Below are 47,573 nucleotides of genomic sequence, written 5' to 3'. Positions count from 1 at the left end.
GGCCACGCGAATTGGGATAAAGGGGCATGCCCCTTTATCCCAATTCCTTAATTCCAGTTTCATTTTACAATTGAGGCTTGATAAAAAATTTCTGTTTTATGATAATAATAATTTACTGATATTTTTTATTATGATAAAATACTCTGTTGTAAAGGAGGCAGTATAATGCATAAATTATTAGAACCATATGCAGCCCTTGTCCCATTCCTGGGTGTTGCGTTAGGGGATAATGTTGAAATAGCTTTACACGATCTCACATCTCCTGAACAGGAAGTTGTTGCTATTGCAAATGGTGAGATTTCTGGCAGAGAAGTTGGTGCTAAGCTTTCAAATTTATCTGTTCATTATTTAGAAACAAAACAGTATGAAAAAAGTGACTATGTCATGAACTACAAAACAGCAGGACCTGATGGTAAACTGTTAAAATCTGCAACATACTGGATCAAGGAACCAGGAAATGTTTACCCTGTTGGTATGCTTTGTATTAACGTTAACGTCACAGATTTTGAATATATTGAAACTGCGATGAGAAGAATTCTTGGCATTAAAGATAATACAAATGTAGAATTCAAATATGATAGCCCAATCGAAATCTTATCTTCTCCACTTGATGAGATGGTAGAAAAATACATCAATGAATGTATGCAGAATATGGGAGTTCCATCTTATGTTCATGCAGAAAGATTAAAAGTAGAAGAAAAGATCAGAGTTGTTAAATACTTACAGGACAAAGGAACATTTAAAGTAAAAGGTGCAATTGCCCTAGTTGCAGATAAGTTAGATGTTTCTGAACCAACAATTTATCGTTATTTAAAGAAAGCATAGGAGGAAAAACATGGATTTAGTTTACGTAAGTGGTCATAAGAATCCAGATACAGATTCAATTTGTGCGGCCATCAGTTATTCATATTTATTAAATGCAACTCATAAGTACGGACAGGCAGTACCAGTAAGACTTGGTGAAGTAAGCCGTGAAACTGAGTATGTATTAAAGAGATTTAATGCACATACACCACAGTTATTAAAGTCAGTTAAACAGAAAGTAGAAGATCTTGATTATGATCAGGTAACTCTATTCTCTAAAGAATTAACTTTAAGAACTGCTTGGTCATTAATGTGCCAGATGAACTTAAAGAGTGCTCCAGTATTAGATGATCATTCTCATCTTTTAGGTTTATTATCTTCTACAAACATTATTGAAGGTTACATGGAAGATTGGGATAAAGATATCTTAAAGAATGCACATACTCCAATTGAAAACGTCGTAGATACATTAGATGCTAAGATCGTTTATTTAAACCCTGAATTACGTACTATTAAGGGTAGTCTTCATATCACAGGTATGAACTCTCAGGAAGTTATTGATCATGTTAATGAACATGATGTTGTCATCACTGGTGGTGACAGAACTGAAGGTATTCGTGAAATGTTGAAGAAGAAGGTTGATTTAATCATCCTTACTAACTCATTACACTTAGAAGAATCAGTTCTTGAAGAATGTAAGAATGCAGGTGTCAGTGTAGTGACTACTGCTTTCACTACATTCAAGACTTCTCAGCAGATCATTCAGGCAGTACCTGTTGAATATGTGATGCAGAAGGGTGATTTAACATGCTTCTCTACAGATGATACTGTAGATTACTTAAAGGAAGTAATGAGTGAAACAAGATATCATTCATATCCTGTTATCGACTTAAATGATCAGGTAGTAGGTACTATCTCTCGTTTCCAGGTTATTACTGGTGATCATAAGAAGATGATTCTTGTTGACCATAACGAAAGAGGACAGGCTGTAGAAGGTATTGAAGAAGCAGAAATCTTAGAAGTAGTAGATCACCACAGAGTGGCTGATTTCCAGACTGTAGGTCCATTACAGTTCAGAGCTGAACCACTTGGCTGTACTTGTACAATTATTGCGAAAATGTATAAGGAACAGGGTGTAGAAATTCCTAAGAATGTAGCTGGTTTAATGTTAGGAGCTATTGTTTCTGATACATTACTATTCAGATCTCCAACTTGCACAAAGACTGATAAAGAAATTGCGTTAGAATTAGCTGAAATTGCAGGTGTAGATGCTGAAGAATTTGGTCTTGCAATGTTTAAGGCTGGTACTTCATTAGTAGGTAAATCAATTGAAGAAATCTATAACCAGGATTACAAAGCATTCAATATTGGTGATGCAAAAGTTGGTATTGCTCAGGTTAATACTATGGATATCGATGGATTTGCACCACTTAAGGCTGAAATGCTTGAATATATGGAAAATCTATGTGTTGAAAATGGATTTGATACAGCAGTTCTATTATTAACTGATGTCATCAATGCAACAAGTGAAGTATTTGTTGCAGGCAGCCATCCTGAATATGTAGAAAATGCCTTCAATGTACAGTTAGTTGAACATGAAACGAACTTACCAGGTGTTATCTCTCGTAAGAAGCAGGTTGTTCCCGCTATCACACGTGCAATCAACGCTTAATAAATTTAGCTATTTGTTGAGAACTCAACGAATAGCTTTTTTATTTATTTGAAAATGTTAATAAATTAAAACAATAAGAATAATTTATTATTGCATACTTAATTGAAACGGTTACTTAAAACAATATTTCACTATTTTATCGTAAATATCAACATAATCTTATCTAATTTTGTATTTTGTACATATAAAAGTATGGTACATTTGCAGAAAATTTGGTATAATTATTGAGGCATAAAAAGATTGTTTTTATTTTAAAACAAAAATATTTAAGGAGGAGAGTATGGAAAACTCAAAAATGAAATGGTATACCCTGGCTTTCATGGCATTTTCTACTGTTTGGGGTTTTGGTAACGTACTTAACGGTTTCGTTTACTTCAACGGTATCCAGGTTATATTCAGCTGGATTTTAATGTTCGCACTATACTTCGTACCATATGCCCTTATGGTTGGTGAACTTGGTTCAGCATTTAAAAATGCCGGTGGGGGTGTCAGCTCATGGATCATGGAAACAATGGGTCCTAAACTTGCATACTATGCAGGGTTCACTTATTGGGCTTGTCACATCACTTATATCGCAAGTAAAGGTACTGGTGGATTAAAGGCTCTTAGCTGGGTAATCTTCAGAAACAATACAGTTTATGATAGCTTACCAACTATCTATGTTCAGCTTGCTACACTTGCTGTATTCTTATTATTCTGCTATATCGCAAGCCGTGGATTAAACCCACTAAAGAAACTTGCTACATTAGCAGGAACTTCAATGTTTGTTATGTCAATCCTTTATATCTTAATGATGTTCGCAGCACCAGCTATCAACCCTAATGGTGGCTATGTACATATGGACTTTAGTTTTAAAAACATCGTGCCACAGTTCAATGTACAGTACTTCACATCATTATCTATCTTAGTATTCGCAGTTGGTGGATGTGAAAAGATTTCACCATATGTAAACAAGGTAGAAAACCCTGAAAAGGGATTCCCTAAAGGTATGATTGCACTTGCTATCATGGTTTGTGTATGTGCTATCTTAGGTACATTCGCAATGGGTATGATGTTCGATCCTAAGATGATCAATGCTTCTGAACAGGCATTCGAAAGCTATGTTGCTAACGGTGCTTATTGGTCATTCCAGAAATTAGGTCAATACTATCATATGGGTGATACATTACTAGTTATCTACGCATTATGTAACATGGTTGGTCAGTTCTCTACTTTAGTATTAAGTATTGATGCTCCACTTAGAATGTTATTAGACAACGAAGAAACTAGAGATTATATCCCATCTGCTTTATTTAAGAAGAATAAGTATGGTGCATATATTAACGGTATTAAGTTAGTTGTTGTACTTTCTGGTTCAATCATCTTAATCCAGTCATTCGTTCCTGGTGCAGCTTCTGTATTAAAACAGTTAAATAAGCTTAACTCAGTATGTATGCCAATGCGTTACTTATGGGTATTTGCTGCTTATGTTGCTTTACGTCAGGCTATGGACAAGTTCCCAGCAGAATATCGTTTCGTTAAGAATCAGGCTGTTGCTAAGTTCTTCGGTATCTGGTGCTTTATCGTAACTGGTGCTTGCTGTGTATTTGGTATGTATGACAAAGATCCATTCACATTCGCATTAAACGTAATTGCCCCTGTAGTTCTTTGTGCTTTAGGATTAATCATGCCTAAACTTGCAGAAAAAGAACGCCGTGAAGGAAAAAGATAAATGATATAAAATATCCTTTTGGCAGGGCCAGAAGGATATTTTTATATAAATTAAGGAGATAATAAAAATGTTTAAGGAAACTTCAAAAGAATTATTAAATTTCTTATCAAAAAGTCCTACTGCTTTCCATGCAGTAGAAAACTATCGTCAGATCTTAAATGCTGATGGATTTAAAGAATTATTAGAAAGTGAACATTGGGATATCGTACCAGGTGGTAAGTATTATGTAACAAGAAATAATACAAGTATCTTAGCTTTCAAAGTAGGTACAAAGTTAGACAACTACAGTTTCAATATTGTGACTTCACACACTGATTCACCAACTTTCAAGGTTAAAGAAAATGCTGAAATCGAAGTGAAGAATAAGTATACTCAGTTAAATACTGAAGGATACGGAGGAATGTTATGTGCTACTTGGTTAGATCGTCCTCTATCAATTGCTGGTCGTGTATTAGTATCTGAAGGTAACAGCATCGTTACTAAGTTATTAAACATTGATCGTGATTTATTAATGATTCCTAACGTAGCTATTCATATGAACCGTGCGGCTAATGATGGATTCAAGTATAACTTACAGGTAGATATGCTTCCATTATTAAGTGGTGGTGATGATCGTCAGAAAGACTTCAAACAGATTATTGCGGATGAATTAGGTGTAAAGAAAGAAGACATCTTAGGACATGACTTATATCTTTATAACCGTATGGCTCCATCTATCTGGGGTGCTAATGAAGAATTCATTTCTGCAGGTCACTTAGATGACTTACAGTGTGGCTTCGCTTCATTAAAGGCATTACTTGCTGGTTATAACGATGAATCTATCGATATCATGGCTTGCTTCGATAACGAAGAAGTAGGTTCAGGAACTAAGCAGGGTGCTGATTCTACATTATTAAGAGATACATTAATTCGTATCAACAATGCTTTAGGTAAGACTGAAGAAGATTACCATCGTGCACTTGCATCAAGCTTTATGCTTTCTGCAGATAATGCACATGCTGTACATCCAAATCATCCAGAACATACTGATGTAACTAACTGCACTTATATGAACGAAGGCGTTGTTGTTAAGTCACATGCTGGTCAGAAATATACAAGTGATGGCGTATCAATGGCAGTTGTAAAGTCTCTTGCATCTGGCGCAGATGTACCTCTACAGTATTTCGCTAACCGTTCAGATAAGGCTGGAGGAAGTACTTTAGGTAATATCGCTATGGCTCAGGCTTCTATGAATGCTGTAGATATCGGTTTACCTCAGCTTGCAATGCATTCATCATATGAAACTGCTGGGATCAAGGATACTTACTATGCAATCGCATTAATGAAGGCATTATTTGATTCACATATTCAGGAAACATCTACTCATAGCTTAGAAATTAAACGCTAATGAAGTTTCAACAAGATAGAGAAAAGCTCATGGTTTCTATGATGGTAGGAACCATGACTTCCTATATTGCTCTTATGTTTGTCAAAGAGCTGATTAATCAGAAGTATTTAATCAATTTCTATATCGATAGTTTAGTTGCTGTTGTTGCGCTTGTTCTGGCATTCCTGCAGATCAAGATGCAGTATAAGATATATAAAGAGAGAAAGATTTCTTCTAAATCACTCAATATTACATTATTAAGCATTCTTTTTGCATTGATATTAAACGTTTTATTCCCTAAAGGAATTGATTTCTCATTCCTAGTATTAGTCATTGGAATGATTGCTTCAAATCGTTTGTGCAGTAAAGAATGGCCAAAGTGAACTACTCCGACTTAATATTTTATTAAGTCGGGTTTTTTTAGATGCTTACGCATCCGTTTAAGAAGATTGATATTTAAGTCTCCACCTATTGCTAGGCAATCCTTATTCTTATTGCGTGTCCACTTCGCCTCTACTGTATAGGATGTTTACATCCACAACTCTACTTTTACGCAGGATATTTAATGCACCATTTACATCTGCATTCAGAACTTGTCCACTCGCTGTTCTATACTGTCCACGATGTATTCTCTTTCCACTGAAATAGTATTCTTCAGTATCATCACTCTTATAGACCGGTATTACATCCTTATCCCAGAAGCTTGCCTTTGAAGTGTAGGATTCTTCTTGCATGACAAGTATGATGTCATTCAATTCACAGAGATACTTAAGCTTATCTATTAGCTCCATAAGGAATATTGATAAATATCTGACTATTTCTTTTACCTATATTGGAACCTTTTTGAAATGTTTCATTATAGCCCACAACAAGAGTTCCGATATCATGATCGATACAGTAATCAATCACCCTGCGTGCAGCCTTGTTCATATAGTCATTGATTTTATTGTTGTGTTTGCATGCTATTGTCTTCTGTCTGTTGGTTGTCTTCCTGCCATAATGTTGCTTATCCTTGATGGACTGTAATCTTGCATTTTCCTTATTGAACCACTGGTTGATGGACTTCAGTCTTCTTCCATCAATGATGAATGTTTCACCTTTACTTGATACTCCAGTGACGAGATTATTGATACCAAGATCTAATGCCAGTGCATTTGTTGTATTGAGATTCCTTTGAATGCATTCAGCTTCATAGATATACTGTATTTCAAAGAACCTGGCATCTGCCTTTGGTATGATACGTATTTCCTTCACTTTCTTATCAAGAAGTATAGGTGGGATAGTAATCTCAACAGCCTTATGTGTCTTTTTGAAGCTGTTTGAATATGGAAGTATGAGCTTATACCCTTTAAGTCTTACAAATCCAATGACGAGTGTAGTATATCCATCCTTGGGAAGATAGCGTGGAAGTCTGCAATCCTTAAGTGCATGCTTTCCCTGCTTTGCCTTTTTAAGAAGATCAAAGAATGATTTAAATGAACCATCTACCTCCTTCAGTATCTGCTGTGCCATATTGGAATTAAGCGTTCTATAGTTATCAGAAGACTTCAAAAGAGCATAGTTCTTTTCATAGCTAAGATACTTGCCTTCTGCAAAGTAGTTCTGTCTGATGTTATAGATTGCCTGATTAGTAAGATTCTTTGCAATATGACATAATTCCTTGATGGAACGATAGTCTTCCTTGGACAGATGCTTTACCTGCTGCTTGACTGTAAGATACATATATTTAGCCTCCTTTCTACAGATTTAGGAAAAAAAGCTTCCCATATATTTTATACTCTCACTATTCCAAAATTTCTCAAACAAATTCATCATCGGCATTCATTACCCACCTATGTTTTATATTGAGATGGGGGTTTCTGCCGTTTCTTTAGATAAATTTGTTTTCTCGTAAATCCTTTAATTTAGAATTAACCTTTTATGGCTATCTTTATTACAGAAAGATGTTATAATGAAATAGGAAGAGAACATTAGCACCTGCCGATTCTCTTCAACTGCCTCATGCCAGTGACCTGAACGCTGGCTTTTTTTGTTAGAAAGGGTGATTATGATGAAAAGATTAGCACATAGAGGGTATAGTGATTTATTTCCAGAGAACACAATGTCTGCTTTTGAACAAGCAGTCAATTCTTCATTTGAAGGGATAGAAACAGATGTACAGATGACAAAAGATGGCGAACTTCTGTTACTACATGATGATAAGATCAATCGTACAAGTAATGGTAAAGGTGTTTTAAGAAATATGACATTTAAAGAAGCACGTCAATATAATTATAATAATAAGATGGATATCACAGAACAGATTCCTACGCTTGATTCTCTCTTGACATTGCTTGATTCTACCGATAAATTATTGAATATAGAAATCAAGGATACTGTATCTAGTGGTCTTGAAGAAAAATTAAGAGATGTGATTATGAAGCATCATATGACAGATCGTATTTATTTTTCTTCTACAAGTCTAGAAAGATTATTAAATATGCGTGCTTTAATGCCTGATTCTTATTATGCTTTAATCGTACTAAGAGGTTATAAGAAGTGTAAACAGCAGGTGATTGATCATCATTTAGATGGTATTCATAGTCGTTATTCTTATTTGACACATGAAGAAATAGTAGATTTAAAAAGTAGACATATTAAAATAGGTGCCTGGACAATTAAAGAAAAAGAACAGTATGACTTCTTTAAGAAAGAAGATATTGATTTTATATTTGCGAATGGATTATTTGAAGAGGATAAATAATGAGATTAGATAAATTTTTAAAGTTATCACGTATTATTAAGAGAAGAACATTATCTAAAGAAATAAGTGAGGCATCACGTGTTAAAGTAAATGGTAAAGTTGCTAAACCTGCCACTAAAGTGAAAATTGGTGATGAAATAGAAGTCAGCTTTGGACGTACTATCTTAACAGTGAAAGTATTGATGCTTAAAGACCATGTATTAAAGGATGAAGCATCTTCTCTTTATGAAATTATTAAAGAAGAAAAAGTAGAAGAAGAAACTATTTACTAAGAGCCTTTTGTAAGGTTCTTTTTTTAATGGCAGAATAATGGTATAATTCGATTAGTTAAGGAGTTGACTCGAATGGCTAAAAAGAAAAGAAAAATGGGTAATATATATGGAATTGTCTTTCTTATAATTTCTGTATTTCTTATTTATACTTTATATGCAAAAGTACAGCATATTAAGACTGAAGAGGCCACTTATCAGAAACTTGTTGTACAAAAGAATGAATTAAAGAAAGAAAAGGCAAAACTCGCAAAAGAAGTAGATAGTTTAAATGATAGTGATTATGTAGTACGTTATGCGCGTAGTCATTATATATTTTCTAAAAATGGTGAAGAAGTGATTATTCTACCGGAAAATAAATAAGCATGTGCTTATTTGTTTTTGTAAGGAGATAGTATGTTTCAAAAGATTTATAATAAATGTAGAGATAAAAATATAATTGTTTATCTTCCTGACGATTATTATCAAAGTGAAGAAAGATATCCTGTACTTTATATGAATGATGGTCAGAATGCCTTTTTTGATGATCAGGCTTATATTGGTGTCAGCTGGGGTATAGAAGATTATTTAAAGAAAAGTGGTTTAAAGGTTATTGTAGTAGCTATTCCCTGCGTCTTTAGTGAATATGGTCGTGCAAGTGAATATGGTCCCTGGGATGTTGACAGTGGTGTCTTAATGCGTGATGAGTCTCATGAGCTCATTAAAGGAACTGGAGAAGAGTATTGTGAATGGTTGATTCATGATCTAAAACCATATATAGATGGCCGTTATCGTACATTAAAAGATGATACGGCTATGGTAGGGAGCTCTTCTGGTGGAGTAATCACTGCTTATGCCTGTATGAAGCATCCAGATGTATTTCATAAGGGTGCTGCATTTTCAACTGCCTATTGGCTCTATCAAAAGGAATTTATTGATTTAGTGAAGACAAGTGACCTAAGTGGAATTGAACGTTTTTATTTTGATGTAGGTGGGAAAGAAGGTTATGATGATGACTCTTTGAGTCAGGATTATTTATGGTCTAATAATGAAATAGAATATTTAATAAGACAAAAAGGAATTGACTATATGTATCGTGTCTTTGAACATGATGTGCATAGTGAAACCTGCTGGAGAAATAGAGTACCAGTCTTTATGTCTTATTTATATGGAGGAGGAAAATATAAGTAACTAAATATATTGAATATTGTGATTAAATGTGTTCAAACTCACTCAAAGGAGAGCATTAGAATGAACACATCAAATATCACGAATTTTAAACAAACGGATTTTATTGACTTTTAGGCGTATCTGTTAAGATATTATAACGGTGAGATAGAGAAGGAACTTTGAAGGCAAACCGACCCCAAACTTATAGGCATTATTATACTTATAATCATCATTTACTAGATCAAGTTGCATTTTTAAGATATTTTTGTAATGCGAAAGAACTATTGTAGACCAGTGTATTGGAGATTATGGAAACCGCGTAACGATTTATTAGATGAAGTAATGGAACAAAAAATTAAAACCATAATTTGAATACCCTCAGACCACAGGTTAGTGAAAAAAATATTTTTAACGCCTAATAAACGGTGTTCATGAAGCTGAATTTGATGAATAAATTTTCCATCTATTCTATAATGAGATTAGAAATCAGATGGAGTACTCATGCAGGATATTATTTCAATATTCCATGTGTTCTCCTGTAGGTTGCAAAGGGCTTCGTAAGTATAAAAAACTGATAGAAAGGGATGAGGAAATTGCTGAAGAGCTTCAAGGCGGAAATAAATCCAACAGAGGAGCAGAAAGTCAGGATTCGTAAAACAATAGGTACTTGCAGATTTATCTATAATTTCTATCTTGCTCATAACAAGGAACTTTATGAAAGTGGCAAAAAGTTTATGAGCAGCAATCAGTTTAGAGTATGGCTTAACAATGAGTATCTTCCGAGTTATCCAGAATATTCCTGGATCAAGGAAGCTTACTCAAAATCGGTAACACAGGCAGTAAATAACGGACAGACCGCTTTTAAGATATTCTTTAATCACAAGAGCGCCTTTCCAAAATTTAAGAAGAAAGGCAGATCTGATGTAAAAATGTATTTTGTAAGGAATAATCCAAAAGACTGCCTTTGTGAAAGACACAGAATTAAGATTCCGTCACTTGGGTGGGTCCGCATCAAAGAGAAAGGGTATATTCCCACAACAAAAGATGGATACGTAATTAAGAGCGGTCATGTCTCAATAAAAGCTGACAGATACTATGTTTCAGTTCTTATAGAAATCCCAGATAGAAGGACAGCCAATAATTCCAGTAAAGGAATTGGCATTGACCTTGGATTAAAGGACTTTGCGATTGTTTCTAATGGAAAGACTTATAAGAACATCAATAAATCTGCAAAATTAAGAAAACTTGAAAAAAAGCTTATTCGAGAACAGAGAAGTCTTTCTCGAAAGTATGAAAATTTAAAGAAAGGAGGGTCTACTCAAAAAAGAAATATACAGAAACAAAGGCTTAAGATACAGAAGCTTCATCATAGAATAGATAATATTCGTACTGATTACATCAATAAGACAATCGCAGAGATAGTGAAAACCAAGCCATCTCATATAACGATTGAAGATCTAAACGTATCAGGAATGATGAAGAACAGACATCTTTCAAAGGCAGTTGCTTCGCAGAAGTTTTATGAATTTAAAACAAAACTTCTAGCTAAATGCAAGGAAAATGGAATTGAACTTCGAGTTGCAGATAGATGGTTCCCATCATCTAAGACATGTCATTGCTGTAAAAGTATCAAGAAAGATTTAAAGCTTTCAGATAGACTTTTCAGATGTGATTGTGGTTATATTGAAGACAGAGATTTCAATGCCGCACTTAATCTGAGAGATGCTACGACTTACGAAGTTGCATAAATAAACGCAAGCGTAAGTATGTACCGAAGGCTATTTCGGGAATTTACGACTATGGAGTGCACTAGAACTTGTGAGTAGATATGATTTCGGTCAATCCAAAGCATGCACGGTGACATAGTAAGTAATGTTCGTGAGAACTTACATTATCTCGATGTGAGTATATTTAATCACATTTTGAGTGGCAGAATGATTATGTATAAAATGATGTTATCGGATTTAGATGAAACACTTCTTATAGGACAGCATGTTCCTGTATTTAATCAGGAGGCTATACGTGAGGCTAAAAAGCATGGTTTGCGTTTTGTAGTCGCAACGGGACGATCTCATAGAATGATTGGGGATATTCTTAAAGAAATTGGTACATATGATATGCCTGGTGAATATTCTATTTGCTTTAATGGGGGTCTTGTAGTAGAGAATAAAGACTTTAAGATTCTTCATTTCCAGGGTCTTGATTATGAATTATTAAAGAAATGTTTTGATTATGGATGTAAAGAAAATCTTTGCATGCTCGTTTTCACATTAGACTGCTGTTATATTTATAATCCAGATGAATTTGAAGTAAATAGAAAGATTGAACAGAAAACGCCAATGAAGGTGATCTATGATCATGAGACTGAATTCTTAAAAAATGAGTCTATTGCTAAGATTCTTTTAGTAAAGAGAGATATGAATTATTTGAAGGAATTACGTGATGAGATGTATCAGGATATTGGAAATCAAGTAGAACTCACTTTCTCTTCTAATCGTTATCTAGAATGTAATGCGAGTGGTATTAATAAAGGTGTAGGTTTAAAGTGGCTTGCAGATTATTTGAATATTGATATTAATGATACAATTGCGATTGGCGATAATTATAATGATGTGTCAATGATTAAGGAAGCAGGACTAGGAGCCTGTGTGAGCTGTGCTCATGATGATATTAAAGAAATCAGTGATTATGTCTGTGAAAAGAATTTTGATGAAGGTGCAGTGAAAGAAGTAATAGAAACATTTGTATTAAAGGAGGCATAAGAGATGGAATATAAATTAATTGCAAGTGATTTAGATGAAACTTTATTAAATGATGACCATGTTGTACCAGAAAGTAATATTTATTGGATTCAAAAAGCAGTGAAGGAACGTGGGGTAAAGTTTGTACCAGCAACAGGAAGAGGTTATATGCAGATCTTACCTGAACTTACACAGTTAGGTTTAAAAGATATGGAAGGAGAATATGTTTTAAGCTTCAACGGTGCTGCTTTAACTGAGAATAAAGATAATCGTATTATTGAATTCAATGGCTTAGGATTTGATAAGATGAAGGAAATCTTTGAATTTGGTTTAAAACAGGATGTCTGCATACATGTTTATACAAATGATACACTTTATATATATAACTTAAGTGAGTCTGAAGCAGAAAGACTCAAGCATCAAAAGCTTGAAGTAGTTTATCCAAAAGAAAATAGTGTTGATTTCTTAAAGGATGCCACTATCGCAAAGATTTTATATCAGAATGTGGATGTGCCTTATTTAATGAGTCTAGAACCAAAAATGACAGATATTACTAAAGGATGTTCAGTGAGCTATTCTTCTAATCGTTATATGGAATTCAATAAAGAAGGCGTAGATAAAGGAGTAGGACTCCAGCATCTTGCAGATCAATTAGGTATCAAGATAGAAGAAACTATTGCGGTTGGAGATAACTATAATGATATGGCAATGCTTAAAAAAGCAGGTTTAGCTGTCGCTGCAGGTAATGCGGTTGAAGATGTTAAAAAAGCATGTGACTACACAACGCATGCAGATAATAATGAAGGTGTAGTTGCGGAATTAATTAAGAAATTTATTTTTCATGAAGACATTTAAATCTATTATTGAAAATGAAGCCAAACAGCCTTACTATCAAGCATTACATGAATTTGTAGAAGCAGAATATGCTTCTAAGACAATATTTCCTCCTCATAATCATATATTGCATGCATTTAACTTCTGTGATTATGAAGATATAAAGGTTGTTATTATAGGTCAGGATCCCTATCATGAATTACATCAAGCCAATGGTTTAGCTTTTAGTGTGAATAAAGGTGTACGCATACCACCTTCACTTGTGAATATTTATAAAGAAGCTCATAATGATGTAGGTATTGATATACCAAATCATGGTGATTTGACAGCCTGGGCAAAGCAGGGTGTTCTTCTTTTGAATACTGTCTTAACAGTAGAGAAAGGATGTGCAAATTCTCATAAAGGTAAAGGCTGGGAAATCTTTACTGATCATATTATTGAAGAGATGAATAAACGTGAAAAGCCTGTTGTGTTTATTTTATGGGGACGTCAGGCAGAAAACAAAGCCAGTATGATTGATACAAATAAACATTGTGTTATTACAAGTGCGCATCCATCTCCTTTGAGTGCTCATCGTGGTTTCTTTGGCTCTAAGCCATTTTCTCGCACTAATGAATTTCTTGTTAGTCAAGGGATAGAACCAATAGATTGGAGGATTGATTAATGTTTAGAAATATAGATAAAGCAATCGCATATATTGAATCTAAGAGACATAAGAATACAATTGAATCATTTGGAAGAATCCTAGAAGAATTAGGCATTAATACAAAACAGAAGAATATGATTCATATTGCAGGTACAAATGGAAAAGGTTCTACAGTGAACTATCTAAGAAGTATTTTAAATGCGCACGGATATCATGTAGGAACATTTACTTCTCCTTATATGATTAAGCATAATGATCGTATTCGTATTGATGATCATCCTATTAGCGATGAAGATTTACTTGCACTCATTAATAAATATGAATCAGTCATTGAAGAAAAGAATCTATCTATGTTTGAAATTGATGTTTTAATCATGTTAGATTATTTCTCTACTCATGACTTAGATTATCGTATTATTGAATGTGGTATTGGTGGTGCTAATGATAAGACAAATGTCATTCAGCCAATTATTAGTGCAATCACTAATATTGGAAATGACCACTTAGATCAGATTGGCCCTAGTCTTTATGATGTCATTAATGAAAAGATGGGAATCATTAAAGAAGGACAATACTTTATTACAAGTGAAGTAGAAGGAACAGTACTAGCAAGATTACAGGAACAATGTGATGCAATGGGTGCGACAATGGTTGTTGTACCTGAATATCAGGTATCACGTTATCCATTCCATTTCCGTTATCGTGATATGGCCTTTACTTTAAAGAATCAGGGAATCTATCAGATTGCGAATGCTCGTTTAGCTCTTACTATTGCGAATAAGCTTATTACTTTAGATTCAGAAACAACTGAAAAGGCGATAGAAAGTGCTGTATGGTATGGTCGTTTTGAAATGATGACTGTAGCAGGACATCAAGTTATTCTTGATGGTGCGCATAATACGGATGGTATTAAAGCGTTACTAAGTACAGTGCAGTATGTCCGTGCTGAAGATACAGTCTTTATCTTTTCAGGTTTAAAGGATAAAGATGTGGATGAAATGATTGAACTGATTGATGAAGCAGGTTATCCAATTTATCTCACTTCATTCAATGATGAACGTGCATCTGATTTAGCTAGTTATCGTAGCTTTAGTACTGTAACTGTAGTCCCACATTTTGCGGAAGCTATTAAAGTCGCATTACTTAAACATGATCAGATTGTTATTACAGGTTCACTTCATTTTATTTCTTCTATAAGAAAATATCTCAAACAGAATTATTAAGTCAGACTTACGCGTAAGTCTGATTTTTTTATATTTAAAATGTAATAGATGTGTAGTATAATAAATGTAGTAATTTAATGAAATTGAATCTTATAACTATCATAATTGTACCAATTGTGGTAGAATAGATTTATCAAAAAAGAAAGCGATTACATTTTTTTAGGAGGAGATAGAGAAATGGGTAAAGAAATCGTTGCTATGATCCTAGCCGGTGGCCGCGGAACAAGATTAAAAGAATTAACTGCGAAAGTTGCTAAACCTGCTGTCTACTTTGGTGGTAAATATCGTATTATTGACTTCCCACTAAGTAACTGTGCCAATTCAGGTATTGATGTAGTAGGTGTTTTAACACAGTATGAATCAGTGCTATTAGGAACTTATGTTGGTTCAGGTACTAAATGGGGTCTTGATGGTAATAACTCACTTGCTGCAATTCTACCAGCACGTGAAAGAGGAGAAGTAGGTGCTACTTGGTATGCAGGTACTGCTGATGCAATTTATCAGAATATTAGCTTCTTAGATCAGTATGATCCAGAATATGTATTGATTTTATCTGGTGACCACATTTATAAGATGGATTATGAAGAAATGTTGAATGTGCATAAAGAAAAAGGTGCAGATTTAACTGTTGCTGTATTAAATGTTTCCTTAAAAGAAGCAAGCCGTTTTGGTATCATGAATACAGATGATAAAGGCTATATTTATGAATTCGAAGAAAAACCAGAAAAACCAAAATCTACATTGGCTTCAATGGGTATTTATATCTTCAGTTATAAAGAATTACGTAAATACTTAATTGCGGATGCAGCAGATGAAAACAGTAAGCATGACTTTGGTATGAATATTATTCCTGCCATGCTTGCAGATAAGAAGAAGTTATATGCTTGGACTTTTGATGGCTATTGGAAAGATGTAGGAACTGTTGAAAGCTTATGGCAGGCAAATATGGACCTTCTTGATGATAAAGAACTTGATCTTTATAACATCAAGAAAGATTGGAAGATCTACTCAGAAGATACACTTGGTAAACCACAGTTAATTGGTAAAGATGCAAGTGTAAAGAAATCATTAGTTACACAGGGATGTGTTGTTAATGGTGAAGTTGAAGGATCTGTTTTATTCAATAATGTTAACGTAGGTGAAGGTGCTAAGGTTATTGATTCAGTATTAATGCCTGGTGTTCTTATTGAAGAGGGCGCTGTTGTCAAAAAAGCAATTATTGATGAAGGCGTTGTAATTAAAGCTGGAACAGTTGTGAATGATGAAGCAAAAGAAGTCGCTTTAGTAAGTGACAATGGCAGATAAGGAGTGAAGAGCAAATGGCAAATGTAGTAGGATTAATCAATTTACATAGTGATGTATCTTTGAAAGGATTAACAGAAAGACGTCCAGTTGCTTCAGTTAGCTTCTTGGGTCGTTATGGTGTTATTGACTTCGTATTATCTAACTTTTCAAATTCTCGTATTGATAAAGTTGGTATTTTAGTAAAAGAAAAACCAAGATCATTATTGAAACATATTGGTTCTGGTAATGCATGGAACTTTAACTCTAAAAGAGGTGGTATTTCATTATTATATGATGAAAAATATGCAAACAGTAACATGTACAACCATGACATCAACAATATGTTAGAAAATATTGCATTCTTAGAAAAATCAACTGAAGATTATGTTGTTATTTCTCCAGCACATATCATTACTACTATGGATTTCTCTGATGTTGTAGAAGCACATGAAAAATCTGGCTGTGATGTGACTGTCGTATATAAGAAGATTAAGGATGCGAATGAAGCATTTATCGGTTCTGATTTCTTAAAGATTAAGGACAAGCAGGTTGTTGATTTTGAATTAAATAAAGGCAATCGCAAGGATCGTTCAATCTCACTTGAAACTTATGTAATTAATAGAAAAGCATTAATCAAGATGCTTTATAAAGCACAGAAAGTATCTGTATTCTATGATTTAAGAGATACTTTAAATTATTTAAAAGATGAAATGAAAATCAACGCTTATGAATATAAAGGATTTGCAAAATGCATTGATTCATATGCAGCTTACTTCAAGACATCTCTTGAATTCCTTGATATCGATGTATCAACTCAGGCATTCAAGTCTAACTGGCCAATTTTCACAAATACTAACGATACACCACCTTCAAAGTATCTAAAGGATGCTGAAGTAAAGAGCTCTTATATTGCGAACGGTGTATTTGTAGATGGAGTTGTCGAAAATAGTATCTTAGGACGTAATGTTAAGATTGGTAAAGGCGCTGTTGTTAAGAACTCTATCCTATTTAGTGGTTCTTCAGTAGAAGCAGGCGCTCATCTTGAAAATGTTATTATGGATAAAGATGCTAAAGTAAAACATGTTAAAGAACTTATTGGCGATGCAAGTGATCCATTGTATGTCAAAGAAGGTGACATTGTCTAATGAGAATCGTTTTTGCTGCTGGTGAAGCACTTCCTTATATTAAATCTGGAGGGCTCGCTGACGTTATCGGTTCTTTACCAAAAGAACTTGTGAAGAAAGGTCATGAATGTTATGTCATTCTTCCTAAGTATCAGGATATCAAGTTTCCAGAAACTTTAGAATATGTGACTAACTTCTATTTATGGGTAGGATGGAGAAGATGCTATTGTGGTGTCTTTAAGGCAGTATATGATGGTGTGACTTATTTCTTTGTGGATAATGAACAATATTTCAGAAGACCTGGTTTATATGGTTATGATGATGATTATGAAAGATTCGCATTTTATGACTTTGCAGTTCTTGAATGCTTATCTCGTTTAAATATCATGCCAGATATCTTATCATTACATGACTGGCAGACTGCTATGATTGCGCCTTTATACAAAGAAAGATATTGCTATTATGATTTCTATGGTAATGTGAAGATTACATTCACAATCCATAATATCGCTTATCAAGGTAAATGTGATCCATTCTTATTGAATGATCTATTCGGTTTAGATAACTACTTATATTACAATGGTAATGTACGTAATGATGATTGCATGAACATGATGAAAGCAGCTATTCTTTATTCAGATGCAATTACAACTGTATCTCCAACTTATGCCAAGGAGATTCTAACAGATGCTTATGGTGAAGGATTACAGAGTATCCTTGCTATGCGTAAAGATGATCTTTATGGTATTTTGAATGGTATCGATTATGATACAAATAACCCAGAAACAGATCCGAATATTCCTTACCATTTCAACGCTAATAGTGTTTATACTGAAAAGGTGAAGGATAAGCTTGCATTACAGGCTGAGGTAGGATTACCACAGGATCCTGATGTTGCACTTATTGGTATTGTAACTAGATTAACATGGCAGAAGGGTTTAGACTTGATCCTTAATCGTATGGAAGAAATCTTGCAGAGAAAGGTTCAGCTATTAATTCTTGGTGCTGGTGATAAGAAATATGAAGAACCATTAGAAGAAATTGCTGGTTTTGGTAATCCAAAGATTTCATTACAGTTAAAATATGATTTTGGTTTATCTTGTCGTATTTATGCAGGCTGTGATATGTTCTTAATGCCTTCGTTATTTGAACCATGCGGATTATCTCAGATGATGTCTTTACGTTATGGTACAATTCCTATCGTTAGAGAAACTGGTGGATTAAAAGACAGTGTTCAGCCATTCAATGAATTTGATGGTACTGGTACTGGATTTAGTTTTGCTAATTATAATGCTCATGAAATGATGGACACTATCGATTATGCATTACATATCTACTATGATGATAAAGATCAATGGAATGGTTTAATTTATCGTGCTATGACTGAAAAATTAGACTGGGATCGTTCAGCTGATGAATATTTAAGAGTATTTGGTTCATTACTTGGTTAATACAAAGATGGGGGGTTCCTCCATCTTTTTGCCTAGGAGATGATATTATGAGTTTGTTAGATAAAGTTAAAGAGTTTGCTGAAAGTGAAGAAGTACAAAAGGGTATTCAAAGAGTTAAAGAGAATACTGAAGAAATATTAAGTGAAGAGAATATTAATAAGTGTGTTGATCGTGCAAAAGAAGCAGCACATACTGTTTCTGAATCAGAAACATTTCAAAAGGCCAAAGATGGCATTAAAAAAGTGACTGAAACAGAAGAATTCAAGGATGGTATGAATGATTTAAAGGACTTTGGTGCAAAAGGTTTGTCTCTTACATCTAAAGGTTTAGATAAGTTATCAAAAAAATTAAGTGATACAAAGAAATAAGAACGGCGTTTGTCTTGAAGAATAGACGATAATTTGATATAGTGAAGTAAATTATAGATGAGAATGAATAGAACAAGAAGCTTACAGCGAGGATGAAGTGGTGAAAGCATCTAGTGGGAGGTTCTAGGATGCACCCATCTGAGTCTTTTTGAAAGAAAGAACGTTTGACTTGCGTTAAGAGTGAAAAGCTATGGTAAGGTGGATCGTCTTTATCATGAGCTTTTTTTATTTGAGGAGGATGTTATGAGACTATTTAACACATTAACAAACAAAAAAGAAGAATTTAAGCCAATTGAAGAAGGTAAAGTTTCTATCTATATTTGTGGTCCTACAGTTTATAACCATGCTCATATTGGGAATACACGCCCAATGATCGTATTTGATGTATTAAGGCGTACTTTTGAGTATTTAGGGAATGATGTGACTTTTGTATCTAATTATACAGATGTAGATGATAAGATCATCAAAGCCGCTAAAGCAGAAGGTATTACAGAAAAGGAACTCACTGATAAATATATCAAAGCATATGAAGATGTCAGAGCAGGATTAAATATTGAAGATCCTACATATAAACCGAGGGTCACTGAAACTATGCCTGAAATCATTAATTTCATCCAGGCATTAATTGATAAGGGTTATGCTTATGAAGTAGATGGAGATGTTTATTTCCGTGTTACTAAGGTTAAAGAATATGGTATGTTATCAGGTATTAAGGTAGAAGATTTGATTGCGGGGGCAAGTGATCGTACTCTTTCTGTTGATGATAAGAAGAAAGAAAGTACAACTGACTTCGCATTATGGAAGAAAACAAATGAAGGTATTCAGTTTGATACACCTTGGTCAAAAGGTAGACCAGGATGGCATACTGAATGTGTTGTCATGATTAATAAGCTATTCAAAGATGGTAAGATTGATATCCATGGTGGAGGACAGGATTTAAAGTTCCCTCATCATGAAAATGAAATTGCTCAGTCTATGGCTTATAATGGACATCCTATTGCCAACTATTGGATGCATAACCAGATGATCAATATCGATGGTGAAAAGATGTCTAAGTCTTTAGGTAATGTATTATGGGCTAAGGATTTAATTGTAGAATTTGGATGCAATGTTTTCAAATGGTTGATGTTATCTACTCACTATCGTAATCCATTAAATATGACTGATGATGTTATTGCAGGTGTACGTAAAGAAGTATCTAAAGTAGAAAATGCGACTAAGAATGCGTCTTTATATTTACAGGTGAACCATGTTCCTGCTCATGATTATAAGAAGGAAACTGTGGATGCTATGGTGAATGCATTAGAAGATGATTTAAATACTTCACTTGCATTAACACAAGTATTAGATCAGGTAAAAGTATTGAATCAGGTGATGCGTGTGAGAGAAAAAGACAATGATGTCATTGCGACTGAATATGCAACTCTTGTTAAGATGGGGGATGTTTTAGGCTTCTTATTTGAAGGTACTAAATTATCTGAAGAAGATATCGCTTTATATGAACAATGGAATGCTTACAAGAAAGAAAAGAACTTTGATGAAGCAGACCGTGTTAGAAAAGATTTAACTGAAAGAGGCATTCTCTAATGCGTCCAGAGCTAATGAATGCACTTGCTGTCGCTTATTTAGGTGATGCAGTCTTTGAAGTATATGTCCGTGAATATTTACTCACAGAGAAGGGAATTATGAAGCCTCATGAATTACAGAAAGCTTCTATCAAGTATGTCAGTGCGTATGCCCATGCAGGCTTTATGAAATATGCCCTTTCTCGAAATTTCTTCACAGAAGAAGAAGTGCGTTTATTTAAGCGTGGACGTAACTGCAAGGGACATTCAGTAAAAAATAAATCAGTTGTTGTACATAACCAGTCTTCTGGTTTTGAATCAATGGTTGGACATCTTTATCTCACTAAGCAGACAGAAAGATTAGATGAAATATTTGAATTATTTAAGAAATATGTGGAAGAAGAGGAAGTGACAAAGTGAAAGAATGGATTTATGGTAAAAACACCGTCAGAGAACTATTAACAGGACCTAGACAGGTTTATGAAGTTATGATTCAGAACCAGTCAAAGAATGATGATATTGTGAAGTTGTGTCGCAAGAATAATATAAAAATGAGGATGACGGATAAAAATGGCTTTATTAAACTTGTAGGGAATGTAAACCATCAAGGTGTAATGGCTTTAATTGATGGTTATGACTATACACCTTTAGAAGATATCGTACGTAACATTCCAGAAGGAAAACAGCCACTCTTATTAATGCTTGATGGTATGGAAGATCCTCACAACCTAGGGGCTATTATTCGTACATGTGATGCAATTGGTGTAGATGGTGTTATTATTGGTAAAAAGCGTTCTGTTGGTTTAAATGCGACAGTCGCAAAGGTATCAACTGGCGCTATTGACCATGTTCCTGTGGCTCAGGTAACTAACTTATCTCGTACTCTAGATTCTTTAAAGAAAGAAGGATTCTGGGTAGTAGGTTGTGAATTAGATAACTCTACAGATTATCGTGCTGTAGATTACAATATGCCACTAGTTCTTGTGATTGGATCAGAAGGATTTGGTATTTCTCGTTTAGTAAAAGAACATTGTGATATGAATGTCATTCTACCAATGGTAGGTCATGTCAATTCACTCAATGCCTCTGTAGCGACTGCCGTATTACTTTATCAGGTATATAACTCACGTCATCCTCTCTAAGAGGAGGATGATCTATGGATGATCGTACATTAAAGGAACTGATTTATTTAGCAAGATCTAATGATCCTGTCGCATTACAATATCTTTATAGTTATTATGATGCTTTAGTCAAAGCAGTGATGAGAAAGATGAAGTATATCTCATCTATGTCTCTAGAAGCACAGGACTTATTGCAGGTAGGATTGATTACCTTCGATAAAGTATTCTGGAGCTATCGTGATGACTTGGATACTACATTTGATGTATATGCGAAAAGCTGTATTATTAAAAAGATGCAATCATTACTCAAGAAACAATATACTTTCTTTACTCGTTATGAAAAGAAATCTGTTTCTCTAGATAAGATTGTGAACTATGAAGATTCACGCACTTATGGTGAATTGATTGCAGATCAAAAAGTGGAGTACTCTCCACAAAAGGCACAGAATCTAGAAAAAATCTGGGAACTTATTTATGCGATTATCCAGAATGAGACATCAGAAAGAGATCAAAAGATCTTTCATCTTGTTTTATTAGGATATCCTGAAAAAGAGGTGGCACTGATGCTTAATATTTCAATAAAGTGTGTTTATAACAGTGTTTATCGTGTAATGACTAAATTAAGAGCACATCCATTAGGGGAGTTCTTAATTATCAATTGACGATATTGTGTATTTATGATAAATTAATTTAGGTTAAGGAGTGATAAGATGAGAGAAAAGGTAATCTTAGTATGCACGGAATGCTTATCACGTAATTATTCAGTTTATAAGAATAACAGAACAAATGTAAAACGTTTAGAATTACGTAAGTACTGCAAGAAATGCGGTAAGCATACGATACATAGAGAATCGAAATAAGGAGGCTGCATCTATGGATGATAAGGCTAAAAAAGAAAAGCTTAAGCAGGAACGCAAGGAGCTTAGAAAAGCAAAGAAATTAGAGCGTCAAAGACGTTTAGAAGAACAAGAAGATAAGAATCCATTAAAATTTAAAGAATGGTTTTCTCTAAAAGGTATTCGTCAGGAAATTAAAAATGTTCATTGGTTAACAAAGAAAGAATTAGCTCGTGATGCATTTGTAGTACTTGCATTTACAGTAATTCTAGGTGTTTATTTCTATGGCGCAGATGCATTAATTGCATTAATTTTAAAGACGTTGGGGTTAAGTTAATATGGCAGAAGAATTAGAAACTAAAGTAGAAAATACTGAAGAAACTCATGATTCCAATAATGAAGGAAGACAATGGTATGTTGTTAATACATATTCAGGTCATGAAAATAAAGTAAAAGAAAATCTTGAAAAACGTGTTGAATCAATGGGACTCCAGAATATCCTTTTCAATATTGTGATTCCAGAACATGTTGAAACAGAAATCAAGAACGGTAAGAAAGTGAACAAGACAGTGAATATGTTCCCTGGTTATGTTCTTGTAGAAATGATCATGACTGATGAAGCTTGGTATATTGTTCGTAATACACCAGGTGTTACAGGATTCATCGGATCATCTGGTGGAGGGGCAAAACCTTTCCCAGTAAATAAGAGAGAATTAGATCCAATCTTAAAGTCAATGGGTGTACAGACTACAGCTGTAGAAATTGATTTTGGTGTAGGTGATTATGTAGAAGTTCTTGCTGGACCATTTGCAGCTAAGAGTGGTAAAGTAGAATCTATCGATAAAGAAAAAGAAACAGCAACAGTACTTGTTGATTTCTTGGGTAACCTTACTCCTATTGATTTGGAATTAATTCAGCTTAAGAAGATCGAAGAATAGACGTGCTTATGCATGTCTTTTTTTGTGCTTGAAGATAAAAATGGTATCACTTACAATAATATTAGGAGGTTATATGTATGGATGCATTTATTGAACTAAAGAATGTTGTGAAAAGATATACAATGGGAGATGTCACTATTTATGCAAATAATGGTGTGAATTTTAAAGTAAATAAAGGTGAATTCACAGTTATTGTAGGTGCCTCTGGAGCTGGTAAAACAACTATATTAAATATGCTTGGTGGCATGGATACACCTACAAGTGGCACTATTGTTGTAGATGGTCATAATATTGCGACTTATGATGATAAACAATTAACAGATTATAGAAGAGATGATATTGGCTTTGTATTCCAGTTTTATAATCTTGTACAGAACTTAACAGCATTAGAAAATGTAGAACTTGCTTCTCAGATTTCTAAGGATCCACTTAATTCAGTAGATATTCTAGAACGTGTTGGTCTTGGAGAACGTAAAGATAACTTCCCAGCACAGTTATCAGGTGGAGAACAACAGCGTGTAGCCATAGCCCGTGCTATCGCAAAGAATCCTAAACTATTATTATGTGATGAACCAACAGGTGCACTTGATTATCAAACAGGTAAATCAATTCTTGGTTTATTAAGAAGTATGTGTGATAACTATGGAATGACTGTAATCGTTATTACACATAACTCAGCCCTTGCCCCAATGGCTGATCAAGTCATACATCTTAAGAATGGAAAAGTGGAAAGACAGGAATATAATGAACATCCTGAATCCATCGATAATATTGAATGGTAAAAAAGAAATTCTATTGGAAAACTGTCTTTAAGAACATCAGTCAGTCTAAAGGACGTTTCTTTTCCATCTTCATGATTATATTCTTAGGTGCTGCAGTCTTTGCAGGGCTCAGAAATACCCCTTATACAATGGCTTCTAGTGTAGATACATATCTCAATAATCATAATTATGCCGATCTTACTTATATTGCGACACTTGGCTTTTCTGATGAAGATGTCGCAAAGGTAAGAAGCCTTAGGGGTGTGAAGAAGGTTGCCCCATGTTATCAGTTTGATGCTTTATTTTCACATAAGGATGGTAAGTCAGGTGTCACTGTTTATTCACAGGATCACTATGATCAAAATATGCTGGATCGTCCTGAAATAGTAAAAGGACGTTATCCTAAAAAAGAAGATGAATGTATCATTGATGTCAATTTAGGTAAATATAATTACAAGATTGGTCATACGATTGAACTTTCTAATGATAATGGAACTAAGACATATAAGATTGTAGGTATTGTGAATGATCCACGATATATCAGTAATGTAGACAGAGGAACTAATACACTAGGTGATGGAACCAATAGTGGATTTGTGGAAGTATTAAATGATGGGGCAAGAGAACTTGGTTTAAATAGCAAGGTGGCTCAGTTAAGAAACAATGATCATCTATATACTTCTTTACTTGTCGATGTAGAAGGTGCCCAGAATTATGATTTATTTAGTTCTGATTATGATGATATGATTGAAACAGTAAATACACGTATTAAGAGTACATTATCTGAAGAAATAAGTGATCAATATGATCAACTAACGGGAGATATGCAATCACAGTTAGATGATGCAAAGAAACAATATGAAGAAGGCTATCAGGAATATAAGCGTAATCTAGATTCTTTTAATTCACAGATATCAGAGGGTAAGGTGAAGTTAGCTCAAGCACGTATTCAATTCTATGAACAAAAGAAGGTCTATTTAAAGAAAGCCTCACAGATTACTCAAGCCTCACAGCAGGCTTATAATGAAACTAAGAAAATAGATCAGGAAATCAAAACACTTCAGAACTCTATTAAAGATACTCTAGGTAGTATTAAGGATAAAGAATCAGCAGAGGATGCTTATACAAAGATACTTACTGAGATGAATGAAAGTCTAGGTCAATTTAATCAGAAACTTCAAGGTGTAGGTCAATTACTAGAAGGACGTATACAATTAGAAAAGGCGCAATCACAATTAGATGAAGCAGAAGCAGAACTTAATATCCAGCAAAGTAAACTTGAAGTCACTGAGAATAATGCTAAGCTGCAGCTCAACTCAGCAAAAGAGCAGCTAGATCAAGCAAAGGCACAAATAGAACAAGCAGAATCACAATTAAGTCAGATTCCAAAAGGCACTCTATATTCACTTACTAAAAGTGAAAATGTCGGTATTGCGACTTATGAATCCTATAAACAGGCCATTGCATCTATTGCGCAAGTATTCCCACTCATCTTTTTCTTAGTAGCTGCATTAGTCTCTCTTACAACTATGACACGTATGATAGAAGAACAAAGAGGCTATTGTGGAACACTTCGTGCATTAGGATATAGTAAAAAGGATATTATAATGCAATATATTGTCTATGCTTTTCTAGCAACATTCTTTGCCTGTATCTTAGGTATATTAGTAGGTAATCAGGCATTCCCTCGTATTATCTATTTCTTATTCACATATTTAATGTATGGCATTAATCAATCAGCAGTACTAGTACAGAAATGGTCTATCTCACTTGTAACTATACTTATTTCTGTTGGTGTTACATTACTTGCAACATTAAGTGTCTGTTTACAGGAACTTGTTTCTACACCATCTGTCTTGATGCGTCCTAAAGCACCTAAGGCAGGTAAGAGAATACTCATGGAACGTATACCTTTTATATGGAAACGATTGAATTTCAATCAGAAGGTGACTATGAGAAACTTATTCCGTTATAAGAAACGTTTCTGGATGTCTGTCATTGGTATTGCGGGATGTACAGCCTTAATCATGCTGGGATTTGGTGTTAAGAACAGCTGTTCTGAAATCATTCCTTCACAATATGTAGAAGTATATAAATATGATGCACTTATTAAACTTAATACTAATGTAGAAGATACAAAAAAGATTGAAAATAAGATCAAGCGTCTAGAAGGTATTCATAACTTAACGAGTGCTATGCGTCAAAACATTACAGTACTAGGCAATAGTGAAGATTATTATAGCACGATGATTGCGTATGACAATGCGGATGAAATTAAGAATTTTATTCACTTTAAGGATTATAAAACAAAAAAGAAGATTATCTTAAATGATGAGGGGGTTGTCATCTCACAGAAGCTTGCGGAAAAGCTGAATGTGAAAAAAGGAGAAACTCTTACTTTCTCTCTTAATAATAGTAAATATACAGTCAAGGTGGCAGATATCGTAGAACACTATGTCAATCATCAAGTTTATATGAGTAAGACTTTCTATGAAAATCTGACTGGTATGAAATCATCTGCTTCTATACTTTATGTAGATATGAATACAAAGAAATCAAATATCAACGCTTTGAAGAACTATCTTGATCATCATGATATTGGTAGTATGGAACGACTTACTGCTACACTTGATGAATTCCAGCAAAGAATGTCTTCATTGAATATTATTGTTGCCATCTTATCAGGATGTGCTGCCTTACTTTGTTTTATTGTTCTTTATAATTTAACGAATATCAACATTGGTGAACGTAAAGGTGAAATCGCAACAATCAAGGTATTAGGATTCCGCCGTAAAGAATATTGTGACTATATCTTTAGAGAGAATATCATTCTTTCTTTGATTGGGGCCTCACTTGGTATGTTCTTTGGTTATTTCCTTCATCGATTTGTTGTATTAACGGTAGAAATGGATAATATGTTATTTATTCGTACAATGCCGCTTTATATCTATTTAATTGCGTTTGGTATGACAGTGGGCTTTACAATTATTATCAATCTTGCGATGCGCCATATCCTAGATCAAGTGAATATGGTTGAGTCTTTAAAATCAATTGAGTAAAAAAAGTCAAAAAAAATTAAAAAAGCATTGATTTTTGCTTTGTATTATGTATAATTGGTAATCGACGCATGGCGTCAAATGCGTGGGAGGGCTTCGGCCCAAACGAACCACAGCACGGACAATATTTTAATGGAGGTGTGTACCGTGGCAAATAATGGTAAAAAAGTAGTAAGAATTATGAAGATCCAGTTCCCAGCAGGTGGTGCTAAACCAGGACCAGCTCTAGCAGGTGCAGGAATTCAGATGCCAAAATTCTGTACAGCATTCAACGATCAGACTAAAGATCGTCATGGTGAAACTGTACCAGTAGTTTTGACTGTTTATGAAGACAAGAGCTTTGATTTCGTATTAAAGACAGCTCCAGCTGCTGAAATGATCAAGAAGGCTTGTGGTATCAAGAAAGCTGCAAGTGATTCAAAGCAGACTGTTGCTACTCTAAGTGCTGATAAGTTAAAGGAAATCGCAGAATACAAAATGCCTGACCTTAACGCTAATGATTTAGAAGCAGCAATGAAAATCGTTGCTGGAACAGCACGTAACATGGGTGTCAAAGTAGAAGGCTTAGACGCTTAATTAATTAGCAATCTGATGGAGTTGAATTCCGTCATTACAGTGGGAGGTCTATCCGTTAAGACCACTTAAGGAGGAAAGAAAATGTCAAAAAAAGGAAAGAAATATGTAGAAGCTGCTAAGCAGATTGAAGCTGGCAAGCTATACTCAATCGAAGAAGCAATTGAATTAGTTAAGAAGACTAATACTGCTAAATTCGATGCAAGTGTTGATGTTGTATTCAAGTTAAATCTTGATACTAGACATGCAGATCAGCAGTTACGTGGAGCTATCGTGCTTCCTAACGGAACTGGTAAAACAAAGAGAGTTTGTGTTATCGCTGAAGGTCCAAAGGCTGAAGAAGCTAAAAACGCTGGTGCTGACGTAGTTGGTGGCCAGGAAATCTTAGATGAAATCGCTAAAGGTTGGTTAGAGTTCGATGTTATGATTGCTACTCCTGATCAGATGCCTAAGCTTGGTAAATTAGGACGTGTTTTAGGTCCTAAGGGATTAATGCCAAACCCTAAGACTGGTACAGTAACTATGGATGTTGCTAAAGCAGTTAATGAATCTAAGGGCGGTAAAGTTAATTATAGAACTGATAAAGATGGTAACGTACATCTTCCAATCGGTCGTGTATCTTTCGACAGCGTTAAGCTAGTTGAAAACTATGAAGCTATCCATGCTTTATTATTAAGAATCAGACCTGCAGCAGTTAAAGGAACTTACGTTAAGAACTGTGTAGTTTCATCTACTATGGGTCCAGCAGTAAAAGTTGCTGCTTAATTATTAATGCCGCAATCAATATACCGTAGACAGTAACTGACGCAAGTCTCAATTTGTTACCGAGGGATATTGTCATGTATGAAAATGACAAACCCCTAGGTAAACTAGGGGTTTTTATATAACGCGTATATTGTTGCAATAAAATTTTTATGGAGGTGTAACAATGGCTAACGAAAAAGTATTAGTCGCTAAACAGGCAGTCATCGACGAAATCGCTGATAAGTTATCTAACGCTCAGTCAGTAGTAGTTGCTGAATACCGTGGCTTAACTGTTGATGAAGTTACTGAACTTCGTCGTGCTTTAAGAGCTGAAAACGTAGAACTTAAAGTTTATAAGAACAAATTAGCTCTTCGTGCTACAGAAGCTTGTGGTAAACAGGAATTAGATGAATTCTTAACTGGTCCAAACGCTATTGCATTTGGTCATGATGACGCTGTTGCTCCAGCTAGAGTACTAGCAAAATTTGCTAAGGATCACGAAGCTCTTGTAATCAAGACTGCAATCGTTGAAGGCAAATTATTGAGCAAAGAAGAAGTTATGGAACTTTCAAAGTTACCAAACAAAGAAGGTATGTTATCAATGTTATTGGCTTGCTTAAAGGCACCAGTATCAAAAGTTGCTAGAGCTGTTAAGGCTGTAGCTGACAAAGAAGCAGACGGATCTGCAGAAGCAGCAGCTCCTGCTGAAGCAGAAGCAGCTGCTTAATATCGAAATAAAGGAGAATATTAAAATGGCAAAGTTAACAACTGATGAAATCTTAGCTTACTTAGAAGAAGCTACAATCTTAGAATTAAACGAATTAGTAAAAGCAATCGAAGAAAAGTTCGACGTTACAGCTGCTGCTCCAGTTGCAGTTGCTGCTGCTGCTGAAGAAGAAGGACCTGCTGCTAACGTAACAGTAATCCTTAAGGAAGTTGGACCTACAAAGGTTAAAGTTATCAAGGCTGTTAGAGAAATCACTGGTTTAGGACTAGTTGAAGCTAAGGGCTTAGTTGACAAGGTTCCATCTGAAATCAAGAAAGACGTACCAGCTGAAGAAGGTGCTAAGTTAAAGGAAACTTTAGAAGCTGCTGGTGCTGTTGTTGAATTAAAGTAATTTAATACAAACACAATTATAAAAGCCCTATTTTAGGGCTTTTTTCTTATGAGGAATGAGAATGTCACACTATTATACAAATGATGAAATAGAAAGCAGACCAACGATCATTCACTTCGATTATCAAGGACATTCTATTGGGTTTCATAGTGATCGTGGTGTTTTCTCTAAGGATAGTGTAGATTTCGGTTCAAGAACACTACTTGACACCGTTAATCTAGAAGGTGTAAAATCAGTATTGGATGTTGGGTGTGGATATGGTGCTTTGAGTATCAGCTTAAAGATGGTTTATCCAGATATCGCATTTGATATGGTTGACGTCAATAGACGCGCAATGGAACTTGCTAAACGCACAATTGAAGATTATCATCTTGAAGATATGCGTGTATATGAAAGTAATGCATATGAGAATGTAGAGAAGACATTTGATATGATCATCTCTAATCCTCCAATTCGTGCTGGCAAAAATGTTGTGACTACTATTCTTAAAGAAAGTTATTCACACTTAAATAAGAATGGACGCCTTGTGATTGTCATACAAAAGAAACAGGGTGCACCAAGTGCTAAGAAATGCATGGAAGAAGTCTTTGGAAATGCAGAAGTATTGAAGCGAAATAAAGGCTATTACATAATTCAATCAATTAAATAATGAACTACAGGGAAATTGTATAAATTTCCCTTTTTGGGTTGACACAAAAGTACCCTTGTGCTAGTATACTAAAATGCCTACTCATGTATAAAAGCAGGTCATTTTGACCCTTTTTAGCTTGCAGATAGAGATTAAAAAAGGAGTGGAACGGATTTTGGAAAAGAATGTAAGAACTGCAGAAAGCCGCATTAAGCGACGCAATTATTCTCGTATTAGTGGTTCTTTGAAACTACCTAACCTTGTCGAAATTCAGACAGATTCATTTAAGTGGTTTCAGGAAAAAGGTATAAGAGAAGTATTTGAGGATATTTATCCTATCACAAATTTTAACGACACATTATCATTGGAGTTTGTAGACTGTCGTTTTGATGAGCCTAAATATGATGCAGATGAAAGTAAAGAAAGAGATGCAATCTATGCAGCTCCTTTGCGTGCTACTTTACGTCTTGTAAATAAGAAAACTGGAGAAATCAAGATAAGTGAAGTATTTATGGGTGATTTCCCGTTAATGACAGATTCAGGTACATTTGTTGTTAATGGTGCAGAACGTGTTATCGTTTCACAGTTAGTTCGTTCTCCAGGAGCTTATTTTGGTAATGGAACAGACAAGATTGGTAAGACTGTCTTCAATGGACAGGTAATCCCATCTCGTGGTACTTGGTTAGAATTTGAAAATGATGCCAAGGATGTTCTAAATGTTCGTATTGACCGTCAGAAGAAGATTCCAGGTACTATTCTTTTACGTGCTCTAGGACTTTCTTCAAATGAAGATATTATTGAAGTTTTCGGAGAACATCAGTTCCTCTACAATACATTTGAAAAGGATCCAACACATAACACTGATGATGCGTTGATGGAAATTTATAGTAAATTGAGACCGGGTGAACCAGCTACTTTAGATGGTGCTAACTCATTACTATTTGCGCGTTTCTTCGATCCAAAACGTTATGATTTAGCAAAAGCAGGTCGTTTTAAGTTACGTAAGAAATTAAGCTTATTAGATCGTATTGCTGATCGTGTTCTTGCTGAAGATGTTGTTGACGTTGATGGTAATGTTGTAATGACAGAAGGTACTAAGATTACTAAAGATAAATTAGAAATCTTAAAGCCAGTATTTGAAGCAGGTGCACATACAAGAGAAATTAAAACTAACGAAAATATGCATTCTAATCATACTATTCAGGTATTAGATGTATATACAGATGAATCTAAGTCTATCAAGATGAGAGTAATCGGTACTGATCTTTCATTAGATAGTAAGTTTGTCACTATTTCAGACTTTATTGCTGCATATTCATATATGCTTAACCTTGTTGATATCTATGATTCTCAGGACTTAGCAGCAGAAGACAGAGTGTCTTTAATGAGCCGTATTGGTTTATTAGATGATATCGACCATTTAGGTAACAGACGTGTTAGAACTGTTGGTGAATTAGTTCAGAACCAGTTCCGTATCGGTTTATCACGTATGGAAAGAGTAGTTAAGGAAAGAATGTCTTTAGCTGAAGATGATTCTATGACTCCACAATCATTAACAAACATTCGTCCATTAACTGCTGCAATCAAAGAATTCTTCGCAAGTTCTCAGTTATCTCAGTTCATGGACCAGATTAACCCACTTGCCGAATTAACAAACAAGAGACGTCTTTCTGCCTTAGGTCCTGGTGGTTTATCAAGAGACCGTGCAGGTTATGAAGTACGAGACGTCCATCCATCTCACTATGGTAGAATCTGTCCAATCGAAACACCAGAAGGTCCTAACATCGGGTTGATTTCTACACTTGCATCTTATGCAAAAGTAAATGAATATGGATTCATTGAAACTCCATATCGTAAAGTAAATAACTGCGTTATTGATGAAAATGATATTCGTTATTTAACAGCAGATGAAGAAAAGAATTATATTATTGCTCAGGCAAAAGTTAAGACTGATGAAAATGACCGTATCATTGATGAACAGGTTATTTCGCGTCATTTAGGTGAAAACATCATGGCTAAGCCAGAAGAAATCGACTTCATCGATATCTCACCTAAACAGATCGTATCAGTTGCATCTTCATGTATCCCATTCTTGGAAAACGATGATGCGACTCGTGCCCTTATGGGATGTAACATGCAGAGACAGGCTGTACCTCTATTAAATCCACATGCACCTTATGTAGGAACAGGTATGGAATTCCAGGCTGCAAGAGACTCTGGTGCTGCAGTTGTTGCGAAAGAAGAAGGAACTGTTAAATATGTTGACGCTAAGAAGATCATCGTTGAAGGTGAAAGTGGCGAAAAGACATATAAGTTATTAAAGTTCACTGTATCTAACGCTGGTACATGTATCAACCATCGTCCAATTGTTATGGCTGGTGAACATGTTCTTAAGGGTCAGGTTCTTGCTGATGGACCAGCTATGGAACAGGGTGAATTAGCATTAGGACAGAACGTTCTTGTAGGTTTCATGACATGGAATGGTTATAACTACGAAGATGCTGTCATCATGAATGAAAAGCTTGTAAAAGAAGACTACTATACTTCTATCCACATTCAGGAATATACAATTGAATGTCGTGATACGAAGCTTGGTCCTGAAGAAATTACTAGAGATATCCCTAACGTAGGTGATGATGCTCGTTCTAACCTAGACGAAAACGGTATTATCCGTGTTGGTGCTGAAGTTAAGGAAGGCGATATCTTAGTTGGTAAAGTTACTCCTAAGGGACAGGCAGAATTATCTGCAGAAGAAAAACTATTATTAGCTATCTTTGGTGAAAAATCTAGAGAAGTTAAAGATAACTCATTAAGAGTACCTCATGGTGGTTCTGGTATCGTACATCGTATCAGAGTATTCACTCGTAGAGGTAAAGAAAGAAAGAATGAAAACAAGTATGGTTCAGCAAACTCTCTTGCTTATAAAGAAGTTGAAAGAGATGATTTACAGCCAGGTGTAAACAAGGTTATTAAAGTATATATCGTTCAGAAGCGTAAGATTTCTGAAGGAGATAAGATGTCAGGTAGACACGGTAACAAGGGTGTCATCTCTAAAATCTTACCAACAGAAGATATGCCTCATTTACAGGACGGTACACCACTTGATATCATGCTTAACCCATTAGGGGTACCATCTCGTATGAATATCGGTCAGGTATTAGAATTACACTTAGGTTATGCTGCTAGACAGTTAGGTGGTCAGTATTTCGCTACTCCAGCCTTTGATGGTATCAATTCTAAGGACTTAGAAAATATCATGAAAGAATCTGGTATGCCAGAAAATGGTAAACAGAGAGTGATTTCTGGTAAGACTGGTGAATATTTCGATAACGAAGTATCAGTTGGTATCATGTACATGATTAAGTTATGTCACATGGTTGATGATAAGTTACATGCAAGATCAGTTGGTCCTTACTCACTTGTTACTCAGCAGCCACTTGGTGGTAAAGCTCAGAACGGTGGTCAGAGATTCGGGGAAATGGAAGTATGGGCACTTGAAGCTTATGGTGCAGCATATACATTACGTGAAATCTTAACAGTTAAGTCAGATGACGTTGTAGGACGTGTTAAGACTTATGAAGCAATTGTTAAGGGACAGAAGTTACCTGAACCTGGATTACCTGAATCATTCAGAGTATTAAAGAAAGAATTACAGGCATTGGCATTAGATATTCGTCTATTAGATGATGAAGGTAATGAAATTAATGTAGGTAATATCGAAGATGAAGATCGTCGTTTCCCTCGTTCATTCGATGCGCCTAAGAAGCCAAAAGAAGATGAAGAAAATGATGATAAAGAAGAAAAAGAAGATAAAGAAGTTGACACTCACGAAGAATTCGTTGCCGAAGGTGAAGATGATATCGTAGAAGACAGCTTCGATGATGATGAAGCTCCAGAATCAGTCGATGATATTATCGAAGGATTATTTGGAAAAAGCGGTGAGGAGGAAGAATAATGGCAGAGAATAATAATTTTTCAGCAATTCAGATCGGTTTAGCCTCTCCTGAGAAGATTCGTGAATGGTCATATGGCGAAGTCAAAAAACCTGAAACAATCAACTATCGTTCACAGAAGCCTGAAAAAGATGGTTTATTTTGTGAAAGAATCTTTGGTCCAACTAAGGACTGGGAATGTGCTTGTGGTAAATATAAGAAAGTAAGATATAAAGGTGTTGTCTGCGACCGTTGTGGTGTCGAAGTCACTCGTTCTTCAGTAAGAAGAGAAAGAATGGGTCATATCGAATTAGCTACTCCAGTAGCACATATCTGGTATTTAAAGGGAGTTCCATCTCGTATGGGACTTATCCTTGATATGTCACCTAAACAGTTAGAAGAAATCATCTACTTCGTATCTTATGTTGTTACTGATAAAGGTTCTACACCACTTGAATACAAGCAGGTATTATCTGAAAGAGATTACCGTAACTGTGTTGAAAAGTTCGGTGGTCAGTTCCAGGCTAAAATCGGTGCTGAGGCAATCAAAGTATTATTGCAGAAGGTTGACTTAGATGCTGAACTTGAAGATGTAGAAACTCAGTTAAAAGAAGCTCAGGGTCAGAAGAGACAGAAGTTATTAAAGAGACTTGAAGCAATTGATGCATTCAGAAGCTCCAATAACCAGCCAGAATGGATGATCATGGATGTTCTTCCAGTTATTCCACCTGATTTAAGACCAATGCTTCAGCTAGACGGTGGTCGTTTTGCGACAAGTGACTTAAACGACTTATATAGACGTGTCATTACTCGTAACAACCGTTTAAAGAAATTATTAGAATTAGGTACACCTAGTATCATCGTACAGAATGAAAAGCGTATGCTTCAGGAAGCCGTTGATGCTTTAATTGATAATGGTAGACGTTCTAAGCCTATTACAGGTGCTGGAGGAAGAGCATTAAAATCTCTTTCACATACACTTAAAGGTAAACAGGGACGTTTCAGACAGAACTTACTTGGTAAGCGTGTAGACTACTCTGGACGTTCAGTTATCGCTGTAGGACCTACATTAAAGATGTACCAGTGTGGTATTCCAAGAGAAATGGCTGTTAACTTATTTAAGCCATTCGTTATCTCTGGATTAGTAAGAAACGAATTAGCAACTAATATCAAAGCTGCTGAACGTATGATAGATAAGATGGATGATAAGATCTGGCCAATCGTTGAAGATGTTATCAAACATCACCCAGTATTATTAAACCGTGCCCCTACATTACATAGATTAGGTATCCAGGCTTTCGAACCTAAGCTAGTAGAAGGTCGTGCCATCCGTCTTCACCCATTAGCATGTCCAGCATTCAATGCCGACTTCGATGGTGACCAGATGGCCATCCATGCACCTCTTGGTGAAGAAGCAATTCAGGAAGCAAGACAGTTAATGCTAGGTTCTAGAAATATCCTTGGTCCAAAAGATGGTAAACCTATCGTTACTCCATCACAGGACATGGTGCTTGGTAACTATTACTTAACAACAGAAAAAGCTGATCAGATTGGTGAAGGTACAGTATTTGCTGATGTAAACGAAGTATTAATGGCTTATTACAATAAGACTGTTAACTTACATACAAGAATGGCAATCCGTGCTTCAGCATTAAAGAATAAGACATTCACTGAAGAACAGAACAACATGTACTTAGTCACTACAGTAGGTAAGATCATCTTCAACCAGATCTTTGAAGGTGAATTCCCATACTTAAATGATCCAGATAAGGCAAGCTTAAAAGCAACTCCTATGAAATATTTCTTACCTTATGGTACAGATATCAAGGAACATATTAAGAATCAGCCTTTAATCAAGCAGTTCACTAAGAAGACTCTTGGAGCAATCATCGATGAATACTTCAAGATCTGTCCAGTTGATGAAATCCATGTCATGCTTGACAGATTAAAGAATCAGGGATTCTATTATTCAACTATCGCTGGTATTACAGTATCAGCTTACGATATTCAGATTCCTCAGGATAAGTATCACTTATTCGATGATGCTGATGAACATCTTGAAGTCATCAAGAATTTATACAACAAAGGTAAGTTAACAGAACATGAACGTTATACAGCCGTAATCAAATTATGGAATGACGTTAAAGAAGAAGTTACTGGTATCGTTAAAGAAGAGTTCGAAGCTGACCGTGATAACCCAATCTTCATCATGTCAGATTCAGGTGCCCGTGGTAACATCTCTAACTTCACTCAGCTTGTAGGTATGCGTGGATTGATGAGTAACCCTAAGGGTGAAACTATCGAACTTCCTATCAAGTCTGCTCTTCGTGAAGGTTTAACTGCATCAGAATTCTTCATTTCTACACATGGTGCCCGTAAAGGTTCTACAGATACAGCCTTAAAGACTGCCGATTCAGGTTACTTAACAAGACGTCTTGTCGATGTAGCTCAGGAAGTTATTATCACAGAAGACGATTGTCATACTGATAAGGGATTCGAAGTATCTGCATTAATCAATACGGCTGATGGTAACATTATCGTACCATTAGTAGACAGACTTGTTGGTCGTACATCATTAAAGGATATTGTTGATCCAGCAACTGGTGAAATCATTGTTCATGCAAATGAATTAATGAACGAAAAATCAGCAAAAGCAGTATCTGATGCTGGTATCAAGACTGTTGAAATTAGAAACATCTTCGGATGTAAGTCTAAGAACGGTATCTGCCGTAAGTGCTATGGTCTAAACTTAGCAACTGGTCAGGAAGTATTACTTGGTGAAACAATCGGTATTATGGCTGCACAGTCAATCGGTGAACCAGGTACTCAGCTTACAATGCGTACATTCCACATGGGTGGTGTTGCCGGTGACGCCGATATCACACAGGGTCTTCCTCGTATCCAGGAATTGTTTGAAGCACGTGTTCCAAAAGCTAAGTCTATTATTTCTGAAATCAATGGACATGTTTCATCAATTACAACTCAGGGTGACCATAACAATCAGCGTTCAGAAGTAACTGTCGCAAATGATCTTGAAACTAAGACTTACTTAACACCAATTGGTGCTAAGTTAGCTGTAAAAGAAGGAGATATTGTTGAACCAGGTGATAAGATTACTGAAGGTTCTATCTCTCCAAAAGAATTATTATCTGTTGCCTCTGCAGAAGCTGTAGAAAACTACATCTTAAAAGAAGTACAGCAGGTATATAGATTACAGGGTATCGAAATTTCTGATAAGCATATCGAAATCATCATTCAGCAGATGATGAGAAGAATGAAGATCGTAGAAGGTGGAGATACAGAAGCATTACCAGGATCTCACGTTTCAGTTAAGAACTTCACTGAATTAAACAGACAGGTTCTTAAGGAAGGTAAACATCCAGCTGTAGGTAGACCAATCTTACTTGGTATTACTAAGGCTTCATTAGAAACTGATTCTTGGTTATCAGCTGCATCATTCCAGGAAACTACAAGAATTCTTACTGATGCTGCCATCAGAGGTAAAGTCGATCCACTTAAGGGTCTGAAAGAAAACGTTATTATCGGTAAGCTATTACCAGCAGGTACTGGCTTAAGAGGACCTTTAAAGTCTGACGAAACAATTAAGAGAGAGGAAGAAGAAGCTGCTCAGCAGGCTGAACTTGAAAAATCAAGAGAAGAAGCTGAAAACTTCACTCCTGAATCTACAATGTTTGATGAAGCAGAAGAATTTGTTTCTGCTCACCATGACGCTTAATTAATAAGAAACACTATGGACAAATATCCATAGTGTTTTCATATATAATGAGAAGTACATGGATTTATGCAATTGTAGTTGTCAAAGGTAGCACACATGGAATAGGGTAGGTAATTTTATCTAGAAATTCTGTAATTATCAATATTTCGCTTTCTAGAGACCATATGAGCTAAGTTAATACAAGATTGCTGTACTGCTGTAAAGGTGGCATATTAGCCCTTAAATACGCATTAATGATGAGTTAGAAAGTAAATTCTATTTTGAAAGGATGGATTAATACTTATAGGAATATATACACAGGATATTTCTTCTATGATCTTATTCTTATGTTCATCAGAGGCATCATTTATCAATGGTGAGGGCATCTGTATTGATGGTGGAATGGCTAAACAGATCATCTATCATGAAAATTGAACCTAGATTAACAAAAAAATAAAAAAAGTTGTTGACTAGGACTTTTATTTGTCATATACTGACAAAGGTGTCCGATGAGGGCACATATATAAAAACAAATTTGTGAAACACCCGGAATTGTGTGTTAGAATTAGAAAGGAGAAAATCATGCCTACAATTAACCAATTAGTAAGAAAAGGACGTAGCGAAAAGACTAAAAAGGGTAAGTCTCCAGCTTTAAATAGAGGTTACAACTCATTAGCAAAAAGACCAACTAATGATAATTCACCTCAGAAGCGTGGCGTTTGTACCCGTGTTGCTACAATGACACCAAAGAAGCCTAACTCAGCATTACGTAAATATGCCCGTGTTAGATTATCAAATGGATTAGAAGTTACAGCTTACATTCCTGGTATCGGTCATAACCTTCAGGAACACTCTGTTGTATTAATTCGTGGTGGTCGTGTTAAGGACTTACCAGGGGTTCGTTACCATATTATCCGTGGTACTATGGACTGTGCTGGTGTTAAAGATCGTATGCAGAGCCGCTCATTATACGGAGCTAAAAAGCCTAAGAAATAAATTTTTAAATTAATAAAATAGAGAGAGGAGAATTTGCCGATGTCTAGAAAAGGACGTATTGCGAAAAGAGATGTTTTACCTGATCCAATTTACAATAGTAAAACAATCACTAAGCTTATTAACAACATCATGTTAGATGGTAAAAAAGGTGTTGCTCAGAACATCTTATATGAAGCATTCAAAAAAGTTGAAGAAAAGACTGGAAAGCCAGCTATGGAAGTATTCGACGCAGCTATCAACAACATCATGCCTGTACTTGAATTAAAGGTAAGACGTGTTGGTGGTGCTAACTACCAGGTACCAGTTGAAGTAACACCTGAAAGAAGAATGACTTTAGGTTTAAGATGGTTAACTAACTATTCTCGTTTAAGAAACGAAAATACAATGGTTGATCGTTTAGCTAACGAAATTATCGATGCATCTAACGGTACAGGTGCTGCTGTTAAGAAGAAAGAAGATACTCATAAAATGGCAGAAGCTAACAAAGCTTTCGCACATTTCCGTTGGTAATATCTTTATTAAATATAAATTAAAAGAAAAAGTATTTGAAAGGAGAAAATTATGGCTCGTGAATTTCCATTAGAAAAAACACGTAATATCGGTATCATGGCTCACATCGATGCTGGTAAAACAACTACTACTGAACGTGTTCTTTACTATACAGGTAAAATCCATAAAATTGGTGAAACTCATGATGGTGGATCTCAGATGGACTGGATGGTACAGGAAAAAGAACGTGGTATCACTATCACTTCTGCTGCAACTACAGCTCACTGGAAAGGACATCGTATTAACATCATCGATACACCAGGCCACGTAGACTTCACTGTAGAAGTTGAACGTTCACTACGTGTACTTGATGGTGCCGTTACAGTACTTGACTCTAAAGCAGGTGTAGAACCTCAGACTGAAACAGTTTGGAGACAGGCTACTACTTATGGCGTACCAAGAATTGTTTTCTCAAACAAGATGGACGCTACTGGTGCTGATTTCATCATGTCACTTAACTCATTAAATTCAAGATTAGGTGCTAATGCTGTTGCATTACAGTTACCTATCGGTGCTGAAGATACATTCGAAGGTGTCATTGACTTATTAAAGATGAAAGCTATCTATTTCGATGGTGCTGAAGGTATTGATGTAATCGAAAAAGAAATCCCAGCTGAATATGTTGATCAGGCTGAAGAATATCATCAGACTTTATTAGAAGCTGCTGCTTCATTTGATGATGATTTAATGATGCAGATTCTTGAAGGTGAAGAACCTGCAATCGAAGATGTTAAAGCTGCTATCCGTAAGGGTACAATCGCTGTAGAATTATTCCCAGTTCTTTGTGGTTCTGCTTACAAAGATAAGGGTGTACAGCCAATGCTTGATGCTGTAGTTGACTACTTACCAGCTCCAACTGACATCCCTGCAATCAAGGGTGTTGACATTGATGGTAACGAAGTTGACCGTCATGCATCTGATGAAGAACCATTCTCAGCTTTAGCATTCAAAGTTATGACTGACCCATTCGTAGGTAAGTTAACTTTCTTCCGTGTATACTCTGGTACTGCAACTGCTGGTTCATATGTATTGAACTCAACAAAAGATAAGAAAGAAAGACTTGGTCGTATCTTATTAATGCACGCTAATACACGTAAAGAAATTGATGAAGTTTATGCTGGTGATATCGCTGCTGCAGTAGGTTTCAAGAACACTACAACTGGTGATACTCTTTGTGCGGAAAACGATTTCGTTATCCTTGAAAAGATGGAATTCCCAGAACCAGTTATCGAATTAGCAATTGAACCTAAGACAAAAGCTGACCAGAACAAACTTGGTGAAGCTTTAGTTAAATTAGCTGAAGAAGACCCAACTTTCAGAACATCTACAAACCCTGAAACTGGTGATACTATCATCGCTGGTATGGGTGAATTACACCTTGATGTCATCGTTGACAGATTAAAGAGAGAATTCCATGTAGAAGCAAACGTTGGTGCTCCTCAGGTTGCTTATAGAGAAACTATTACTCAGGCTGCTGAATGTGAAGGTAAATACATTAAACAGTCTGGTGGTCGTGGTCAGTACGGTCACGTTTGGATCAAGTTCGAACCTAATGAAGGTAAAGGATTTGAATTCGTTGACGCTGTTGTTGGTGGATCAGTTCCAAGAGAATATATCGGTTCTGTAAAAGTTGGTCTTGAAGACGCTTTAGAAACTGGTATGATTGCTGGTTACCCAGTACTTGACGTTAAGGCTACATTATTCGACGGTTCTTACCATGATGTCGATTCATCAGAAATGGCATATAAAGTAGCTGCTTCTATGGCATTAAAAGCTGCTGGTAAGAAGTGTGCTCCAGTAATCCTTGAACCGATCATGAAGGTAGAAGTAACTGCACCTTCTGAATACTTAGGAAGCGTTATGGGTGATATCTCATCTAGACGTGGTATGATCGATGGTCAGGAAGAAAGAGGAAATGCTGTAATGGTTGAAGCTTCTGTACCTCTAGCTGAAATGTTCGGTTATGCAACAGACTTAAGATCATTCACACAGGGTCGTGGTAACTATACAATGCAGTTCGACCGTTATGAACCTGTTCCTAAATCAATCAAGGAAGAAATCATTAAAAAGAACGGCGTAAAATAAGAATAACTATGATTTTTATTGCAATTCTCAATAAAATCGATTAAAATAGTTATGTAAAATTTTAGAAGTATATAGGAGGATAACCTTAAATGGCTAAGGAAAAATTTAACCGTGAGAAAACTCACGTAAATATTGGTACTATCGGTCACGTTGACCATGGTAAAACTACTTTAACAGCTGCTATCACTACTGTATTAGCTAGTGAAGGTCAGGCTAAAGCTATGGACTATGCTGCAATCGATGCTGCTCCAGAAGAAAAAGAACGTGGTATCACAATCAACACTGCACACGTTGAATATGAAACTGCTCATCGTCACTATGCACACGTTGACTGTCCAGGCCATGCTGACTACATCAAGAACATGATCACTGGTGCTGCTCAGATGGATGGTGCTATCTTAGTAGTAGCTGCAACTGATGGACCTATGCCTCAGACAAGAGAACATATCTTATTATCTCGTCAGGTTGGTGTTCCATACATCATCGTATTCTTAAATAAGTGCGATATGGTTGATGACGAAGAATTAATCGACTTAGTAGAAATGGAAGTTCGTGATTTATTATCTGAATACGACTATCCAGGAGATGACACTCCAATCATCCGTGGTTCTGCATTAAAGGCTCTTGAAGGGGATCCACAGTGGACTCCTGCAATCCATGAATTATTAGACACTATGGATTCTTATATCCCAGATCCAGCTCGTGAAACTGATAAGCCATTCTTAATGCCAGTTGAAGATGTATTCACAATCACTGGTCGTGGTACAGTTGCTACTGGTAGAGTTGAACGTGGTCAGTTAAACCTTAACGATGAACTTGAAATCGTCGGTATCCATGAAACTCAGAAGACAGTTGCTACAGGTATCGAAATGTTCAGAAAGTTACTTGACTACGCTCTAGCTGGTGATAACGTTGGTGTTCTTTTAAGAGGTATCAACAGAGACCAGATCGAAAGAGGTCAGGTATTAGCTAAACCTGGTTCAGTACATCCACATAAGAAATTCAACGCTCATGTTTATGTACTAACTAAAGATGAAGGTGGACGTCATACTCCATTCTTCGGTAACTATAGACCACAGTTCTATTTCAGAACTACTGATATCACTGGTGTTATCGAATTACCAGAAGGAACTGAAATGGTTATGCCAGGCGATAACGTAGAATTCACTGTAGAATTAATTCACGCAATCGCTATCGAAAACGGTACTAAGTTCTCTATCCGTGAAGGTGGACGTACTGTAGGTGCTGGTAACGTAACTGAAATCATTGAATAATTTTAGTTCATTAGACTGTTGACTTATGTCAGCAGTCTTTTTTTATGCTTTTTAAAAAAAATGATATACGCTTACATCATGCTTTTTTATCAAATCGCCTTATTTGTAAATTGATAAATGACTAACGGTCAACTAAAATGACTACTAGTCATTAGGAAGATGACAGAAAGGAAAGGGTAATATGATTAAAGCAGAATGGAAAAACATTGCGAAAAGTACATGGCTTAAAATTGTACTTTGTGCAATCATGATCATTCCAATGATTTATGCTTGTGTTTTCTTAGGTTCTATGTGGGATCCATATGGTCAAACAGATCAGCTTCCAGTAGCCGTTGTAAATAAGGATAAAGAAGTTGAATATAATGGTTCTACTATGGATATTGGTAAACAGTTAAGTGATAAACTTGCGAAGAATGATTCAATGGATTTCAATATTGTTTCTTCTAGTAAAGCACAGAAAGGTTTAAAAGACGGAAAGTATTACATGATAATTACTATTCCTGAAAACTTCTCTAAAAATGCGACGACATTATTGGATGATGATCCACAGACAATGATGCTCACATATACAACAAATCCACAGACAAACTACGTCGCAACTAAAATGGATGAGTCAGCAATGGCTAAAGTAAAAGCTGAAATTTCATCAACAGTGACTAAGACTTACTCAAAGATCTTATTTAAGAATGTAAAAACATTAAGCAAAGGATTTAAAACAGCCGCAGAAGGTTCACAGAAATTAAGTGATGGTGTCAATACAGCCAAAGATGGTAATGCCACTATTACAGAAAATTTGAATACACTTGCTTCAAGTGCATTAGTATTCAATGATGGTGCTGATTCTTTAGTGAAGGGATTAAGTGCTTATACAAAAGGCGTCTCTACTGCGAAAGCTGGTGCACAGCAGTTAGACAACAACAGTGCCACTTTAAACAATGGTGCTGCTCAGTTAAAAGCTGGTAGTTCACAATTATTAAGCGCTGTTCAGGCAGCCGAAAAGCAGTTAGGTGATGGAATTAATGCAAGTGCTGGTCAGTTAAATACATTGACTTCTAGCAATAAACAGATTGAAGAAAGTTCTAAACAGTTATCTGCAGCATTAACTGAGATCCAGGGCGCTATTGATAGTAATAACTTAGTAGAAAATGATGCCCAGGCAGCTAAGAAAGTTGACGGTATGATTTCTACATTATCTACTACTATCTCAACAATGAATAACAATGCAGCTCAGTTAAATCAGTTAGCTGCAGCGGAAAAGAAACAGGCTGAACAATTACAGGCAACCCAACCACAGGCCGCTCAAGAATTAATGTTGAAGGCTACAAGCCATGCAACTCAGGCTGCTACATTACAGCAGGTTGCATCTCAGTTATCATCTAGTATCAATACAGATGATTTAAAACAGTTATCTACATTGTTAAATGGTAATGCAGCTGTATTAAAGAATCAGACTGCAGCCAATGCTAAGACTCAGCAGTTATTAGCAAGTTCACAGCAGTTAGCAACTGCCAATAACACAGCAGTTGGTTCATTAGTAACTAACCTAAAGACTGTACAGGCTAATATGAAGGGAACTTCTAATTCAGTTGGTATGGTTGGTGCAGTAAGCCAGATTGATGAAGGTTTAGGTACATTACAGAGTGGTTTAAAGACTTATACAGGTGGCGTTAAACAGGTAAATAATGGTTTAGGTACGCTTGCTTCAAACAATAAAACTTTAAATAGTGGTGCTTCTCAGTTAGCTGATGGTGCATTAAAGATCAGTTCTGGATCTAATCAGTTAGCAGCAGGATCTGCAACATTAGGTGAAGGATTAACTACTATTGGTGAAGGAACTAATACACTTACAAGCAGCTTAAAAGATGCTTCTAAGAAGAGTAATATCAAATCTACTAACAAGACATACAAACAGATGTCTACTCCAGTAGATACACAAAAGAAAGAAATAACTAATATGCCAAACAATGGTCATGCAATGGCACCTTATATGATGAGTGTTGCTTTATATGTTGCATGTATGGCATTAAGCTTAATGTATCCATTTGGTAAGGGTATGACTACTACTGATAGCCCAGTAAAGTTCTTACTTGCAAAAGCTACAGTCATGGTTCCATTATCATTTGTACAGGCATTAATCTTATACTTCAGCTTAAGAGGATTTTGTGGATTCACTCCTGCTAGACCAGGATTATGTATCGCATTCATGCTCTTATTATCACTTGCCTTTATGGCATTCATCGCATTCCTTGCAATCGCATTTGGTCGTATCGGTGAATTTATCGCTTTAATCTTCATGGTATTTAACCTTGGTGCTTCTGCTGGTACTTATCCACTAGAAACTGCACCACATTGGTATACAGTATTACATCCATTTGTACCATTCACATATAGTGTAAATGGATTTAGATCAGTGATTGCGAATGCAACTGCAGTTCCTACAACAGAAATCTTATTCTTCGTTGGTTTACTTGTTGTATCTGTACTTCTTACTTACGTAATTGTCAGACATAGAAGTAAAACACATAAAGTATTCCTTCCAGAAGTATTTGATGGAGAATGTTAGTGAGATGGGTAGAAATACCCATCTTTTTTAACGTTTATTAAAGATTTTATGAGACTGATCTTAATTGGTTTTATTTCTGCATACATTTGATATAATGGAAGTACTTGCTAGAAAAGGAGATTGAAGTATGAGTAAATTATTCTTTTTTGATATAGATGGGACACTTATTGATTGTAATCAGGATATATATGAAATCACACCTAAAACTATCCGTACTTTAGATAAACTAAAGGAAGAAGGACATGATGTATTCTTATCAACAGGTAGATGTAAATGTTTTATTGTGGATGGTGTTATGAAGTATCCATTTTCAGGATATGTGACATGTAATGGGGCTTATGTAGAGTATAAAGGCAAATGTGTCTATAAGAATGTCGTACCAGCCAAAGCAATTAAAGCAACCATGGATCTATGTGAAAAACATCATTTTAACTTTTACTTTGAAGGTAATGATTATATTTATGTCAGAGATTCAAAAGATCCAGTCCATCAGGCATTCGCAAATAACTGGGGTATGAAGGAAGAAACAATCATTGATTCATTTGATTATAAGAATATAGAAACTTATATCGGAATGATAGTAGTCAATTCTAAGGATGATATTCCAGTCATGGTAGAAGCTTTAAGTCCTTATTTTGATGTACAGAGACATCAAAGTGACCGTTCTTTTGATTTGACCCTTAAGGGTTCATCTAAAGCAGTAGGAATTAAAGAATTAGTGAAGGAACTAGGAAGAAGTATTGATGATACCATTGCTTTTGGTGATGGACGTAATGATATAGAAATGATTGAAGAAACAGGACAAGGTATAGCAATGGGTAATGCAGTACCAGAACTTAAATCAGTCGCAAAATATATTACAACTAATATTGAAGAAGAAGGAATCACTGCTGCATGTAAGCATTTTAACTACATCAAAGACTAATTTTGGCATATTGTAAAAGAGTGTTGAAATTGCTTTCAAGAGTTGCTATAATAGAGGCACAGATGAAATCTGGAATTGTTGTTAAAGGAGAATTAAAATGGACGAACAGGAACAGACAGTCATTAACTTAATTGTTAATGCTGGTAGCGCAAGAAGCTCAGCAATTGAAGCAATTCAGTATGCAAAAGCAGGAGACATCGAAAAGGCAGATGAATCAATTCAGACTGCTAAAGAAACAGTTAACGAAGCTCATCATGCTCAGACTGAATTAATCCAGGCTGAAATCAGAGGAGAAAAAACTCCACTTAACTTATTAATGGTACATGCACAGGATCACTTAATGTGCGCATTAGTAGTTATCGATTTAGCTCAGGAATTTATTGATGTTTATAAGAAATTAGCTTAATTTCATAAATACCAATACAGCATCCCACATAATGGGATGCTTTTTTTGTCTATTTAGCATAAAAAGCATGTATAAAGCATATTATTGTATTAGGTGATAAAATAATTAATTTTAAATTATGAAGCATATAAGGGCTAAAAACGCGATATAAAAGAAGATAAACAAAAAAATGTCCAAAAAACACTTTACAAACGCTGTGATATTGGGTATTATAGACAGGCAGTCCGGGAGACGGGCTGAGACAGAACATTGAAAACTGAACAGATACACGTCAGATTTGTTTGAAAACATTTAATTGATGAGCTGAACATCAGCTCTTCACATATTTTCGTGGAGAGTTTGATCCTGGCTCAGGATGAACGCTGGCGGCGTGCCTAATACATGCAAGTCGAACGAATCTTCT

At 35.5% G+C, this 47,573-nt stretch carries 44 protein-coding genes, 1 rRNA gene and 1 other annotated feature; of the genes, 43 read left to right on the top strand and 2 right to left on the bottom strand.

Annotated features, from left to right (window positions below; all coding sequences use genetic code 11):
- The first annotated feature begins 165 nt into the window (after positions 1 to 165).
- The 5 genes from ABUA27_RS01700 to ABUA27_RS01680 all read left to right on the top strand — a co-directional run bounded on the left by ABUA27_RS01700 (position 166) and on the right by ABUA27_RS01680 (position 5,936).
- Positions 166 to 825, top strand: coding sequence for a helix-turn-helix transcriptional regulator (locus tag ABUA27_RS01700; RefSeq protein ID WP_129982116.1), 660 nt, complete (start codon positions 166 to 168; stop codon positions 823 to 825).
- A 10-nt stretch (positions 826 to 835) separates the two neighbouring features.
- A complete protein-coding gene (locus ABUA27_RS01695; RefSeq protein ID WP_349820089.1) occupies positions 836 to 2,476 on the top strand; it encodes a putative manganese-dependent inorganic diphosphatase in 1,641 nt (546 codons plus the stop codon).
- 280 nt (positions 2,477 to 2,756) lie between these two features.
- Positions 2,757 to 4,187 carry an amino acid permease gene (locus ABUA27_RS01690; protein WP_287846694.1) on the top strand — a complete coding sequence of 477 codons (1,431 nt, stop codon included), beginning with the start codon at positions 2,757 to 2,759 and terminating at the stop codon, positions 4,185 to 4,187.
- A gap of 67 nt (positions 4,188 to 4,254) precedes the next feature.
- Positions 4,255 to 5,574 carry a M18 family aminopeptidase gene (locus ABUA27_RS01685; protein WP_287846695.1) on the top strand — a complete coding sequence of 440 codons (1,320 nt, stop codon included), beginning with the start codon at positions 4,255 to 4,257 and terminating at the stop codon, positions 5,572 to 5,574.
- Complete coding sequence (locus ABUA27_RS01680; protein WP_129982112.1) at positions 5,574 to 5,936, top strand: hypothetical protein; 363 nt, start codon at positions 5,574 to 5,576, stop codon at positions 5,934 to 5,936. Before ABUA27_RS01685 ends, ABUA27_RS01680 begins: the two co-directional genes overlap by 1 nt.
- A gap of 108 nt (positions 5,937 to 6,044) precedes the next feature.
- On the opposite strand, the gene ABUA27_RS01675 is transcribed toward ABUA27_RS01680, so the two are convergent.
- Both ABUA27_RS01675 and ABUA27_RS01670 read right to left on the bottom strand, forming a co-directional pair.
- Positions 6,045 to 6,344, bottom strand: a complete 300-nt coding sequence (locus ABUA27_RS01675) for a zinc ribbon domain-containing protein (protein WP_349820088.1) — start codon at positions 6,342 to 6,344, stop codon at positions 6,045 to 6,047.
- Complete coding sequence (locus ABUA27_RS01670; protein ID WP_349820087.1) at positions 6,328 to 7,275, bottom strand: RNA-guided endonuclease InsQ/TnpB family protein; 948 nt, start codon at positions 7,273 to 7,275, stop codon at positions 6,328 to 6,330. The genes ABUA27_RS01675 and ABUA27_RS01670 overlap by 17 nt, the downstream gene beginning before the upstream one ends.
- 328 nt (positions 7,276 to 7,603) lie before the next feature.
- On the opposite strand from ABUA27_RS01670, the gene ABUA27_RS01665 reads away from it, so the two are divergent.
- From ABUA27_RS01665 to ABUA27_RS01480, 38 genes are all read left to right on the top strand, one after another.
- Entirely contained in the window at positions 7,604 to 8,296 is a 693-nt protein-coding gene (locus ABUA27_RS01665; RefSeq protein ID WP_349820086.1) for a glycerophosphodiester phosphodiesterase family protein, read from the top strand.
- Positions 8,296 to 8,568 (top strand): RNA-binding S4 domain-containing protein, encoded by a 273-nt coding sequence (locus tag ABUA27_RS01660; RefSeq protein ID WP_006505749.1) that lies wholly within the window; start codon positions 8,296 to 8,298, stop codon positions 8,566 to 8,568. Before ABUA27_RS01665 ends, ABUA27_RS01660 begins: the two co-directional genes overlap by 1 nt.
- A 72-nt stretch (positions 8,569 to 8,640) precedes the next feature.
- Positions 8,641 to 8,928 carry a septum formation initiator family protein gene (locus ABUA27_RS01655; RefSeq protein ID WP_129982293.1) on the top strand — a complete coding sequence of 96 codons (288 nt, stop codon included), beginning with the start codon at positions 8,641 to 8,643 and terminating at the stop codon, positions 8,926 to 8,928.
- A gap of 33 nt (positions 8,929 to 8,961) precedes the next feature.
- Entirely contained in the window at positions 8,962 to 9,735 is a 774-nt protein-coding gene (locus ABUA27_RS01650) for an alpha/beta hydrolase (RefSeq protein ID WP_349820085.1), read from the top strand.
- A 563-nt stretch (positions 9,736 to 10,298) separates the two neighbouring features.
- Entirely contained in the window at positions 10,299 to 11,462 is a 1,164-nt protein-coding gene (locus ABUA27_RS01645) for an RNA-guided endonuclease InsQ/TnpB family protein (RefSeq protein WP_349820084.1), read from the top strand.
- Between the two features lie 192 nt (positions 11,463 to 11,654).
- Positions 11,655 to 12,476, top strand: a complete 822-nt coding sequence (locus tag ABUA27_RS01640; protein ID WP_281073433.1) for an HAD family hydrolase — start codon at positions 11,655 to 11,657, stop codon at positions 12,474 to 12,476.
- Between the two features lie 3 nt (positions 12,477 to 12,479).
- Positions 12,480 to 13,310, top strand: coding sequence for a Cof-type HAD-IIB family hydrolase (locus tag ABUA27_RS01635; RefSeq protein WP_129981641.1), 831 nt, complete (start codon positions 12,480 to 12,482; stop codon positions 13,308 to 13,310).
- Entirely contained in the window at positions 13,297 to 13,953 is a 657-nt protein-coding gene (locus ABUA27_RS01630) for a uracil-DNA glycosylase (RefSeq protein WP_129981642.1), read from the top strand. The genes ABUA27_RS01635 and ABUA27_RS01630 overlap by 14 nt, the downstream gene beginning before the upstream one ends.
- A complete protein-coding gene (locus ABUA27_RS01625; RefSeq protein WP_129981643.1) occupies positions 13,953 to 15,158 on the top strand; it encodes a bifunctional folylpolyglutamate synthase/dihydrofolate synthase in 1,206 nt (401 codons plus the stop codon). The genes ABUA27_RS01630 and ABUA27_RS01625 overlap by 1 nt, the downstream gene beginning before the upstream one ends.
- Positions 15,159 to 15,335: 177 nt before the next feature.
- Positions 15,336 to 16,463, top strand: coding sequence for a glucose-1-phosphate adenylyltransferase (locus ABUA27_RS01620; protein WP_129981644.1), 1,128 nt, complete (start codon positions 15,336 to 15,338; stop codon positions 16,461 to 16,463).
- Between the two features lie 14 nt (positions 16,464 to 16,477).
- Positions 16,478 to 17,587, top strand: a complete 1,110-nt coding sequence (glgD, locus tag ABUA27_RS01615) for a glucose-1-phosphate adenylyltransferase subunit GlgD (protein WP_129981645.1) — start codon at positions 16,478 to 16,480, stop codon at positions 17,585 to 17,587.
- Entirely contained in the window at positions 17,587 to 19,017 is a 1,431-nt protein-coding gene (gene glgA, locus ABUA27_RS01610; protein ID WP_117459358.1) for a glycogen synthase GlgA, read from the top strand. Before glgD ends, glgA begins: the two co-directional genes overlap by 1 nt.
- A gap of 47 nt (positions 19,018 to 19,064) precedes the next feature.
- Complete coding sequence (locus ABUA27_RS01605; RefSeq protein ID WP_129981646.1) at positions 19,065 to 19,385, top strand: hypothetical protein; 321 nt, start codon at positions 19,065 to 19,067, stop codon at positions 19,383 to 19,385.
- Between the two features lie 243 nt (positions 19,386 to 19,628).
- Complete coding sequence (gene cysS, locus ABUA27_RS01600) at positions 19,629 to 20,972, top strand: cysteine--tRNA ligase (protein WP_349820083.1); 1,344 nt, start codon at positions 19,629 to 19,631, stop codon at positions 20,970 to 20,972.
- The gene (locus ABUA27_RS01595; RefSeq protein ID WP_129981648.1) at positions 20,972 to 21,370 is read left to right on the top strand and encodes a Mini-ribonuclease 3; all 399 of its coding nucleotides are present in this window, start codon (positions 20,972 to 20,974) and stop codon (positions 21,368 to 21,370) included. The genes cysS and ABUA27_RS01595 overlap by 1 nt, the downstream gene beginning before the upstream one ends.
- Complete coding sequence (gene rlmB / locus ABUA27_RS01590) at positions 21,367 to 22,092, top strand: 23S rRNA (guanosine(2251)-2'-O)-methyltransferase RlmB (RefSeq protein ID WP_129981649.1); 726 nt, start codon at positions 21,367 to 21,369, stop codon at positions 22,090 to 22,092. The genes ABUA27_RS01595 and rlmB overlap by 4 nt, the downstream gene beginning before the upstream one ends.
- A 14-nt stretch (positions 22,093 to 22,106) precedes the next feature.
- On the top strand, positions 22,107 to 22,733 hold the full coding sequence (locus ABUA27_RS01585) for a sigma-70 family RNA polymerase sigma factor (RefSeq protein ID WP_129981650.1): 627 nt from the start codon (positions 22,107 to 22,109) through the stop codon (positions 22,731 to 22,733).
- A gap of 48 nt (positions 22,734 to 22,781) precedes the next feature.
- Positions 22,782 to 22,931, top strand: coding sequence for a 50S ribosomal protein L33 (gene rpmG / locus ABUA27_RS01580; RefSeq protein ID WP_006505734.1), 150 nt, complete (start codon positions 22,782 to 22,784; stop codon positions 22,929 to 22,931).
- Positions 22,932 to 22,944: 13 nt separating this feature from the next.
- Positions 22,945 to 23,244: a preprotein translocase subunit SecE gene (secE, locus tag ABUA27_RS01575; RefSeq protein ID WP_192924028.1), complete on the top strand. Its 300-nt coding sequence runs from the start codon at positions 22,945 to 22,947 to the stop codon at positions 23,242 to 23,244.
- Position 23,245: 1 nt separating this feature from the next.
- Complete coding sequence (nusG, locus tag ABUA27_RS01570; RefSeq protein ID WP_022425226.1) at positions 23,246 to 23,845, top strand: transcription termination/antitermination protein NusG; 600 nt, start codon at positions 23,246 to 23,248, stop codon at positions 23,843 to 23,845.
- Positions 23,846 to 23,922: 77 nt separating this feature from the next.
- Positions 23,923 to 24,627, top strand: coding sequence for an ABC transporter ATP-binding protein (locus ABUA27_RS01565; RefSeq protein WP_129981652.1), 705 nt, complete (start codon positions 23,923 to 23,925; stop codon positions 24,625 to 24,627).
- The gene (locus tag ABUA27_RS01560; RefSeq protein ID WP_349820082.1) at positions 24,621 to 27,665 is read left to right on the top strand and encodes an FtsX-like permease family protein; all 3,045 of its coding nucleotides are present in this window, start codon (positions 24,621 to 24,623) and stop codon (positions 27,663 to 27,665) included. Before ABUA27_RS01565 ends, ABUA27_RS01560 begins: the two co-directional genes overlap by 7 nt.
- A gap of 129 nt (positions 27,666 to 27,794) precedes the next feature.
- Positions 27,795 to 28,238 carry a 50S ribosomal protein L11 gene (rplK, locus tag ABUA27_RS01555; RefSeq protein WP_040389881.1) on the top strand — a complete coding sequence of 148 codons (444 nt, stop codon included), beginning with the start codon at positions 27,795 to 27,797 and terminating at the stop codon, positions 28,236 to 28,238.
- An 81-nt stretch (positions 28,239 to 28,319) separates the two neighbouring features.
- Complete coding sequence (rplA, locus tag ABUA27_RS01550; protein ID WP_129981864.1) at positions 28,320 to 29,000, top strand: 50S ribosomal protein L1; 681 nt, start codon at positions 28,320 to 28,322, stop codon at positions 28,998 to 29,000.
- Positions 29,001 to 29,005: 5 nt separating this feature from the next.
- Positions 29,006 to 29,126 (top strand) — a sequence feature (ribosomal protein L10 leader region).
- A 37-nt stretch (positions 29,127 to 29,163) separates the two neighbouring features.
- Entirely contained in the window at positions 29,164 to 29,706 is a 543-nt protein-coding gene (gene rplJ / locus ABUA27_RS01545) for a 50S ribosomal protein L10 (RefSeq protein ID WP_129981863.1), read from the top strand.
- A gap of 25 nt (positions 29,707 to 29,731) precedes the next feature.
- Positions 29,732 to 30,097, top strand: coding sequence for a 50S ribosomal protein L7/L12 (gene rplL / locus ABUA27_RS01540; protein ID WP_129981862.1), 366 nt, complete (start codon positions 29,732 to 29,734; stop codon positions 30,095 to 30,097).
- A 61-nt stretch (positions 30,098 to 30,158) separates the two neighbouring features.
- On the top strand, positions 30,159 to 30,746 hold the full coding sequence (locus ABUA27_RS01535; RefSeq protein ID WP_129981861.1) for a class I SAM-dependent methyltransferase: 588 nt from the start codon (positions 30,159 to 30,161) through the stop codon (positions 30,744 to 30,746).
- A 154-nt stretch (positions 30,747 to 30,900) separates the two neighbouring features.
- Positions 30,901 to 34,680, top strand: coding sequence for a DNA-directed RNA polymerase subunit beta (gene rpoB / locus ABUA27_RS01530; RefSeq protein ID WP_502879680.1), 3,780 nt, complete (start codon positions 30,901 to 30,903; stop codon positions 34,678 to 34,680).
- Positions 34,680 to 38,393: a DNA-directed RNA polymerase subunit beta' gene (gene rpoC / locus ABUA27_RS01525; RefSeq protein WP_129981859.1), complete on the top strand. Its 3,714-nt coding sequence runs from the start codon at positions 34,680 to 34,682 to the stop codon at positions 38,391 to 38,393. The genes rpoB and rpoC overlap by 1 nt, the downstream gene beginning before the upstream one ends.
- A gap of 312 nt (positions 38,394 to 38,705) precedes the next feature.
- The gene (locus ABUA27_RS01520) at positions 38,706 to 38,807 is read left to right on the top strand and encodes a hypothetical protein (protein WP_161220334.1); all 102 of its coding nucleotides are present in this window, start codon (positions 38,706 to 38,708) and stop codon (positions 38,805 to 38,807) included.
- A 147-nt stretch (positions 38,808 to 38,954) separates the two neighbouring features.
- Positions 38,955 to 39,368: a 30S ribosomal protein S12 gene (gene rpsL / locus ABUA27_RS01515; RefSeq protein WP_022425216.1), complete on the top strand. Its 414-nt coding sequence runs from the start codon at positions 38,955 to 38,957 to the stop codon at positions 39,366 to 39,368.
- Between the two features lie 39 nt (positions 39,369 to 39,407).
- The gene (gene rpsG, locus ABUA27_RS01510) at positions 39,408 to 39,878 is read left to right on the top strand and encodes a 30S ribosomal protein S7 (protein ID WP_006505720.1); all 471 of its coding nucleotides are present in this window, start codon (positions 39,408 to 39,410) and stop codon (positions 39,876 to 39,878) included.
- Between the two features lie 51 nt (positions 39,879 to 39,929).
- Positions 39,930 to 42,002 carry an elongation factor G gene (gene fusA, locus ABUA27_RS01505; protein ID WP_129981961.1) on the top strand — a complete coding sequence of 691 codons (2,073 nt, stop codon included), beginning with the start codon at positions 39,930 to 39,932 and terminating at the stop codon, positions 42,000 to 42,002.
- A gap of 89 nt (positions 42,003 to 42,091) precedes the next feature.
- The gene (gene tuf, locus ABUA27_RS01500; RefSeq protein ID WP_129981962.1) at positions 42,092 to 43,276 is read left to right on the top strand and encodes an elongation factor Tu; all 1,185 of its coding nucleotides are present in this window, start codon (positions 42,092 to 42,094) and stop codon (positions 43,274 to 43,276) included.
- Positions 43,277 to 43,457: 181 nt separating this feature from the next.
- Positions 43,458 to 45,839, top strand: a complete 2,382-nt coding sequence (locus tag ABUA27_RS01495) for a YhgE/Pip family protein (RefSeq protein ID WP_349820080.1) — start codon at positions 43,458 to 43,460, stop codon at positions 45,837 to 45,839.
- Between the two features lie 127 nt (positions 45,840 to 45,966).
- Positions 45,967 to 46,764, top strand: a complete 798-nt coding sequence (locus tag ABUA27_RS01490) for an HAD family hydrolase (protein WP_129981964.1) — start codon at positions 45,967 to 45,969, stop codon at positions 46,762 to 46,764.
- Between the two features lie 97 nt (positions 46,765 to 46,861).
- Positions 46,862 to 47,170: a PTS lactose/cellobiose transporter subunit IIA gene (locus ABUA27_RS01485; protein ID WP_006505715.1), complete on the top strand. Its 309-nt coding sequence runs from the start codon at positions 46,862 to 46,864 to the stop codon at positions 47,168 to 47,170.
- Positions 47,171 to 47,497: 327 nt separating this feature from the next.
- Positions 47,498 to 47,573, top strand: a 16S ribosomal RNA gene (locus ABUA27_RS01480); the annotation flags it as partial.

Origin of the sequence: Catenibacterium sp. RTP21428st1_D7_RTP21428_210409 (assembly GCF_040227455.1) — a bacterium.
GTDB lineage: Bacteria > Bacillota_I > Bacilli_A > Erysipelotrichales > Coprobacillaceae > Catenibacterium > Catenibacterium mitsuoka_A.
Note: the sequence above shows the minus strand (reverse complement) of the source record. Positions and strands in the feature narration are given on the sequence as shown.

Excerpts from the sequence above, each read along its gene's own strand:
- ABUA27_RS01700 (WP_129982116.1), top strand. The coding sequence starts at position 166 with ATGCATAAATTATTAGAACCATATGCAGCCCTTGTCCCATTCCTGGGT.
- ABUA27_RS01695 (WP_349820089.1), top strand. The coding sequence starts at position 836 with ATGGATTTAGTTTACGTAAGTGGTCATAAGAATCCAGATACAGATTCA.
- ABUA27_RS01690 (WP_287846694.1), top strand. The coding sequence starts at position 2,757 with ATGGAAAACTCAAAAATGAAATGGTATACCCTGGCTTTCATGGCATTT.
- ABUA27_RS01685 (WP_287846695.1), top strand. The coding sequence starts at position 4,255 with ATGTTTAAGGAAACTTCAAAAGAATTATTAAATTTCTTATCAAAAAGT.
- ABUA27_RS01680 (WP_129982112.1), top strand. The coding sequence starts at position 5,574 with ATGAAGTTTCAACAAGATAGAGAAAAGCTCATGGTTTCTATGATGGTA.
- ABUA27_RS01675 (WP_349820088.1), bottom strand. The coding sequence starts at position 6,344 with ATGGAGCTAATAGATAAGCTTAAGTATCTCTGTGAATTGAATGACATC.
- ABUA27_RS01670 (WP_349820087.1), bottom strand. The coding sequence starts at position 7,275 with ATGTATCTTACAGTCAAGCAGCAGGTAAAGCATCTGTCCAAGGAAGAC.
- ABUA27_RS01665 (WP_349820086.1), top strand. The coding sequence starts at position 7,604 with ATGAAAAGATTAGCACATAGAGGGTATAGTGATTTATTTCCAGAGAAC.
- ABUA27_RS01660 (WP_006505749.1), top strand. The coding sequence starts at position 8,296 with ATGAGATTAGATAAATTTTTAAAGTTATCACGTATTATTAAGAGAAGA.
- ABUA27_RS01655 (WP_129982293.1), top strand. The coding sequence starts at position 8,641 with ATGGCTAAAAAGAAAAGAAAAATGGGTAATATATATGGAATTGTCTTT.
- ABUA27_RS01650 (WP_349820085.1), top strand. The coding sequence starts at position 8,962 with ATGTTTCAAAAGATTTATAATAAATGTAGAGATAAAAATATAATTGTT.
- ABUA27_RS01645 (WP_349820084.1), top strand. The coding sequence starts at position 10,299 with ATGAGGAAATTGCTGAAGAGCTTCAAGGCGGAAATAAATCCAACAGAG.
- ABUA27_RS01640 (WP_281073433.1), top strand. The coding sequence starts at position 11,655 with ATGTATAAAATGATGTTATCGGATTTAGATGAAACACTTCTTATAGGA.
- ABUA27_RS01635 (WP_129981641.1), top strand. The coding sequence starts at position 12,480 with ATGGAATATAAATTAATTGCAAGTGATTTAGATGAAACTTTATTAAAT.
- ABUA27_RS01630 (WP_129981642.1), top strand. The coding sequence starts at position 13,297 with ATGAAGACATTTAAATCTATTATTGAAAATGAAGCCAAACAGCCTTAC.
- ABUA27_RS01625 (WP_129981643.1), top strand. The coding sequence starts at position 13,953 with ATGTTTAGAAATATAGATAAAGCAATCGCATATATTGAATCTAAGAGA.
- ABUA27_RS01620 (WP_129981644.1), top strand. The coding sequence starts at position 15,336 with ATGGGTAAAGAAATCGTTGCTATGATCCTAGCCGGTGGCCGCGGAACA.
- glgD (WP_129981645.1), top strand. The coding sequence starts at position 16,478 with ATGGCAAATGTAGTAGGATTAATCAATTTACATAGTGATGTATCTTTG.
- glgA (WP_117459358.1), top strand. The coding sequence starts at position 17,587 with ATGAGAATCGTTTTTGCTGCTGGTGAAGCACTTCCTTATATTAAATCT.
- ABUA27_RS01605 (WP_129981646.1), top strand. The coding sequence starts at position 19,065 with ATGAGTTTGTTAGATAAAGTTAAAGAGTTTGCTGAAAGTGAAGAAGTA.
- cysS (WP_349820083.1), top strand. The coding sequence starts at position 19,629 with ATGAGACTATTTAACACATTAACAAACAAAAAAGAAGAATTTAAGCCA.
- ABUA27_RS01595 (WP_129981648.1), top strand. The coding sequence starts at position 20,972 with ATGCGTCCAGAGCTAATGAATGCACTTGCTGTCGCTTATTTAGGTGAT.
- ABUA27_RS01585 (WP_129981650.1), top strand. The coding sequence starts at position 22,107 with ATGGATGATCGTACATTAAAGGAACTGATTTATTTAGCAAGATCTAAT.
- rpmG (WP_006505734.1), top strand. The coding sequence starts at position 22,782 with ATGAGAGAAAAGGTAATCTTAGTATGCACGGAATGCTTATCACGTAAT.
- secE (WP_192924028.1), top strand. The coding sequence starts at position 22,945 with ATGGATGATAAGGCTAAAAAAGAAAAGCTTAAGCAGGAACGCAAGGAG.
- nusG (WP_022425226.1), top strand. The coding sequence starts at position 23,246 with ATGGCAGAAGAATTAGAAACTAAAGTAGAAAATACTGAAGAAACTCAT.
- ABUA27_RS01565 (WP_129981652.1), top strand. The coding sequence starts at position 23,923 with ATGGATGCATTTATTGAACTAAAGAATGTTGTGAAAAGATATACAATG.
- ABUA27_RS01560 (WP_349820082.1), top strand. The coding sequence starts at position 24,621 with ATGGTAAAAAAGAAATTCTATTGGAAAACTGTCTTTAAGAACATCAGT.
- rplK (WP_040389881.1), top strand. The coding sequence starts at position 27,795 with ATGGAGGTGTGTACCGTGGCAAATAATGGTAAAAAAGTAGTAAGAATT.
- rplA (WP_129981864.1), top strand. The coding sequence starts at position 28,320 with ATGTCAAAAAAAGGAAAGAAATATGTAGAAGCTGCTAAGCAGATTGAA.
- rplJ (WP_129981863.1), top strand. The coding sequence starts at position 29,164 with ATGGCTAACGAAAAAGTATTAGTCGCTAAACAGGCAGTCATCGACGAA.
- rplL (WP_129981862.1), top strand. The coding sequence starts at position 29,732 with ATGGCAAAGTTAACAACTGATGAAATCTTAGCTTACTTAGAAGAAGCT.
- ABUA27_RS01535 (WP_129981861.1), top strand. The coding sequence starts at position 30,159 with ATGTCACACTATTATACAAATGATGAAATAGAAAGCAGACCAACGATC.
- rpoC (WP_129981859.1), top strand. The coding sequence starts at position 34,680 with ATGGCAGAGAATAATAATTTTTCAGCAATTCAGATCGGTTTAGCCTCT.
- ABUA27_RS01520 (WP_161220334.1), top strand. The coding sequence starts at position 38,706 with ATGATCTTATTCTTATGTTCATCAGAGGCATCATTTATCAATGGTGAG.
- rpsL (WP_022425216.1), top strand. The coding sequence starts at position 38,955 with ATGCCTACAATTAACCAATTAGTAAGAAAAGGACGTAGCGAAAAGACT.
- rpsG (WP_006505720.1), top strand. The coding sequence starts at position 39,408 with ATGTCTAGAAAAGGACGTATTGCGAAAAGAGATGTTTTACCTGATCCA.
- fusA (WP_129981961.1), top strand. The coding sequence starts at position 39,930 with ATGGCTCGTGAATTTCCATTAGAAAAAACACGTAATATCGGTATCATG.
- tuf (WP_129981962.1), top strand. The coding sequence starts at position 42,092 with ATGGCTAAGGAAAAATTTAACCGTGAGAAAACTCACGTAAATATTGGT.
- ABUA27_RS01495 (WP_349820080.1), top strand. The coding sequence starts at position 43,458 with ATGATTAAAGCAGAATGGAAAAACATTGCGAAAAGTACATGGCTTAAA.
- ABUA27_RS01490 (WP_129981964.1), top strand. The coding sequence starts at position 45,967 with ATGAGTAAATTATTCTTTTTTGATATAGATGGGACACTTATTGATTGT.
- ABUA27_RS01485 (WP_006505715.1), top strand. The coding sequence starts at position 46,862 with ATGGACGAACAGGAACAGACAGTCATTAACTTAATTGTTAATGCTGGT.